Raw genomic sequence first — 57671 nt, 5'->3', positions numbered from 1 at the left:
GTACTGATGAAGCACCAGGCGAGACTGAGCTATATAACGGCCGCGCTTATAAGTCATACCGCGGTATGGGCTCTCTTGGCGCAATGACGCAAACACAAGGTTCGTCTGACCGTTATTTCCAAAGCGATAACGCTGCAGACAAATTGGTGCCAGAAGGTATTGAAGGTCGCGTTGCTTACAAAGGTAAGCTTAAAGAGATCATTCACCAGCACATGGGCGGTTTGCGTTCATGCATGGGCCTAACGGGCTGTGCGACCATTAAAGATCTTAATGAAAAAGCAGAATTTGTGAAAATTACCTCAGCAGGTATGGGCGAGTCTCATGTGCATGATGTGACTATCAGCAAAGAAGCGCCGAACTACAGTTTCGGCTCGTAAGGTTTGAAAAGGCGACTGTGACTGTCGCCTTTTATTTATGTGGACATTGGCTAGCCTCATCGCGACGCAAGACCTCTACGTAAGATTAAGAATTTAGTTAAATATAAAGATAAGGTACCCCATGAACAATATTCATGAGCATAAGATCCTCATCCTCGATTTTGGATCTCAATACACCCAATTGATTGCCCGCCGTATTCGTGAAATCGGTGTTTATTGTGAACTTTGGGCTTGGGATGTTTCCGAAGAACAAATTCGTGAATATGCACCCAACGGCATTATCTTAGCCGGTGGTCCAGAAAGTGTGACTGCAGACAGCTCTCCTCGTGCACCAGAATATGTATTTAACGCAGGCGTTCCAGTACTGGGGATTTGTTACGGCATGCAAACCATGTCTGAGCAGCTTGGCGGTAAAGTGATTCAAGGTGTGGGTGAAGGTGAGTTTGGTTATGCGCAAATAGAAATTCAAACCGAATCAGCATTGTTCAAAAGCATCGAAGATGCGGTCAGTGACATTGGTAAGCCTCTGCTTGACGTATGGATGAGTCACGGCGACAAGGTATCTGAAATTCCTGAAGGTTTTGTTACTGTAGCAAAAACCGAGACATGTCCGTTTGCCGCGATGGCGAATGAAGACAAAAAGTTCTACGGCGTGCAGTTCCACCCAGAAGTGACTCACACTCGTCAAGGTAAGCGCATGCTTGAGCATTTCGCCCTTGAGATCTGTGGCTGTGATGCTAACTGGAAACCGTCTTCAATTATTGAAGATGCCATTGAGAAACTTAAAAAACAGATCGGTAACGATGAAGTTATCTTAGGTTTATCGGGTGGTGTTGATTCATCGGTTGTGGCTATGCTACTTCATCGTGCGATTGGCGATAAGTTGACTTGTGTGTTCGTTGATAACGGTCTTTTACGTTTAAACGAGGCTGAGCAAGTGATGGATATGTTTGGCGATCACTTTGGACTTAACATTGTTCATGTGAATGCTGAACACCGTTTCTTAGAACAAATGGCTGGCGAAGCGGATCCTGAAGCAAAACGTAAAATCATTGGTCGTGTTTTCGTTGAGATCTTCGATGAAGAATCAAAGAAATGCGCTAATGCAAAATGGCTTGCTCAAGGCACTATTTACCCTGATGTCATTGAATCTGCTGGTAGTGCCACAGGTAAAGCGCACGTGATTAAATCACACCATAACGTTGGCGGTTTGCCAGACGATATGGAAATGGGCCTTGTTGAGCCACTGCGTGAGTTATTTAAAGATGAAGTGCGCAAGATTGGTTTAGAACTCGGTCTGCCGTATGACATGCTTTATCGTCACCCATTCCCAGGACCGGGTCTTGGTGTGCGCGTGTTGGGTGAAGTAAAGAAAGAGTACTGTGATTTATTGCGTCTAGCGGATGCGATTTTCATTGAAGAACTGCACAGTGCTGACCTTTACAACAAAGTGAGCCAAGCGTTCACTGTGTTCCTGCCGGTACGTTCTGTTGGCGTGATGGGCGATGGTCGTAAGTACGATTGGGTTGTGTCTTTACGTGCGGTAGAAACTATCGACTTTATGACAGCTCATTGGGCGCATTTACCGTATGATTTCTTAGGTCGCGTATCTAATCGAATCATCAACGAAGTTGACGGCATTTCGCGTGTTGTCTACGACATTTCAGGTAAGCCACCTGCAACGATTGAGTGGGAATAATCCGTAACGGATAACGCCTAACTGTTAGTCAAAATAAAAACGCGCACATAGTAATATGTGCGCGTTTTTTTATTAGCGCGATTTGTAAGCGAAACAAACCGATGTTTCTTATACTAATTTAACGGATTGGGATTGATTAGCAGGAGCTAGCCTATGCGTTATAGAGCTGAAATCGATGGTTTAAGGGCGGTTGCCGTTATTCCCGTTATCTTATTTCATGCTGGCTTTACTCAGTTTAGCGGTGGTTTTGTGGGGGTCGATGTATTTTTTGTCATTAGCGGCTACCTGATCACCAGTATTATTTTGGCTGAACTCGAGCAGGACAAATTTAGCATTATTAACTTCTATGAACGCAGGGCCAGAAGGATTTTACCGGTGCTGTTTTTTGTCATGTTTTGCTGTATTCCTTTCGCCTGGCTATGGTTAATGCCGCTGGACCTTAAAGACTTCTTTCAAAGCATTGTCGCAGTATCTACTTTTTCGTCTAATATCCTCTTTTGGCTAGAGAGTGATTATTTTGATACCGCCGCCGAGCTAAAACCCTTGTTGCATACTTGGAGTTTAGCGGTTGAAGAGCAATATTATATTTTCTTTCCTTTGTTCTTAATGATGTTATGGGGTAAAAGCAAACGTGTCATTCTTGGCGCATTGGTGCTGATTTTCTTGGCTAGTTTATCTTTAGCACAATGGGCAGCATATAATGCGCCGTCAGCAAACTTTTACTTGTTGCCTACGCGAGGTTGGGAACTACTCATCGGTGTTTTTGCGGCGTTTAGCCTCCAGCAAGAGAAATATAAGTTATTGCCAGAAAAGCTGAATAACCTGCTGAGCATATTGGGTTTGCTGTTAGTGCTATTTTCAATTTTCATTTTCGATTCCACTACTCCCTTTCCAAGTTTGTACGCGTTAATTCCCACTCTTGGAACGGTGTTGATTATTCTGTTTGCCAAAAATGGCACCTTGGTGCAGCAGCTTTTAAGTCGGCAGTTTTTTGTCGGTATTGGGCTGATAAGTTATAGTGCTTATCTATGGCATCAGCCTATATTTGCATTGGTTAAGTATCGCAGCTTTACAGAACCCTCACATTGGCTGATGCTGTCTCTGTGTATTGCTATTGTTGCTCTGTCATACCTGAGTTGGCGCTTTGTTGAGGTCCCTTTGAGGAATAAGCAGACCTATAGTCGGCGATTTATTTTCACCAGTGGTGGTGTGTTGACGGTGGCATTTGCAATGACAGGCCTATTGGTAGATGCAAATCAGCTCTATAAATCCAATGATGCTGACTCGAACTTAATGGTGAAATCTTATCAGCCGGATAATCGACAGCTTGGCGCCAATAGCTGGAGCCAACTGCGCACTCTCAGTGGTAATAAGGATTATGGTGTTGATAAGAACAGCTATGACAGGACTCAGTGGTTTGACACTAAAGATGACCGAAAGCGTTTATTGATAGTGGGGAACTCGCACTCTAAAGACATTTTTAATGTGCTTACGAGTAGCGTCATCACCCAGCGCCAATTTCAAATAGCACGTTTCGGCACTCAGATAGGTAACATCGATGAGACTTTTTATCGTTCACCCAATTACCTCTTGGCCGATGTTGTGATGTTCGCATCTCAGTATAAACCTGCCGATCTTATTGAGCTCGAAACCATCGTTACCCGTTCGATTGCGGATAATAAAAAACTAATTTTAGTCAAAAATATTTATGAATTTGAGGAGTTTGGTCAGCGTACCTATGCAGACTTTCTATTTCACTTATTGCTAAAGGAGCGAGGTGGTAACAATGTTTCTAGCCTCGATATTACTAAAATCAATCAGAAACATTTTGAGCAGTTTTCTGACCGAGAATTTAAGCAGTTTACCCTGCAGGCAAATATGACCTTAATTAGGCTTGGGGATAAATACCCCACTGTTAGGGTGCTCGATAGAATGGATTATGTTTGCAATAAGCGTAAACAGCTCTGTTACGCCATTAATGATGATTATCAGAAATACTTTTATGACTATGGTCATCATACTGTGGCTGGGGCGACATTCTTTGGTGAACGGGTTGATGAGGTGAAGTGGCTAGAGAGCATTTAGTGGAGGGCTGAGGGGGGAAATTGTTACTTGTAACGAATTAAAGCTTGGTATAATGACGATGAAAGTAACCAAGCTAAGTGTTTTAGTCGCATTGGAATGATGTCACATAGCATTGAGCGGTTTTATAACGTAATAGGGGCACCGATTGTCACAGCAGGAACAAGATAGCCGTTTTATGAAGATGGCGATGGAGATGGCCACTAAGGCTGAAGAAAAAGGTGAGGTGCCCGTTGGTGCGGTATTAGTCAAAGAGGGTGAAGTGATAAGTGCCGGTTTTAACTTTAGTATTGGCTTGCATGATCCCAGCGCCCATGCAGAAATGCAGTGTATTCGCCAAGCGGGTAAAGTATTAGAAAATTATCGCCTAATAGATAGCACCTTGTATGTAACATTAGAACCTTGCGCTATGTGCGCTGGCGCCATTGTGCATTCAAGGATTAGTCGGTTGGTGTTTGGTGCCAATGATGAAAAAACCGGTGCTGCGGGGACGGTGATTGATATCGTACGTCACAGTGCGTTTAATCATCAGGTGGAGGTGACATCTGGTGTGCTCGAAACCGAATGTGCTGAGCAGTTAAGTGCCTTTTTTAGGCGACGTAGAAAAGAGAAAAAAACCGCTAAAGCCCTAGCTAAACTAGATGCTCTGCAAGCGATACCGGCCAAATTAAATAAATGATCTATTTATTCATGTGGCAAAATGGGTTTATACAAGGCGTGAATTGCAGCATCTCGTTATTCTCATCCACAACACCATAGAAGTACATCTTCCCCATCAACAATGGCCGGATACCTAATGCGATGGGTATCACTCAGAAGGGCGAATAAAAACGAAGAACTGTTTTTGTCTATTTAAGGTTTTTAAATGGCGCGTTTTCAGCTGTGTACGGCGACGTGCTGCAATATTATTAATCGCTTTCTTTCTCATGTGAACTCCTGAACTTATGGTGAGTAACTAAGGGCCGTTGGTCTTTCACTACTAGAGTGCGTTACGATCTTTCACTTAATTATTGTACTAAAATCATTCATCTTTACGGTAAAGAGTCGAACAAAAACTAAGCTCGAAAGATCTACAGCCACGATTCTAACGTTATCAGATGAAGCTTTAATGAATTTGTCTTGGGTTATGGGGCTCTATTACTGTGGTTGAGCATTTTCGATAACGACCTGACCGCTGTTATCTGCAGTTTGAGTAACATCTTCCTTTAATTCAAGTAAAATATTCTGGTTATCAATCCACACTAAAGTGTCGTAATAACGACGGATACTATCGACATAGTGAACCGCTTCATTACCGCGAGCATAGCCATAACGGGTTTTTTTGTAATGCTTACGTTTTTGTAGCAGCGGTAAAACCTCTTTAATATCTCGCCAAGCACTAGGATTGAGCCCCATTGATTGGGCTAATTTTCGTGCATCTTCAACATGTCCGAAACCAATATTATAAGAGGCGAGTGCAAACCACATACGCTGACTCTCCGGCACTGAATCGGGTAAGCGCTCTAGCATACTGTTGAGATACTTAGCGCCACCTTGAATACTTTGAAAAGGGTCAAGGCGATTTTTAATGCCCACTTGCTTTGCCGTTGGTAGGGTTAACATCATTAATCCGCGTACACCAGTCGGTGAGCGTGCATTGGGATTCCAATGTGACTCTTGATAAGCGGTAGCTGCAAGTTTGCGCCAATCAATATCTCCAGCGTATTTTTCAAACGTCGCTTGGTATTTAGGCAGTTTATTATCGATGGCACGAATAAAGGCGCGGGTATCGACATAGTCAAAACGTTTTACGTGAGCAAAATACTTTTCGCTTAGCTGGGCGAGGGTGCCACGGCGTTTTTCTATATGCCAAAAGGCTAATAGTTTGCTCATTAGGCGATCACTATTATTGGGCGGCAACAACCAAACAACCGGTTGTTTTTCTTTTAATATAGGCCCTTGGCGTAGCTCAGGCATAAAGCGTCTATTGATGTCTAAGCTGGTAGAGTCGGCAATGGTATAGAGCAGCTCGCCAGCGGCAATCATGGTGAGTAACTCTTCTGCGTCTTTATCTTTTTCCTGATCCCAAACCAGGTTGGGATTAGATTTTTGCAGTTCGATTAAGGTGTCAACAAATGAGGAGTCGCTGATCACCGTGATATCACCTTGCAGCTTATTGATATCTTTCGGTGGTGGAGTGCCTTGTCGATAGACTAAAACTTGGTTAACTCGGTATAAAGGTGGACCGACTCGAAACTGCTCTCGTCTTGACGGTGTGTCAGCCAGTCCTGCCGCAATTAAGTCAACTTCGCCACGCCTTAGTGCACTATAAAGCTCACTGATATTGCCATAAGGTTGCATCTTAAGTTCGAGTTCTAAGTATTTAGCAAAACGCTCCGCCATCTCGTAATCGTAACCGGAGTCACCTTGGCCGGTACTAAAGTAGATCTGAGGGCCAAATATGGTGCCAACCACTAATTCCGTTTTAGGCACAATGACGCTAGGTTTTTCTTGTTCCACAGCGACCTTCTGGCAGGCAGCCAGTAAGATAACGCAGCAGTAAACAAGTAAAAATCTTTTCATCATTATTATGGGTTAGCGCTTAAAATATAAAGAAATAGTCGTCGATTATACCACATTCTTAAGTGTTGCAAAAAAAGTGCAGTTTTTCATCAAGGGTTCAATTTTAGTATGACGCTAAATTAACATTTTGCTCAGCAAATCGACAAAAAATAGCGAGCACTTTCCCCTACACAGGAAACACTGTTTTCTATAACGACTGCTAATGATTTGTGGCAAACATTTCCCTATAATGGCGCCAGATCTGACCCTGCAATTATAATTTATAAGGTAGAAAGACGTGATGGAGATCATCCGCGGAGCCCCTGCACTTTCGGCGTTTAGAGTACAGAAGCTGATGGAAGCTTGTGAATCGGCAGCACTACCCGTGCGCCAAATCTATGCCGAGTTTACCCACTTAGCTGATTTGAAAGAATCACTAGATGAAAATGAAACTCAACAGCTTGAAAAAATCTTAACCTATGGCCCTGCTATTGAAGCACACCAGCCAGAAGGTCGTCTCCATTTTGTTACCCCCCGTCCCGGTACCATTTCTCCTTGGTCTTCTAAAGCAACGGATATTGCCCACAACTGTGGACTCGATAAAGTATTGCGTTTAGAGCGTGGTATTGCTTACTACGTTGTTGCTGACGACATGACTGCTGAACAAGCAAAGTCGTTATCTGCGCTATTACATGACCGCATGGTCGAAGTGATTTTAACGGACTTTAATGCCGCCGATATGTTGTTTGTTCGCACTGAACCTACAAAATTCAAAAGCGTTGATATTCTTGGTGAAGGACGCAGTGCACTTGTATCGGCAAACACCACGTTAGGGCTGGCATTAGCTGAAGACGAAATCGACTACTTAGTTGAAAACTTCAAACTGTTAGCGCGTAATCCGCACGATGTTGAATTGATGATGTTTGCACAGGCAAACTCTGAACACTGTCGTCATAAAATTTTCAATGCTGATTGGAAAATTGATGGCGAGGTTCAGCCTAAATCGTTGTTCAAAATGATTAAGAACACCATGGCTGTCACACCCGATAATGTCCTTTCAGCTTATAAAGATAATGCCGCGGTGATGACGGGTGCTACCGCGGGTCGATTTTTCCCTAAGCAAGATGGTGTTTACGGTTATCACACCGAGCCTATGCATATCTTGATGAAGGTCGAAACCCACAACCATCCAACAGCAATAAGCCCCTATGCGGGCGCTGCGACAGGTTCTGGCGGTGAAATCCGTGATGAAGGCGCTACAGGTCGTGGATCTAAGCCAAAAGCGGGTTTGACCGGCTTTAGTGTTTCAAACCTTAAAATTCCTGGTTTTGTTCAACCCTGGGAAGCCGATTACGGTAAACCCGATCGTATTGTTACCGCGTTAGATATTATGACCGAAGGCCCATTGGGCGGCGCTGCATTTAACAACGAATTTGGTCGTCCTGCGCTGGTCGGTTACTTCCGTACCTACGAGCAGGAAGTTAATAGTCACAATGGCGTAGAAGTCCGCGGCTATCACAAGCCAATTATGCTTGCGGGTGGTTTAGGTAACATTCGCGAAGATCATGTGCAAAAAGGCGAGATCACCGTTGGCGCTAAGCTTGTTGTGCTAGGTGGCCCTGCCATGAACATCGGTCTTGGTGGTGGTGCAGCCTCGTCAATGACATCGGGTCAATCGAGTGAAGACTTAGATTTTGCTTCTGTTCAGCGTGAAAACCCAGAGATGGAACGTCGCTGCCAAGAAGTCATCGATCGCTGTTGGCAGATGGGTGATGAGAACCCAATCCAGTTTATCCATGATGTGGGGGCAGGCGGTTTATCGAATGCCTTTCCTGAACTTGTTAACGATGGCGGACGTGGCGGTAAGTTTGAGCTGCGTAACGTACCCTCAGACGAGCCAGGGATGAGCCCGCTTGAGATCTGGTGTAACGAGTCGCAAGAGCGCTACGTTATGTCAATCGCACCTGAGAATCTGCATATATTTGTCGCCATTTGTGAACGTGAACGTGCACCGTTTGCCGTTGTTGGCGTCGCAACAGCAGAGAAAGAGCTGATCTTAAGTGACGAACATTTCGAAGACTATCCAATTGACCTGCCATTAGAAGTCTTGTTAGGTAAAGCCCCTAAGATGAGCCGCGACGTTGTTAGCGCTAAAGCCATCTCACCTGCGCTTGATCAAAGTAATATTACCGTTAAAGAAGCGGCGCACCGTTTGCTACGTTTACCGACTATTGCTGAAAAAACCTTCCTGATCACCATTGGTGATAGAACGGTAACCGGTCTAGTTAATCGCGATCAAATGGTGGGTCCATGGCAGGTTCCTGTCGCCGATTGCGCAGTGACAGCGTCAAGCTATGATGCCTATGTCGGTGAAGCTATGTCGATAGGTGAGCGTACGCCGCTGGCACTGCTCGACTTTGGCGCATCTGCGCGTATGGCCGTAGCGGAATCCATTTTAAATATCGCCGGTACTGATATTGGCTCGTTCAAGCGGATTAAGTTGTCTGCTAACTGGATGTCACCTGCGGGTCACTCTGGTGAAGATGCAGGCCTTTATGAAGCGGTTAAAGCGATTGGTGAAGAGCTATGTCCTGACTTGTCACTGACCATTCCAGTAGGCAAAGACTCAATGTCGATGAAGACTGCATGGGAAGATAACGGCGTTCAAAAAGCCGTGACCTCGCCAATGTCATTAGTTATTACGGCATTTGGTGTCGTTCAGGATATTCGCAACACCGTCACGCCAGAGCTACGCACAGATAAAGGCGACAGCGAACTGTTATTGCTCGATTTAGGCTTAGGTCAGAATCGTCTTGGCGGCTCTTGTTTAGCGCAAGTTTACAGTGAACTTGGCGATATCGCGCCAGATCTTGATAACTCAGCGACGCTAAAAGGCTTCTTTGAAGTCATTCAGCCGTTAGTTGCCAATAAATCAATTATTGCTTATCACGATAGAAGTGATGGTGGCTTATACACCACACTCGTTGAGATGGCATTTGCCGGTCACACTGGCTTAAATATTGATTTAAGTGCATTAACAGGGACAGACGTTGAGCGTCTATTTAACGAAGAGTTGGGTGCTGTAATCCAAGTTCGTCGTGAACAGTCTGCTGCGATTAGGGCCCAGTTTGTTGCTGCGGGTGTTCCTTGCCATAAAGTTGCCGAGCTAACAGATAGCGACCAAATCGCCATCTTTGATGCTGAACGTGAAATCTTAACTGAGTCACGTACCTCCTTGCGTACCATTTGGGCTGAGACCACTTACCGCATGCAAGCGTTACGTGATAACCCTGAGTGTGCCAAAGAGGAGCATGAGCTTAAACAAGACAATAACGATCTTGGTCTGACGGTTGATTTAAGCTTTGACCCAAGTAAAGACGTTGCTGCGCCGTTTATCTTAAAAGGTGCAGCACCTAAGATGGCTATCTTACGTGAGCAAGGTGTTAACTCGCATATCGAAATGGCGGCTGCATTTGATCGTGCTGGATTCGAATCGACAGATGTTCACATGAGCGACATTCTCAGCGGGCGGATCAGCTTAGAGGAGTTCCAAGGCCTAGTGGCTTGTGGTGGTTTCTCTTACGGTGACGTTCTGGGTGCGGGTGAAGGTTGGGCTAAGTCAATCTTGTTTAACGAGCGCGCTCGTGAGCAGTTTAGTCAATTCTTTGAACGCGATGATAGCTTCTCGCTGGGGGTGTGTAATGGTTGTCAGATGTTGTCGAATCTAAAAGACATCATTCCTGGTACTGAATTATGGCCACACTTTGTGCGTAACCGATCAGAGCGCTTTGAAGCCCGTTTCAGTTTGGTTGAAGTACAGAAGAGTCCATCTTTGTTCTTTGAAGGGATGGTAGGTTCTCGTATGCCGATTGCAGTCTCTCACGGTGAAGGTCGGGCAGAGTTTGCCTCACCTGAGGCATTAGCCGCTGCTGAAGCATCAGGTACCATTGCACTGCGTTATGTTGACGGTAATGGTCAAATAGCGACTCAGTATCCACAAAATCCTAACGGTTCACCTAATGCGATTACGGCATTGAGTTCAACTGATGGCCGTGTAACGATTATGATGCCGCATCCCGAGCGTGTCTTTAGAACGGTTGCCAACTCATGGCACCCAGATTCATGGGGTGAAGATAGTCCCTGGATGAGAATGTTCCGTAACGTTAGAAAATCAATTGGTTAATTAGCATTAGCGTATAAATACGCTAACGTTAACCGCCTCAAAGGCCCCTAAATATTAGGGGCTTTTTTTATGCCTAAATCTAAAATGAAAAAAAGATTAATTAAACAGGCGATTAGGTCAAATTTAGCGATGCATGTAATGCTAATTTAAGATGTTTTACCCTTATTGGGCGATGTCGAATGACTAAGTACAGTTATAGCAGGTTAGCGAGAAAAGCTAATGGAAAGGAGAACTTATAGAAAACGTGAATTTTGAATATTAAAAAGCCACTCTTATTGCTAAGAGTGGCCGCTTTGCGCTAACAAAACTTCAAGATTAATCTTGCAAAGAAAACTTAAATTAACGCTCTCTTGATGTATAAAGCTCAACGAAAACACGCTGATAACGGCTAACTAGACGCTCAAAAAATGTATTCATAATGGTATCTCCACGCTTGATTGATGATATAAGCGGAGAAAAGTCTTTCCGGGCAACTTCACCGGGTTAACTAGACCGTCTCCTTAACTTGGTGCTCATTCTATGCGAAATTATTTTTTTCATCAAACGAGAAAAATTATAGGTTGAGATTAGTAAAACTAATCATCTTTGTGTTGTGCTTTATAATTACCGATCACGTTATTATTTGTAAGTCGTTGTTTATATTGTGTTTGTGTATATTTTCGTATTTAGAGTCATTATTTTAGCGATAGTAATATTGTTGCTATAATTGATGTTATTTATGTTTTATCTATTTATGTGGATAAATGTATTGCTAGCGGAATAAATTACTTGTTTACACCTGCTTATCGCGAGCCCTATCACGGGTTAAATCTTCTGTCAATGATGGGTTGGGTGGAACTGTGTGCTCTAGCCCAAAACCCATTGAAAGCGAATGCATTGATTGATTTGAATCAATTCTGAATGGTATAAATCTCCTGCAGATAAACTTATTTTGTATTGCAAGTGACTGATATTAACTAATTTGTTGGTTTTATGCTCACAGGTTTGAGATGTCGGTCACATTAGCTGTTGATACTGTGATGGTAAGCTATCGCTTGATAGTGTTTTGCGCTTTAAATTACAACATTTATGAATTAAACAAACAGACGCAGTCAAGTGGGCTTTTTATAACGATAGCCTAGTTTACTGCATTAATATTCCTGTATAGGCAGTTACTGTTGTTGATGGGGATTTAACAATAGTAATTGGACGTACTACCTAAGGAGTCACAAATGATTTTAGAAGAGGTTGTTGAGCTGTCGCGCTTTCAGTTTGCGATGACGGTCATGTATCACTTCCTATTTGTTCCCTTGACCTTGGGGTTAGCATTTCTGCTAGCCATTATGGAATCACTTTATGTGATGACCAGTAAGCAAATCTATAAAGATATGACCAAGTTCTGGGGTAAGTTATTCGGTATTAACTTCGCGCTCGGTGTAGCAACCGGTTTAGCAATGGAGTTCCAGTTCGGTACGAACTGGTCATACTACTCACATTATGTAGGCGACATTTTTGGCGCGCCACTCGCGATTGAAGGCTTAATGGCCTTTTTCCTCGAGTCGACCTTGGTCGGCATGTTCTTCTTCGGTTGGGACCGATTTAGCAAACGTCAACATCTTGCCATTACCTGGTTAGTCGCTCTAGGCTCTAACATGTCGGCGCTTTGGATCTTGGTGGCTAACGGTTGGATGCAAAACCCTGTGGGTAGCGAGTTCAACTACGAAACCATGCGTATGGAGATGACTAGCTGGGGAGAAGTGTTATTTAACCCCGTTGCACAGGTGAAGTTTGTTCACACTGTAGCATCAGGCTATGTTGCCGGTGCAATGTTCGTTTTGGCAATTAGTGCCTTTTATATCCTAAAGAAACGTGACCTGCCATTTGCTCGTCGCTCTTTTGCTATCGCAGCAAGCTTTGGTATGGCGTCTATTTTGTCAGTGATCGTACTGGGTGATGAGTCTGGCTATAAAGTCGGTGAAGCACAGCGCGTTAAACTCGCCGCTATTGAAGCTGAATGGCACACAGAGCCTGCTCCAGCAGCATTTACAGTGGTAGGTTTCCCTAATCAGGAAACACAGCATACTGATTATGCGATTAAAATCCCGTACGCAATGGGGATTATTGCCACTCGTTCACTAGACGAGCAAGTGACTGGTATTAAAGATTTAATTGCTGATCACGAAGTGCGTATTCGCAACGGTATGGTGGCATATGGCCTACTTGAGCAACTTCGAACAGGCAATGAAACCGCTGAAATTAGAGATGCATTTGAAGCGTCGAAAGGCGATTTAGGCTATGGCTTCCTGCTGAAACGTTATACCGACAAGGTTATTGACGCGACTGATGAGCAAATTAAAGCGGCTGCCAATGACTCTATTCCAAATGTAGCCCCTATATTCTGGTCTTTCCGTGTCATGGTGGGTGCTGGTGTTCTGATGTTGTTCGTATTTGCTGCAGCATTTTGGCAGAGTACGCGTCATCAGATTGAAGAGAAAAAGTGGGTACTTAGAGCGGCGCTTTATAGCCTACCGCTACCTTGGATCGCCATTGAATGTGGTTGGTTTGTGGCTGAATATGGTCGTCAACCTTGGACAATATCCGAAGTGTTACCGACCTTTATGTCAGCTTCAAACTTGTCGGTCAACGATCTGTTGTTCAGTATCATCTCAATAACCATCTTCTATTCAATCTTGTTAGTGATTGAGCTTTTTCTAATGATTAAGTTTATCCGTCAAGGTCCAAGTTGTTTGAAGACGGGTCGTTATCACTTTGAAAAGCTAGATGCTTAAACTGGAGATCTGATTATGTTTGACTATGAAATGTTAAGATTTATCTGGTGGGCACTTGTCGGCGTGCTGCTCATCGGTTTTGCTGTCACTGATGGCTTTGATATGGGCGTGGGTGCATTACTACCGATTATCGGTAAGGATGACACTGAACGTCGTATCATGATTAACTCTATCGCCCCGCATTGGGATGGTAACCAAGTTTGGTTAATCACTGGTGCAGGCGCATTGTTTGCGGCATGGCCTACTGTCTATGCGGTTTCTTTCTCAGGTTTTTATATTGCAATGATGCTGGTTCTATTTGCATTGTTCCTAAGACCTGTCGGTTTTGATTACCGTTCGAAGATTGAAGATCCAAGATGGCGTAAGTCATGGGATTGGGCATTGTTCGTTGGTGGCTTTGTACCGCCACTGATCATCGGTGTTGCGTTTGGTAACTTGCTTCAAGGTGTTCCGTTTAGTTTTGACGAATACCTACGTGCAACTTATCACGGTGGCTTTTTCGGTCTATTGAATCCGTTCGGCATCCTTGCTGGCTTAGTGTGTGTGAGCATGTTTATGCTACAAGGCTCTACTTGGCTACAGATGAAGACTGAAGGCGAGCTACGTGTACGTGCGACCAAAACATCGCAGGTGTTATCCGTACTGTTATTCGTGTTTTTCGGCGCAGCAGGCGTATGGTTGGTAAACGGTATTGACGGTTACGTTATTACTTCTGTTATCGACACTTACGGTGTATCTGATCCAACGCTTAAGACCGTAGCAGTTGAAGCGGGCGCTTGGATGGTTAACTACGATAAGTACCCTGTCACTATGCTATTCCCTGTATTGGGTCTACTAATGCCAATCTTAGTGTTGCTATCAAGCCGCATGAACCGCTCAGGTTTTGCGTTCTTCTTCAGTTCACTTGGTATCGCAGCGGTTATTTTAACCTGTGGCGCAGCAATGTTCCCATTCGTGATGCCATCATCACTAGAGCCGAATGTGAGCTTGACCATGTGGGATGCAACGGCGAGTGAAGTGTCACTAACAGTAATGACATGGGCTGCAATCATCTTTGTACCGATTGTATTAAGCTACACCACTTGGACTTATTTGAAGATGTTTGGTCGTTTATCACGCGACTTCATCGAAAAAAATAAGACCTCACTCTACTAAATAAGGAGCTTAGACTATGTGGTATTTTGCTTGGATTTTAGGTGTGTTGCTAGCCTGCTCCTTCGGTATTATCAACGCTCTTTGGCTTGAAAACACTGAAAATATGGATCGAGATATTGAGACTGAAGATTAATTTCTGATAAGTTGAATGGTCCTGAAAAGTCTCGCATTAGCGTGAAACTGACCCGTTAAAAATAGGTCAGTTGACAGTTAAAACGATACAATGAAAATGGCCTCATCTTTCGATGAGGCCATTTTTTTATGCTTTCATTTTGATTACTGCATTATTCACTATGTTTAACGCTTTATCTTAATTTCAAAAACAGCCTTTGGATAGATTGAAAAAGCGCGATTTGATACCAATAAGACGAGTAACTGGAGGTGTAAACTTCCGACTGAGTGGAGTCGCATCGTTAATTTAGCCACCGAGTTAGAGGTTGATATTATGGCCTGGTTACTATGTAGGTGTTATCGGTTTGGATGTTATAAGTCTGGGGATTATTGCTATGGCAGTAATAGGGGATGGTTTAAGCATAATGATAATGGCTGATATGGTGGTGAGGATTATGTAAGTGCACTTCTACAGCTGCACAGTAGAGGGTCTAAAAGGTATTATCCAGGGACTGTAGCCTAACTAGATAGCGATTACAGTTCGGCACGATAGATAAATAATGCAGTGTCAGTGACCATTTCAGCTACCGGTGTTTTATTAAATTTTTCAGTCTGCTGATCGACGATCAAATACTTTTGATTGCCGATTTTGTCTAATAATGTAACGCTATGACAGTTTTTAGACGTCCGTAAGTCGCAATTTTTAATCCAAGGTTCAGTGGTGAAGTAACTTACAGAGAGTGATATCTCGTTAGTCATTTCATCTTTTACATGGAGTACTTTTATTTCTGCTATTCCGTCAATGGTTCCATCTGTCATTAGATGGTTAACCGCTCGTTGATACTCTTGTTTATAGGTCTTACTATTGATGCTTAAAAATAAGTAAGACTCAAAACCAAATGCTTCAAGTTGGGTGCCCAGACTGGTGGCAAATGTTTTGCTTACATCAAACATAAAATCATTAGCGGCGGGGCTTCCAATATAAGTGGTATTGAGCCCTTCACCGGCAATAATCAATAATTTTTTGCCTTCAACTGGGTTCGTCTGTGGACTCGCACAACCTGCCATAATCACGATAAAAGATACTATCAATAAGTGACGAAACATACTTTTCTCTTGATGAACTGCGCGCAAATAGTGTTGAACAATATGGCGTAATAATGGATGGGCGTTTGCAGCTCATTATACCTGCTTAAAGTCTTATTAACCTTTAAACAAATAAATGAAGCAACAGTTGTCTGTTGCTTCATTTACCTTACCAATTTTTACATTAGCGCTTTTAGTTATAAATATTAAGCCTTAAAAATACTGATTTTCTGCTTAATATCATTGGCGATAAGAGTGAGGTTTTCTGCGGAATCTACGGTATCACCCGAACGTTGTTCTCCATCTCTAGCTAGTTCGGTAATTTGGTGGAGGTTACGGGTTATCTCCTCCGCGACAGCGCTTTGTTGCTCAGTGGCGCTGGCTATACTGCTCGACGCAACCGCTAGCTCACCAATACTTTCAGTAATTTTAATGAGTAGGTCAGTTGCTTCTTTGCCTTGAATAGCAGAGCGATCGCCCAGTTCATTACTCTGAGTCATTTGAGTCGCAGTCGCTTTGACTTGAGTTTGAAGTTGGGTAATTGTATGCGAGATCTCTGATGTCGACGTTTGCGTGCGCTGGGCTAAGGTACGCACCTCATCTGCAACAACTGCAAACCCGCGGCCTTGATCACCCGCTCTAGCGGCTTCAATGGCGGCATTAAGCGCGAGTAGATTAGTTTGCTCTGCAATACTATTAATTACTTCAGTGACTTGGCTAATCGCGAGGCTTTCTTTACTGACAAGTTCAACACTTTCATGACTGGTCGCCAGTTGTTCGCTGAGGTTTTGTAAACCGATGAGCAGCTGATTTAGGTGCGCGGTACCATCTTGCGCTGCACAATCAACTTGCTGGCTCATGAGCGCGCCTTCGCTAGCATGGTTGGCCACGTCACGCACCGAGGCTGACATCTCTTCAATTGCGGTGGCAATTTGGTCTGTTTGCGCCATTAAGCCTTGAGACTCTTCACCATTAAGCCTTGCCGTTTCTTGAGTTTGCATAGCATGTTCTTGCAGAGAGGTCACTGATTGCTGTAGCGAAATGATCAGTTCTCTAAGGTTGGTTGCCATCCTTGAGGCGCTTTGAGTGATTTTGTCGACTTCATTGTTTGAATTACTGTCGGTGATTGCAAAGCTTTGTGACAGGTCGCCTTTACCTAAATTGTCGAGTTGTACTTCAAGTTGTTGCAGTGGTTTAAGTGCTCTAAGCAAAATCAACGACAGTAGTAAGGTGATGATAATTAGCCCAGCAGTGGAAACAATCAAATTGACGGTGAGCAACTTACCACTCTCTTCATTGAGCTCTTTCATCGGCACTTGGCCGACAAGAGCCCAGTTCCAACCCGGTATGTTGAGTGTATATGCATAGGATTTTGCCCCATCATTGTTGATGAACTCCCATGAACCTTGATCCGTCAAGGCTTGCTCTACAGTGATACCATTAAGCACACTCTTGTTTGCTTCTGCACCAATTTCATGGCCTGGTTGGGCTACAATCGTTTGATCTGATTTACGAATAATGAGAAAGCTGCCGGTTTCTTCAAGGCGAAGATTGTTGGTTGCGCTACGCAGCTGTGCTAACGAGTCGCTGATATTAAAACCGATATAGAGAATACCAATGACAGCCCCGGCTTTATTTTTAATCGGACGGTAAACCGTCATATAGTCTTTACCGAATAGGCGTGCATAGCCCTCATAGGTTTGGCCTTGCAGTAAGATACTGTAACCGGGATGATTTTTTCCAAGATAAGTCCCTAAAGCACGTTTTCCATTGGCTTTTTTTAGCGATGTTGCTATGCGCATAAAATCATCACCGTCTCTCACAAATACGGTTGCGTTGCCGCCCGTTAGCTTGGAGTAGCGATCGACTTTACTTTTAGAGGAGTTGATTTGCTCGCGTTCATGTACCAGCGCAGGTGTGTCTATGCTTAATACTCGCACAGTTCTATCAGGCTTATGGAAGTTGCCAGGGTACATGGCTCTAAAGACATCTGCATTACGTTGGGCGAGTGATAACAAACTGTCGTATTGAAGCTCAATAAGATCGGCGGTGCCGTTCATTTGAGCCTGCATTGCAGTTTCTGCTTTTTCGGTTAATACATTAGAGGCGGAAATATAGGAGGTACTGCCTAACGCACCGAAAATAATAAGCGTAAGAATAAAAGTGACCAATCCAATTTGTTTGGCCACTGGCCATTTTTTATAATTCATGACGGTTTTAGTTATCTGTAGGATGTTGCGGTTAATCTAATAGAAATTAAGGATAAGTTATTTGATGTAGGTCTATAACTTAAGCCGTTTTAACTAAAATGCTAAAAAAATGAGACCTTAATGTGGTTAATCTGTTGGCCGACAATAGGATAAGTGTTTGCTAAAGTTTAAAATTAGGTGAAAGGCGTATCATTTGCCCCGACGAACAGGACAAATGATAGCGTTTTTAACTCTATGATTACACGTTAAGGACCGCTGTTTGGCACCATAGCGACAAAAGCCTTAACTCTTTGCATTGGCCATTAGCGGCAGCGGCGAGTCGGGTTGAGTTGACTTTTTAGGCCGCATAATTAAGTGATACATGGTAGGGACCCACACTAAAGAGAGCAGGGTCGTTAGCAGTGTGCCTCCTGCAATAGCAATGGCAAAGGGGGGCCAGAACCCGCCGCCAGCAATAATCAAAGGTAAGAATCCACCGATAGTGGTAATAGTGGTTGAACCTATGTGGCGTCCGCAGCTGCTGACAAGGTCAACGATGACTTGAATGTTGCCATCGCGGGTCGCAGGCACCTCTTCTAGCTCTGCTAAAATGACGATAGCGGCGTTAATCGCCAGTCCCATTAAGCCGAGTAATCCAATAATAACGGTAAATCCAAACGGATAACCGAAGGTATAAACCGCGAGTAATCCAAGTCCTGCTGATTGCATAGCACTGAATAATATAATGCCGGTTAACCTAAATGAGTTAAATGACAGGACCACTGTGGCAAATAGCAAGGTTACCACTAACACCAAGTTGGACATTAGATTGCCGACAGCTTCATTGCGCTTTGCGCTTTCACCACCAACCTCAATTTTGTAACCGCTGGGGAGAGGAATAGCATCGAGCTTTGTTTTGACGCGGTTGAGCACCTCTTGCGGTAATACTCCACTGGTGATGTAAGCCTCAATGGTATTGACGCGCTGACCATCGCGACGTGGGATAGCCCCGCGGCTCACCTCTATTTTACTGGTCGATATTGCCGATAACGGAATACCATTAGCATTGCTTGATACCAGCATTAATCCCGACAGTTTTGTTTGCTCTTCACGAGTGCTGTCGTACAAGCGCACTCTAATAGGCAGTGACTCTGTTTGTTCTAAGATACTGCCGCCGTTAATGCCAGTGGTTGCCATTTCAACCTGTTTGGCGATATCTGTTAACGACAAGCCACTCATTAAGCTAGCATCTTCATTGACCTGCAGCCATATCTTGGGCGCACCAGCACTTAAGGTGGCACGAGTATGGATAACGTCAGGGGTATCACTAAGTACCTTTCTTACCTGTTCGCCCAGCAGTTTGAGTTGATCTAAGTTAGGGCCAAATATTCTTAGCTCGACGGGCGCATTAAAAGGCGGGCCTTGTTCTAACTTTCTGACAATCACTTGAGCTTGTGGAAAGGCTAAGTCGAGTGATTTTTGTAACTCAGGAATAAGTCGGTTAGCGGTATCAAAGTCACTGACCTTAACCATCGCCTGTGCATAGTTATTCGCGCCTTGCTGCCTTTGTAATAGGTTGTAGTAAAAAGAGGGAGCATTACCACCGACAACCCAATCAATACGGGTTATTCCTTGAGTTTTTCGCAGTTCCTTATCCATTTTTTCAACTTGGATACGGGTATTATCAACGCTCACGTGAGGTGCTAGATAGACCTCTATTTGAAACATATCTCTGTCTGATGGTGGAAAAAACTGTTCGGTCATTTTGCCGGCGGCAATAAAGCCCATCACGGGTAATACGCCAATGACCACGGCTGACAATAAAGGACGAGACAAGGCAAAAGACAAGCTGCGTTTAAAGGCATTGCTCATCATAGGTAGCTTTATACCATGATGATACCAATGGGTGCCTTTACCATCGACACCAAATCGACCCGCAAGTCCGGCTATAATGGTGTGCGAGATAATAAATGAACCGAGCAGGGCAAACATCACTGAGATAGCAATGCCGCCAACAAATTCTCCTGCAGCACCCGGCATCAACACAATAGGCGCAAACGCCAACATGGTGGTAATTGTTGAACCAGCCAAGGGTAGCCACAAATGTTGCAAGGTCTCTGTCACCGCTTGGATCTTGCCTTTACCTTGCTGTCTGCGTTGAGAAATCGCGTCCACAATCACAATGGCGTTATCGACCATGATACCTAACGCGACTACTAACCCCGTGACGGACATTTGGTGAATAGGCAAGCCGATGTATTTCATACACGCTAGTGTAAATAAGGCGGTTAATGGCAGTGATAAGGACACAATCACGGCGTTTCTTATTCCGAGTGTGAGCATTAGCACGGCAAGAATAATGACAAAGCCGAGCAACAGGCTACCGACTAATCCGCTTAATCTGTCTGTGGTGTAATGCTCTTGGTCAAACAGCCATTCGATTTCGATATTGGCAGGGATCCCGGCTTGCATCTCATCAACCACAACACGTACTTTTTCAAGCCAAAGATCAACGCGGGTATTGTTAAGCATGCGAGCTGCAACCATGACTCCTTGCTGCTGCTCAACCAATGCAATACTGGTGGCGGGCATCTTAGGTTGTCGAGTGATCTTGGCCAGATCGCCTAAGCGAATGATCTGTCCATCGCTGGTCACTTTTAACGGGACTTGGCGTATACGTGCAATCGAATCCAGTTCACCAGAGACTTCAACCAGCGCTCTAAAATCATCATTATTAATTTCACCCGCAGAGACTTTTGCGTCAGCATTTTGCAGGATCTGGGCTATTGTCTTTGATGTTAACTGCAGTTGATTGACTTTATGGCCATCAAGTTGCACTAAGATTTCTTCAGTTGGTTGGCCATAAAGTTTGACAAAATTAGTGCCATTTAGCAGTCGTAGTCGACTCTGCAGCTCTTTTGCATAGCGGTTGAGCATGTCGGTACGCACTTCGCCGCCACCGCGCCAAGCAATGCCTAAAATGGCGGTGTTGGCGTAACCCACTTTGTCATCTAAGATGGTATTTTGCGCCGAAGCTGGGAGTAATCCAGAGGCGTCGGCAATCATATCTCTGGCGCGAGACCAAACAGGAGCCGTTTCTAAAACGTTGTCTTTGAGCTCAAGCTGAATAACCGAAATGCCAGGGCGAGACGTTGACTGCACCAGCTTTAGCTCTTCTAAACGTCTTAATTCACTTTCGAGTACTTCAGTCACAAGGGCTTCAACGCGCTCGGCGGATGCCCCTGGGTAGTGGGTGATAACCGATGAAAAACGATTGGTAATATCGGGGTCTTCCATGCGTGGAAGGCTTGAAATAGCCCCTAAACCAGCGACCAGTAATAAGGCAATGACTAAGCTAATTAAGCGGCCATTTTCAACTAATGCTTTAACCATCGTTATTACCTCGTTGCCAAGTTAGTTTGGCGAGTCACTATTTGGCCTGCAACCAACTTATGTAAGCCTTGGTCGACATAGGCTTCATTAGCTTTAACCGCGCCATTGATGAAGGCTTTGTCTTTTAAGGTGTAGATGATTTCAACATCTCGACGCTCAATGCGGAAACGTTGTTCACTGTCTTGGGTTAACACATAGATATTCCACAGACCGCGGATACCATCGGTAAGCGCAGATATTGGCACCCAATAGCCAGCCGAATCAATCGCATGTTGGTAAGTGAGGTAACTCAGCTCGCCATTAATAACGTCGGCATCAGAGGGCAGGGTCACTCTTAGTTCGACGGTGCGTGTCACGGGATCTAATTGTGCGCCGATACCCGCAATATTGGCTTGGTAGTCTTTGTCTCTAACGCGTAAGTTCACCGTTTGACCTGTGGTTAAGGTACTAGACACCTCTACTGGCACGCCGATATAAGCTTGCACATTATTGTCTTGGATTAAGGTAAACACTGGGCTACCTAGGGCGATAACTTCGCCCAGATTACGGCTTCGTTTACTAATGGTGCCATTGAACGGGGCGAGTAGATCTGACTTTTCAATTTTAAGCTGATTAGCCTGAATTGAGGCATTAAAACGACTTTTAGCGGCCAGTAAACTGTTGAGTTGACCCTTTAACTCATCTAGCTGCTGCTCTGAAACATAACCTTGCTTTTTAAGCTCAAGACTACGATTTAATGTTGCTGTAGCAAGATCAACATCGGCTTTATTTTGCGCTAAACTCGCTACTAGTTCATTTTTTTCAGCCTGTAAAAGTCGAGTATCGAGTCGGGCTAAGAGCTGACCTTCGACAACGCTCTCACCACTGTCGACGGTGAGTGCATTAATTTTACCGGCTAACTCAAAACCGACACCAGTGGTGTTACCGGCGCGGATGGTGCCTGAAAACTCTTGGGAGTAGGGGTACGATGACTCTGCAATTAACTCACTGCTGCTGACGGATTGATAGTTGGGTAACTCGGGGGCTTCGATGGGTGCATCTTGGCATGCAGAAAGAAAACTTACGGCAACTAAGCTTGTAAGCAGCATACGGCGAGTCACAGCCCTTTTAATATTCATTTTATAAAATCCGTTTGAGTTAAGTTAATGGTTAACACAATGTATGAAAAACGTTAAACTAGACTGCACAGTCTATTTCTAAAGAACTAGACTGTCTAGTCTAGTTCGTGATTAAATAGTTAATTGAACTATTTCAGCCCCCTAGAAAGAGCGTAAATGCCAATGGATGCACCTGTGATGAGTCGTAGCGAGCAAAAAAGAGAGCAAATATTACTGGCTGCAAAAGAACTTTTTTGCGGACAAGGTTTCCCGCATACCAGTATGGATGAGGTTGCTAAGCTGGCAGGGGTTTCAAAACAAACGGTGTACTCACACTTTGGCTGTAAAGATGATCTGTTTGTCGCTTCAATAGAATCTAAATGCCTTATTCATGGTGTAAACCAAGAAATGCTGTCTGATCCATCGACTCCAGAAGACAATTTAGCCTTGTTTGCCAAGCACTTCGCTGAGGTTATCACCAGTGCTGAAGCGATAACGGTGTTTAAAGCCTGCGTATCGCAAGCCGACACTCATCCAGAAATTTCTAAATTATTTTACAGTGCGGGGCCAGAAAATATACTGCGCATATTGAGTGACTACTTTATTAACGTCACCAAAGTAGGGACTTATAAGTTCGATAATCCACATCACTGCGCGGTCAGATTTTGCTTAATGACGTTTGGTGAAATGAGAATGAAGCTAGAACTCGGCTTAGATGTCTCAGATCTTGTAGAAGACAGAGTGGAATATATCAGCGGCAGTGTAAGCATGTTTTTAAATGCCTATCGGGCTAGGTAAGCCCAATATTTGCCTTGAGCAGTTAATAGCTGCTCTTTTTTACAAACATTAATCACCGACGGTGCCGGCCCTGATGTTACAAAGTGATCCTATTTTATTTAACAAACGTAATATACAGTCACAACTATAACGATAAGTCGTCTCCTTTTCTGCTAATGGAGTTAGCATGCACATAAAACCAATTTTCATGACCTCAATGGTCCTTTCAGCTATGGCACTTTCCTCTTTCACTCATGCAAAACAGAGCAAACCCTATTCGCCATTGAGTGTGAGTGTGTCGCGAATAGCGACCGGAACTGCGGCCGTCGGCGAGCAAGGTAACGAATTACAACGCGACCAGTGGATGTTCGATGTTAAGACCGGAATGCGGCTCAATAAGCAGTGGTCTATCGGGGCTAAGTTAGGTTACGACAATCTCGATTATGACTGGTCTTCAACCAGTATTAGTGGTCAGCAGACATGGGACAAGATTGAGCGTTATCGTGCTAGCTTATCATTGTCGTATCGTCCCGATCAGCATTGGATGTTTATGCTGGCGCCCAAATTACAGTATGCAGCGTCCGACAATGCATCATTAAGTAATGCGCAAAGCTATGGTGCTTTTCTATCGGCAATGTACCGCTTTAGCTCAGGCAATATGATTGGCTTTGGCGTAGGTTATCTCAACGATATTGATGAAGTCAGAACGGTGCCATTTATCGCGGTCAATTGGCAAATCACCGAACAGCTTAAATTGGGTAACCCATTCTCAGCAGGATTTAGTGGACCTGCAGGTTTAGAGTTGAGTTATACCTTGAACCCTGATTGGGACTTTGGTGTTGGTACCTCTAAAAGAACTAATCGATTTTTGATTGCTAATGATGAAGAAACGGCAGAAATTGATGAGTGGGTGAGCTTTGCGCGCGTAGGCTGGAAAATAAACTCCTCCTTTAGCGTTAATGGTTATGCCGGTTACTTCTTCAATGGCGAGCTTGAACTGAACCCACAAAACAGCAAAGAAGATATTGAAAACCAAGGCGCATTGGCCTTGGATTTTACCTACAAATTTTAAGCTGGAAAATGGATATTACTGGCCCAACATGGCTTCTTTTAAGCTGTTTTGGGCCGGTTCGTCACCTAACCAGATCTTGAGTAATGCCTGACGGAATGGCTCACTGGTGATAGTCGCTTGCGCTTCACCATTTTTAAACGCCGTGACGCCAGAGGTTTTACTTGCCAGTAAAGTAAACTGATCGCCGTCGACAATCTCTGCGCTAAAGAGCTGCATAAATTGTGCTATTTGCGTTTGAATTCCCGCGGTGTTTCCATCCGTTGCATCATCGAAGCCGTCATTGATGGCTTCTTTCATCTTATCGGCAGTAATCATACCCGAGGTAATGTTTAGTCTCACAGCAACGTTGTCAGCAGCTAATACCGCAGCGGTGTTATCGAGTACGGTCGGTACATATAAGCTACCGACATAGAGGTCGATAAAAAATTTACTGCGCACACCCGCGCCATTAAGCACTAGCGGCTGCTCGTTGAGCGTTAACGTCTTATTAAGCTCAACACCCGAGATCTCTTTAGCCTGTAAAGAGAGTGGCAGCAGTGCAGCAGCAATAACAATAGAACAGATAAACTTCATAAAAACCTCAAATAGAAAGGGACAGGGCTTAGCCACGCGTACCCAATTGATACTCGCCACTTTGTAGAAACATAATCGCTTGCTTTTGCTTCGGTGAAATAAGCAATGGACCATCGTCAAAAAACAGAAAGCATTTCCAGTTTCTAACAAATACATCCCAACGGGTTTCAATCACTTGATACTTTTCATAGCAAAAATATATCTTGGCGGCATCCTGCCAATTAATATGTTCGGCTATAGGCTCGGGTAGAGCGGGTTCTTCACTGTCCCAGGCACTTTGCCACGGCTCTGGTAATGCCCAAGCGTCTTGTTTGGCTGCCCAATCGCCTTTACCAAATTGCTCGGCGCAGCTACTTTTATTGCTTATCCATTTATTCCAAACTTCCATCGACGTCTTTTGAGAAAGTGGCTTAATTAGCGCTTTATCTTCATCGGTCACTGGCAGATCTTTATGATTAAAAATCCACTTACGTTTGTATTGTTCTAATGGAATATAGGTATCTGACACGCGACCTCTCTGTTGAATTTAATTAGCTTAAAACGCAGTGGTCAGCATTATATACGCAAGGGGCATAGATGGGGATATTTTTAATGAGTGTACTTGGTCATGGTTTGCAGTCGCGCGTGATAGGCCATTTTGATAATAACCCTAGAGCTGTCATGGTCGTTGCCGTGGCGCTACGTCACTGCCGTAAAGTGTGTTTTAAGATGACCACGTTAACAAACGCAATATCTCTTATTTTATGAAACCATTATCAGCCGCTTAGACTGTATTCCACACATTCAGCTATTTTAAAACCAAGCACTATGACAACACGTAGCAGGGGAGTTGATAAGTGTAACGACTTGAATTGGGTAAACCTATCCCTTGTAAGCGCACAATTCTAACACTTAAATGACGCATTTAATTACAACACGTTGCATTTATGTTGTAGGTGTATTATTTTGCCACCGATAATAATAAAGAAGGATTTTGTGTGTTGTTACTAAGGACTATCTCGCTATATTTTTTGCTGATTTTTTTGCTTTGGGGCTGCGCGGTAGATAAAAGACCTGATCATTATATCTCAGCTATTCCTGTCAGCCGCTCATTGGCTGCGCATGCAAGCCATCTTCCACAGCACAGTCAATTACAAAATGCGCTAAAGCAGCGAAACCTCATCATCTCAGAGACGGGTGAAATACTGCCTATTAACCAAAGTGTTTGTAATGCGGCGCTGTTTTATCGCGTCACTGACGCTACTTTTCCACAATATGTCGGTAAACATCAAGACTTACTCTCGGGGTTTTATATTGATGTTATAAGAGTTAATAACGACTGGGTAGTCGTTGATACTGACAATGATTTTACTCAGAGCCAAAGGCGGCTCACTTTACCTGCATTGGCGCTAGCGTTAACGCCAAAGCTTATGAGGCATGATGCGATCATCATTAGGCCTGAACCTGAGACAAGGCTCTCAGATCTAAAACAGTTGCTTCAATCAGCTAAAGCCCAATTTCCACAGCATTCATTGCAATTTGTGGTAGCAGAAAAGTACGTAGTGCAAGTCGAAAAGTCTGGCGTTAAAGGCGTATCAGACAGCCCTGCTCAATCTCATCCCTATCTTGCGGCAACATCGCTGACTTCAAATGCGCGTAAGCGAGTGCTCATGACCGTCGATAGTTTTGATGTCGCCGAGCCAATCGCCATCATCGTTGACACCCAGCCATTAACAGCCTGCATGCAGGCCAATAAAAGTGTGGTACTTGCACCAACACAAAAAATTATAGCGCCGCCATTGACTGTGGATGCGGTGTTACTTGCCAACGTATTGCCGTCTAATGCCGATTTTAACCGTCTCGATGAGCAACAACGGCTACTGAGTGACGGCCAATATTTAACGATTGATAACCAGCAGCAAAGTTATCCGCTGAGCAATAAAATAGACACCAATCGCTGTCGCCAGTTAACGCCCGGCGATGAGCTTTATCAATACTGCTTAGATAGACAACAAGATGGCGACACAGCCGTTACCACTCAAAAATACATCATGAAGAAACAACAATAATGAACTCAAGCAAGTTTTCAAACCATGTAAAAATAGTGCTATTACTGTTGCTCTTTGTGGTTTATGTCTGTTTAGAGTTATCGCTAAACATCTTACTCATCGATATGTACGCCCAACCTATTCAAGCGGTCTTTGGCGAGCATAGAATCACTGCGGAGAGGTTAGAGTTATTTGGTCGAACCCTTTCTGGATTTGGCTTAGCACTGGCTGTGGCCACCTTTATACCGGCGACGTTGTTTAATCGACTTATTCGCGATGAAACAAAAAAGGTAGAAGCGGGTAAAACACTTGACCCCAAAACCGCTCAGCTTATCAATGGGGTTTTCCGCCCGTTGATACTGGTATTGGTCTGGGCCTTAATTATCCCTTGCTTGAGGATCGCGGTTGATGGCGTTGTCGATACCACGTCAAATGATAAAAAGCTCAGTGCAGTCAGAGCCATTGTTTATAAAGAAGCCTATTTAGCAGAAACGGTCGCGATTGAAGGTTTCCCCGAGTTTGATGACATTGTTAGCGACCCTAAACGCAAAGATTTAATGGTGGCATTAATTCCCTCTCTGGCTTACTTCTCAGCAGGATTCAATAAGTTGATTGAATCTAACCTCGAAAATATGGCCGACCAATTTCTACTTAATCGTCAAGAAGTGGCTTTTATCACTGAGGCCATTCCGCGTATTAGGCAGTTTGACCGTACCTATAAACAAGAGTTGGCTCGTTATCAAAAAGCCAATAAAGCGTATTTAGTGGCGCTCAAGAAAGAGAATAACTACAGCCTGATTGAGCAAGAGCGGGTGGCGTTACTGAACCAGGCAAATGACAGTATTACCAATCATTGGAAAAGCTATTCGCAAGCGCTGCTCGACGCCGATAATTACCGTAAGGATGTGGCTGAAGATGCTAATAATCCGATAAGAAAGGGCTATAGCTCAGTCAAAGATGACTATTTTAGCTCAAGCTGTAAATCAGATTGCCGCCAACAACTTAAAGTCGACTTTGCTAAGTATCTAAGCACACTGAAATACGACACTGGAGAATCCTTTGGTGTTTACCTGACGGCAGATGATATCACCGTTGCCAAAATGCTTAAGTCAAAGTACTACCTTATGTCGATGTTCGAGCGTGGGCGAATTAAGTACATACACCGGCTGTATGGTATTCCTGAAGAGATGGAGTACGAGCAATATAATGACTCACCGCAAGCGTTAACGGTGGCGGTTGATGTCTTTAACAAGCAGGGCGTTAAGGTGGCTAACGATTGGACATTGAGTGACCAAAGAGGATTACATCAAGCCATTGAAGCCAAATATAAAGGCCGCGCCAAAGCGTTGTGGAATGAGTACCGCAAAAACGCTCGTTTTTCTGTCGCAAAACCGCGTCTAGACCGAGTTGGATTTGCCCGTTTACCGCAGGTGACTAAGTACGCTAAAAAAACACTGGGTAACTACTATTTAGCCGAATTCACCCCCAGTATTTCAGAGCGAAAATACAAGAAGCTGTGGCTCGCTAAGCAAGATAACATCTCCTTTATCAAAATGGTGACCTCTACGGCGGCCACTGCGGCTTTCTCACCTGGTGGCAGTATGTTCATGCTGGGTAAAGACGCTGTTAAGCTCGCGGTTATTCCGCCAATGAGCATAGCTGCAAGTTTATTGGCTATCTTTTTGTTATTTATCAAACTGGGTGTGTATTTGTGGTCAAAAAGCAAAAGCTATCTCACTCTAGCGATGCTTGCTGGTGCGATTGCTTTTGGGGTTCCGGTGGGCGCCTCTGTGACGGACAAAAATGCTTATCACGTTATGATGGGGAATTTTGCTGAAGCCTTCAGTACTGTTGACCCTTTCGATCGATTTTTCACTCTTGGTTTTGGTTATGTGCTGGATGTTGAAAATGGCATATTCCAAACTTATCGGGATCTTAGTGTGGTAAGGCTGGTGGGCCAAATCATCAAATATCGCCCGCCTTATCAACCGCAAGAGTCAAATCAACCGGTTGAGACAATTGCGCTTGAACATGAGCAATATTTTTTAAGAGCTTATGACGATCTTGCTTATGCGTGGTTATCATTTCTGCCTAAGCATTACGGCTTTGGTGAAGTGATAAAACCGTTCGACACCAACATTACGGTACTGAAGCAAGATATGAATGTTGGTGCTTATATTGGGGTTCGATTGGAAAATAAAAAAGTGGCAGCAGTTAATATGCCTAACTTTTTACAAAACTCTGATATTGGCTTGCTCGCAGAGCAAAAGTTTTTCTATAAACCGGATGTGGTTGGACTGGTTTCTGAGTTTGCTTCTAATTTTGACGATCCTCAATATTGGCTTCAACTAGGCCAAGGTGATGTTGGCAAAGAGTCGTTAATACAGAAGCTTGAAGTTAACATGACCGCTTATCTTAATCATCAGCCATCCACGTTATCGCTGCTGAATACACTGCATAAAAAGGGTCAAAATAATTTAATCTTACTTGAGCTTAAACGTACCAAGAAATACCGCTGCTTTGTACTTGGGGTCGTTGATGCCCAGATGATCAGTGACTCGATTAACGTTAATTTCTTCGATTATGAAGAGCTGCCTAAATGTAAGGCCGTCCTATGATAAAAAGTATTACTATTTCGATTGTTGAATGGCTGGCAGAAAACCTAGTGCTGCTGCTCTTTGTCGGTGTTTTATTTATTGTCATTCAATTTTTTAACTTACAAGAACATCAAGCAATAAGTGATGCGGCTAAGCACGCTGAGATTATAAAAATTAAACTTTCACTGATTACGGAACAATAACCATGACCACGGAAACTAAGCCTAAACGGTTCTCTTTCAAGTTTGATGTCTTTAGTCTAATGACGTTGGGAGTGGTGTTATATATGGCCTTTAGCGCGCATACGACCAACATGAAGAACGCAGAGAAGTTAAATGGATTACTGAGCAAATATGAGCAAACGCTAGATGCGGCCATTGCTAACGATAAAGTGACATTGGATCGCTACCAAAAAAATGTGAAAAAAGCAGTGCAGTCATTGTCGCCAAAAGAGCGTCAGTTGATGTTAGCCTTACTTGAAATTGAACGGAAGAAAGAAGTACTTTAAGCACTAAAGACAAGGTGTCGATGACGCCTTGTTCTTGCTAGCCGGCAAACGTGAGCGTGCACTCACGACTGTGCAACCGCTATTTGATATGCTTGAACTTCAGTTCGTCAACCAAGCAGGTGATAGTTGGTTGGTTAAAAATTAATCAAGCGATATTCAAACCAGCTGTTAAGTCTATTTATCAGCCAGAATGACTCGTGTGTCGACATGCTGCATTCACGCTATTGAGGTTAATCGCCAGCTTAGCTCACTTATCAATCTGTCTCTGTTCGAAGTTCACTGCTAATATTAATGAATTTGATGTTCGCTAAGCAGCAGAATAAGTTCTTTTTGTCATTTTAAATAACTGGCAGACAGATAATACGAACCTAAAAATCTCGAGGTCAAACGACAGAAGGTGTACGTCTTTTCCGCTAGTTACCCCTTCCACATAACAGAAAAGTCGAGTTAGGTGAGTTTATGCTGGCATATTAACCGATTGAGTCGGCTTAGAGCTGTACGCATTAGGGCAAAAGTGTCACTATCGATCATCTAAGCTGAACGATTGCCCGTTAGAGCGTCATGGGTGGGTATATTTTATATTAAGATGCAAATCGCGAGTAAGCTATTGGGCCACACCCACCTGTCGATAGACAGAGCTCTTAACAATAGCCTGTATCACTGCAAGCAACTATTTCTACTTAAATGTCAGGGACTGATATTTAAGTATCTAAAGTGCTAAGTTAGTAAAGGAGATAGCACTGCTTTCAGATTAAGACTGGCAAAAGATGTTTAATCGTTTATTTATTAATAATAAAAATTACAAGGAACAATATGTTACAGCTAACTAATTCTGTTTGCGAAGCCCTTATTTGTGGTGTTTGGCGTTTAATCCCAGTGGAATCAATTCATGGGGTTAATAACGTAATGCGTAGATGTCCAGAGTGTCACGCATCTATCAAGTTAATGAAGGGAAAAGAAGGACAACGTGCGTATTTTGAGCATGAAAAAAGAAACCCTGATTGCAGCCTTGTGACGTCAAAAGGGAAAAAAACTCTGTATGTTCATGCGTCAGTTAAAGTATCGGAAAAGGATAGAGAAGATAGTGAGAAACTTGAAGATCTATTATCCCTTTGTATCGGTAATGACCAAGTGATCAACGACGGTGACATTGGTGAAGATCTTATCGATGCGTGTGATTCGCCTTTATCTGCTCTAGAAAAAAGACATGAAATAAATGCTCGCGTAGGCCAAGGTCAATTTAAAGAAGAAGTGATCAAGGTATGGGGCAGTGAAACCTGCGCATTAACACTGACGCCTGTAAAAGAGATACTGGTTGCTTCACATATTAAAGCTTGGCGCAATTGTGAAAATACCGCTGAGCATTTAGAAGGCGCAAATGGCATTTTGTTGTGTGCTCATATTGATAAGTTATTCGCTAAACATCGCATCACCTTTAAAAATGTTGGGCGTGAATTTAGATTGAAACTGGCTGATGATTTAGACAGATCACTGATGACTCAATTGGGTATCAATGAAGGCGATGCACTCGCCACTGGCAGAATGAATGCCGCAGACCTTGAAAAGTTTGAAGATTATTTATCTCAACACCAAAAGATTTTTAATCTGTTAAATGAAAATAATATTGTTTAGACCCAATAAATAGCACAACAGTTACTATAAGTTGGTCTATTTGTTGTTTTACCTACAACCGAGTTGATAAGCAGTCAAATGAATAGGCCGGTCATGATAGCGGCCTGAGTTTTTGAAGCTTGGTTATGGTTAAACCTGCTATTTTGGATGTTTGAGGATGCTCATCAAGCTTTTGTCGATGATGCCATTGCCTGAACCTAGTTCAACATACGCTGGTCTTGAAATACGCCCTTTTATCACTGTGTTAGTCACACCGTGAGGAGGGCTTTTTTGTATATGGACCGGCAGGATTGATTAACATTGAGCCTGTAGCGTTAGCTACTCCAATGAATAAAGTGTTAAAAACGACTCCTGAGGCTAACCGCTTCACTTGAATGCGTCGTGGTGATGGGTTTGTTGAACTGCACCGATACGCTTATCGATAACCGTGTAGTGGACATTATTGTAGGACTCAGTTGCTGATGAATTTCTCTGTTACGGATAATTTTGACAGTAATATCATCATCGGCACTATCAATCCCCCCCTTTCATATGTGTGATAATCATCATTATTATTAGTGACTTGATGGAGATCATGTCTTTTTAGAGCCGTTATACTTTAAACTACATCATTATGGGTATTACTCTATGTTGATACTTTTTATTTACATCAAGAATAATTATAAAAGCAATATTTTGCTGGACTGTTTTAGGTCTTAATAGGGAATTATTATGTCTGCTTTAATAGCTCAAGCGGAGAATCGCAGTATTCAAAGCTCCAACACACAAGGGACGGGTTTTATTCAGCAAGTAAGGTCGGTTCGGTTTCAGCTCAAATTAATTGTTTTTCTTACGGTTATCTCTTTTATACTCCTCGGGTATAAGGGGATCACTGGCATGCAAGATGCGGGAGATTCTATCGAGGAACTTTACACTCAGGGCATGCAGCACAGCATTAGAGCGGGTAAAGTTCTTAATGAGCTCGCAAGTGCACGCAGTGGGCTTTTGCTGGCATTTCAGCATGACCCGAGTAGTAAGTTCTCAGATATGCATAATCACCCACTTGAAAAGCACATCAAGGCAACCCAAGCCTCTATCGATCTGCTGCATCACATCGTTGATAATGAGATTTTAAGCTCTCCTCTTGAGACAGACGAACGTGAGCAAATTAATCGATTAGCAGATCTACTGGATAAGGTTACCATTTCGGGATTTGAGCCCGCTCTCGAGGCATTAAGACGCGGCAATTATGAAGAGTCGAATCACATCTTACTGACTCAAATTAACCCACTGTTTAAGAATATTAATACAGAAGCGCAGTCATTTTTGGAACTACAGGTAGCCGAAGGGAAAGAAAGTTTTGAACTGTCTAAGGACAATATGGCTTTCTACATCTTATTAGTCGCGATGTTTTCCAGTATCAGTATGCTGGTGATCAGTATCAGTTCTACTCTTATTATTAGACGCGTTAGCCAGGCGGTAACGCAGCTTGAAAATACCGCTAACGATATTGCTAATGGGGATCTGACCAAACGTATCAATCTGGGTGGCGATGATGAATTTTCACATATTGCAGCGTACGTGAATCAGATTACATCCAGATTTCAACATGCGGTACAAAATACCCATGATTCGACGTCTAGATTGGCAAGTTCGGCCGAAGAAAACTCCGTGGTATCGACTCAGACTCAACGTAATGTGGTCGATCAACAGCAACAGACCCAGCTAATCGCAACTGCCATTCATCAGTTTTCCGCAACAGTGCGTGAGGTGGCTCAAAGCGCAGCAGCCGCTGCAATGACCTCGGAAGAGGCGAACACCGCAGCCAGTAATGGTCAAGCGATTGTTGATGAGAGCATTAAGGTGATTGAAACCCTATCTACAGAGATGGACGATGCAACCGAGGCGATGAAGCTCCTGTCGCAACATTCAGATGAAATTGGCTCTGTGGTCGATGTTATTCAGGGGATCTCCCAGCAAACCAACCTGTTAGCACTCAATGCCGCTATCGAGGCAGCCCGTGCCGGTGAGCAGGGACGAGGTTTCGCGGTGGTGGCCGATGAGGTGCGTAATTTAGCCAAACGGACGCAGGACTCCACGGAAGAGATCCAAAAGATGATCCAGCGTTTACAGCAAGGTGCTCGTGATTCTACGGTGATGATGGAGCGTGGGACTGAGCAAGCGAAGTTGAGTGTCGATAAATCGCAGCAAGCCGGCGATGCACTGCAGCAAATTATAGTCAGTATCGAACAGATTAACTCTCTGAATGCGCAGATTGCAACGGCTTCCGAACAGCAGAGTTCGGTAACCGAAGAGATAAATAAAAACATCATCAATATCAGCGATATCTCAGATCAGACTGCAGCTGGAGCGGAGCAGAGCAATGTGGCCACCCGGGAGTTAGCTATCCTAGCGGAGTCGATGCAACAGCAGATCGCGCAGTATAGAGTGTAGTTATTCTCATCAGAAGTACTAGGGGCTGTTGATCTTTCGAGCTTAGTTTTTGTTCGACTCTTTGTCGTAAAGAATCATGGCTTTAGTACAAGGCTTGAGCTTCTTGCTTAGCCGGCTAAGTAAGAAGCTTGTAACGCACTTTAGTTGTAAAAGAATAGAAGCATTGAAATGAATCCGAAGGGCCGCACTTCTTGGTTATTTTTACTGTGTTGCCGGCTGTTTGTGGAGAATGACTAAACGATATCGCTGCCGCCTTGCCAAAATAGCCAATAAACTGCGGTAAAAACAACCGTGAAAGATCAACATTCCCTAATTGGCTATGTAAGGCTTATGAGTACTTCAAGCTTCGCTTGCTAACCCAGCGTAAAAACTTCGTCGCAGTAATCCATAGCCTCAAATATTAAAATTAACGCTCTACACGATCAGTCAGTACAGTCGTTAGATTATTGCGGCTTTGTATCACTAGCGGGGCAATCGCTCTGCTGGTGCGACTATCAGCATCTATGGTAGCGGTTCGCTTGCTTTGCCCTGTTAAGTTGGTAAGGTATTGTTCATAAAGAAAATCAAAGCGTTATTGTTCTGAAGTGTTCATGATGATACACCTAGTATAAGAGACTTACATAAGGCCTACTCTCGTCAGTATTTAGGTTGGGAAGTAGAGATGGATTTTATCTTTCTACTGCCAAACACTCTTTATTCATGCTTGGTATTCCAGATTGAACTCGTCACTGTAGTGGGGGAGTCACAAACACCAATTTTAAACGGACCAAATAAAGTGAGTGTTTATGCGTCCCTCAACTTTTGAGCCAGCAATGCTTAGTTGCTTAAAACAACGTTTTAGTATCAGGCACTTAAGGATATATTAATGAATAATCTTCACACTTACATTGCAGCTACAAAAGGTGAGTTGAACGGGGTGGAGTTAGAAGCCTCGGAATCATTTGATAAATCATATACCGATCAAGGTATCGTCGTTAATTGCATCGAATCAATATTTCATTTCAACAATGGGGTGGTGATGAAATGTTGTAATGAAGCTGATATGTTGGAAGAGAATGAACAAATATGCGCAGAGTGTTGGATATCATATGAAGTGATTTCCGAATCTGACGATACGCATATATGTCCTCAAAGAAAGACGTTCTTAAATCATTGCCAAGAGGCTTTTTGGCTGAAAATTAACACGCAACAATAGGCACGTAAAAAGCGAATCAATAAGGACAAGAAACAATGGACTGTTTTCGTTGCTCAATATTCGCCCATTAGCAGGGCATTTTATGCTTCATAATTGAAGGTGTAGACGAAATAATGAACTCGCACATACTTAAACCACGCGCTAAGGCCTTCGATTACCTGTTTGATTCAGTGGTCGTCACTGACTCACAAGGCATCATTACTGATTGGAACAAAGGTTCTGAAGCACTCTATGGCTACTCCAAAGAAGATGCTATTGGTCAATCTGTTAGTATGCTCCATGTCCCAGAGGACACCGATCACATCACATCAGAAGTGATATCAGCGGTGGGAGAATTGGGGCAATGGACTGGTGAAATCAGGATGTTACATAAAAATGGCGATATTGGCTGGATCGAGTCGATGTGTGTCCCTATTTATGATTCAAATGAGCAGATGGTCGGTGCGCTAGGGGTCAATCGAGATATCACCAGTCGCATAAAAGAAGCCGAACGACTTCAATACCTCGCACATTATGATTACCTCACAAAAATCCCTAATCGTTACTTGTTGTTCGACCGTGTGGAGCATTTAATTGCACAGTCTAAACGTCATAAAATGAATTTTGCGCTGCTTTATATTGATTTGGATAAATTCAAAACGATTAACGATACCAAAGGTCATACTTTCGGAGATCAGGTCTTGATAGAAACCGCGATACGCCTCAAACAATGCATTCGTGGCTCAGATACCGTCGCCAGAATAGGGGGGGATGAGTTTGTTATTTTGCTAGAAGAAATGGCGAATAAGAATGATGTTTCGATAGTCGTTGCAACTTTAGACAAGGCATTTAATAAAGCATTCATTGTCGATGGTAACAATATTGAGGTTTGTTGTAGTGTGGGGGTCGCAATCTACCCTGACCAAGGAACCACGATGGACTCATTGCTCGCAACTGCTGATAAAGATATGTACCAAACCAAGCGGCGTGATCGCGATTAGCTCAAAAAAGCCTGCACATGGCAGGCTGATGCTTGTCTGATACCGATAACGTCAGCAGACGTTTAAGCTTGAATGTACGTCATGCTCACTAAGTCGACACGTTATCCAACACCACATCGTCTCCAATAGCGTGCAGTGCCGCTGTTAATTTATCCTCATGGCTGGCATCTTTGAGGCCTAAATCAAACTCAGCCCTAAACAGGGCGATACCTGTGTGGCTAGCACTCTCATATCGAGTACTCATGTGCTCAATATTGATCCCTAGTGCACTGATCTTATTTGAGATCTCGTGGACTAAACCCGGTCTGTCATAGGCAACTAGTGAATAACTGAGGTGGATATCTTCATTGGTGGCTTTCTTCGTTTTTGCGTAAGTTAACGCAACACCTTCTAAGCATTCTAAGCTTTCAACGAGTTCATCCCACTGTGCCGAAGGCACCTCTAATAATAGGATTGCAGCAAATATGCCATCGATGTGGCGTAGCTCAGAATCTAACCAATTACCGCCGTGTCGGCTTACTGCATGGGCTATTTGTTCTACTAAACCTTCACGGTCCATCGCTTGTAACGTAACCAGATACCTTAACATATTGATATAGCTCCATTAATTAATAAGTTAACCACTGTAACACTAGTGTCATTTTTGCGTAATATAATGCACAGCATTAGAATATGTCAGCGTAGTGCTTATTTGGTAACACTACAGTTAGCATAGTCGTGGATACAATCCCAGTTTATTTTACTGGCTTTTAAATAATCGAGGTTCTTAATGGAAACTCAGGTATCTCAGCCTGGACCTGCTGCAAAAAACCTATTGATAAACAATGGTACATCGCGCAGAGCAATCATGGACAAAGCTGCCCAAATAGGTGTCACCATTGGTGGAACCATGGTATTTGTGGCCTTGCTACTGATCTTCTTTTATCTACTTTATGTGATTAAGCCGCTATTCGATAGCGCTGAGGTCACACCGGTTGTAAGTGCTAAATATCATGATACTCAACCAGCGTTAATGGTCGGTAGTGATGAGCAGAATGAGATCATGTACCGCGTATCACAGCTAGGTAAAGTGGACTTTTTTGATACCCAAACATCACAACTGATCCGGACTGAGCAGATTAATACGCCTGCTGGCTCTCATGTTGTGAGTAGTTCAGTTGCCATGCCAAGTGAGCAGCGCTTTGCATTAGGGTTGAGTAATGGCCAAGCGATTATTGCAGGGGTGGAGTTTGGGGTTACGTACCCTGATGACAAGCGCCTCATCACACCTAATCTTCGTTTCTTAAATGGAAACGCGCCGCTGACCGTGGATACTGAAGGTCATGCACTTAACCATTTAGTATTTGATGTTAGCAGTGACAAAATGAGCTTTGTTTATCAAGACAATGACAAAGTATGGCGCATCTCTCGCCAAGAAGGCGAAGAGAACATGATGACCGAAGAGGTTGAATGGGTGACGTACACAGGCATTATTCCTGATGCTCCCGTCAACGTACAACAGAGGTTGATGACTCCCGATCACCGCCAATTAATTTTGAGCTCAGATAACAAACTGTTTGTTTATGATATTCGTGATGCCGAAGATGTGAGCTTACGACAAGTACTTGAACTCGGACGTGCCAAAGCCAAAGTGACTAATGTAAGTTTGTTAGCGGGTGCCAGCTCTTTGCTTGTCAGTTACGACAGTGGTTTGGTGCAGCAATACTTTCAAGTTAATGGTGAACAAGGGCGTCAATATCAAGAAATTCGTGACTTTAAAAATAAAGCGGGGATCAAGAGTGTCGCGTCAGAATTCTATCGTAAGAGTTTTGTCACCATTACTGACGAGGGTAATTTAAGCCTGCTTTATACCACCAGTCAGCGTGAGCTTTTCTCTGAAAAATTTAAGCTTAAAAACCCAGGTACAATCGGGTTTAGCCCACGTTCTAACGCGCTGGTTGTGGAAGCCGATGGCAAACTCAACCTGTTTAGCGTATCCAACACCCATCCAGAAGTCTCGTGGAGTGCGATGTGGAGTAAGGTTTGGTATGAAGGTTATCCAGAACCTAAATATGTGTGGCAGTCAACTTCAGGTTCTGACGACTTTGAAGCAAAGTTAAGCCTTATGCCATTGGCGTTTGGTACGATGAAAGCGGCATTTTATGCCATGCTATTTGCCACTCCGTTGGCCATTGCAGGTGCGATATATACGGCATATTTCATGTCTCCCAAAGTACGTGCGGTTGTTAAGCCAACCATTGAAATTATGGAAGCTTTACCGACGGTTATTCTGGGTTTCCTTGCTGGCCTTTGGCTCGCACCGTTGATTGAACATAATTTGCCCGGCATTTTAACCCTGCTCATATTATTGCCCTCCTCGGTATTGTCTACCGCATTTGCTTGGCATAAATTGCCCGCTAAGTGGAAGCAGCGCCTACCTGATACTTACCAAGAGATTATGTTAATCCCGGTGATTTTGTTTGTTGGTTGGTTCTCGTTTGCGATTAGCCCAGGTTTAGAATCTGCGTTCTTTGGTGGTGATACACGTATGTTTATCACCAATGAGCTCGGCATCACCTTTGACCAACGTAATGCGTTAGTGGTGGGTGTTGCAATGGGCTTTGCGGTTATTCCTACTATCTTCTCAATTGCAGAAGATGCCGTGTTCTCTGTTCCTCGTCATCTCTCTAACGGTAGTTTGGCACTGGGTGCAACAACGTGGCAGACCTTAACGCGGGTGGTGTTGTTAACGGCAAGCCCAGGTATTTTCTCTGCGGTAATGATGGGATTGGGGCGTGCAGTAGGCGAAACCATGATTGTATTAATGGCAACGGGTAACACCGCGATTATGGAATGGAGTGTCTTCGAGGGAATGAGAACCCTGGCTGCCAACATTGCTGTTGAGATGCCTGAGTCGGCCATTGGTAGTTCGCATTACCGGGTGCTGTTCCTGGCCGCCTTTGTACTGTTTATCTTTACGTTCTTCTTCAACACGATTGCAGAAGTGGTAAGACAACGTCTACGTGAACGCTATAGCTCACTGTAATTGTAGATTTATATGGATGTTTTGATAATGATAAATACTAATTTCATAAAGAGTAAGTCGACAATCGCCGTAAGAGGTTTAGCTAATGGGTAAGTGGTTTAAATCTGGCTCTCCTTGGATTTGGATGACCAGTGGCGCCGTGAGCGTTTGTTTAATCGCGGTACTTGGGTTGCTATTGCTAATTGCATGGCGTGGTTTAAGTTACTTTTGGCCTGCTCAGATCTATCAATGGGAGATACAAGATCCTACCGGTGATCGTTACAGCATTATCGGTGAGATATACGATAGAGAAGAAGTGCCTATTGAGCGTTTGTTGTCTGCCGGCCATACGTTTGATGCAGACGTTGGTGATACTGTTACGCGCTACCTGATCAAAACCGGTAACCGTGAGTTTGTTGACTTAGATTTTCGCTGGGTGATGGAGACCAATATTATTTCGCGCACTAAGCCGAATGATATCGCGGTCATCGAACGTAGCAAAAACGGTGACTTCTATGGTTATCCAGTGGGGATCATTGAAGATGGCCAGCGGTTAACGCCTGATAATATTGAAACTGCTTTTGCAGAGCATATCGAACGTGCTGTTGCGCTAAATGACAAAGCGCTCGATATTCAAAAAGGCGATATCGGCACGATAAACTATGAGCTAGAGAATCTGCGCTTAGAGTCACGCCGCTACGAGTTGGATAATGCGCTGACTGATAGTCGAAAAGCTGAAATTGAAGCGCAACGTTTAACGTTAGATGCTGCATATCAAGTTGTTGAAAAAGAGTTCTTTGCCCTTAAAACTGAAGCGGGTCGTGACTTTGTCATCATTCGAGACATGCGCGGCGAAGAGGTGACACTTAAACTTGATACCATTTTAGATGTTACTTACGCTAACCGGCTCAGCATATTAGGCAAAGTCGGGCATTGGTTTATCGGTATCGGTAAGTTTGTCAGCGATGATCCACGTGAAGCGAATACTGAGGGTGGTGTATTCCCCGCTATTTTTGGTACCGTGTTTATGGTGATGTTGATGGCAGTGATCGTGACACCATTTGGGGTGATAGCGGCTATTTACCTGCACGAATACGCCAAGAAGGGGCCGGTGACTAAGATGATCCGTATCGCGGTGATTAACTTAGCGGGTGTGCCATCAATCGTTTATGGTGTGTTTGGATTAGGTTTCTTTGTTTACATGTTTGGTGGCTCAATTGACCAACTGTTTTACCCTGAAGCACTACCAGCACCCACTTTTGGCTCACCAGGTGTTCTCTGGTCGGCATTAACTTTGGCCATTTTAACCCTGCCAGTGGTGATAGTATCGACGGAGGAAGGCTTAAGCCGCATTCCAAGCTCGGTGCGCCAAGGTAGTTTGGCACTGGGCGCGACGAAAGCCGAAACCTTGTGGCGCATTATCGTGCCAATGGCCAGCCCTGCGATTATGACGGGCTTGATTTTAGCGGTTGCCCGCGCTGCAGGTGAGGTTGCCCCCTTGATGTTAGTCGGCGTGGTAAAGCTTGCCCCAACACTGCCAGTGGACATTAATTTCCCATTTGTGCATTTGGAACGAAAGTTCATGCACTTAGGTTTCCACATCTATGATGTCGGTTTCCAAAGCCCTAACGTAGAAGCAGCGCGCCCCTTGGTATACGCTACTTCCTTCCTTTTGGTCTCGGTGATCGTGGGGTTAAATTTAACCGCCATTGGTGTACGAAACCACTTACGCGAAAAATATCGTTCGCTTGAGCATTAATTGACGATTATCCTAAGTGATAGGAAATAACATGATTTCAATAGATCAATCGGTAATGAAGACTGAAATGCTAGACTTAGAAAACTTGAGTAAAGAAGACACGGCATTAGAGATCCGTAACCTCGACCTTAAATATGGCGATAAGCAGGCACTGTTTGATGTGTCTATGCATATCCCTAAGAAAAAGGTCACGGCATTTATTGGCCCAAGTGGTTGCGGTAAATCAACCCTATTGCGCTGTATTAACCGCATGAATGACTTAGTTGATCACTGTCATATCAGTGGTGAAATTTTGCTGCACGGTCAGAATATCTATGACAAAAAAGTCGATGTTGCCGCACTGCGTCGTAATGTCGGCATGGTATTCCAACGTCCAAACCCATTCCCTAAATCAATTTACGAGAATGTGGTGTATGGATTGCGCCTGCAAGGCGTAAAAAATCGTCGTGATCTTGATGATGCGGCTGAGCGCTCTTTACGTGGCGCTGCGATTTGGGATGAAGTAAAAGACAGATTACATGACAATGCATTCGGACTCTCTGGCGGTCAGCAGCAGCGTTTAGTTATCGCACGTGCGATTGCGATTGAGCCAGAAGTTTTGCTGCTTGATGAACCCACATCGGCACTGGATCCCATCTCAACGTTGACGATTGAAGAGCTGATCACTGAGCTTAAATCTAAATATACCGTGGTGATTGTGACACATAATATGCAGCAGGCTGCACGTGTGTCAGATCAAACCGCCTTTATGTATATGGGTGAGCTGGTTGAATATGCTGACACTAACACCATATTTACCACACCGCGTAAGAAAAAGACTGAAGATTACATTACCGGTCGTTACGGTTAACTTGAACTGATAGAGGTTTATTACAATGGAAAACATGAACTTAAATAAACATATCTCTGGTCAGTTCAATGCTGAACTGGATGATATTCGTAATCGTGTATTGACGATGGGCGGGCTTGTTGAACGTCAGCTAGAGCAGTCTCTTGATGCTTTAGCGGCACTAGACTCTGAGCTAGCTCAGAAAGTAATTGAAGGTGACCACAAAGTGAATGGCATGGAAGTCGCCATTGATGAAGAGTGCACCCGCATCATTGCTAAGCGCCAACCCGCGGCAAGTGATTTACGCCTAGTATTGGCGATATCTAAAACCATTACCGATTTAGAACGTATTGGCGATGCGTGTGTGAAGATAGCAAAAGCGGCGCTGGACAAGCGCTCTAAAAATCAACAGCCTTTGCTGGTGAGCATTGAAAATATGGGCCGCCATGCGACGCGTACTTTGCATGCCACTCTGGATGCGTTAGCGCGTATGGACGCTGATGTGGCGCTAGAGCTGCATAAAGAAGATGCCAAGCTCGACAAAGAGTATGAAGGGATTATTCGTCAGTTGATGACCTATATGATGGCCGACCCTAGATCTATCCCAGAAGTACTTGATGTGCTTTGGGCGGCTCGTGCTGTAGAGCGTGTTGGCGATCGTTGTCAGAATATTTGCGAATACATCATCTATTACGTTAAAGGTAAAGATGTACGTCATATCTCCTATGAAGAGATGGAGAGAGACTTGAACTTCTAGTTTTGTTTGTTGATAAAGCAGACAAGGCCTGACAGCATTGAATGAATAATGAGACAAGCCCCACAGATTGATACTAAGTGGTTACTTGTTAAACTAAAAAACAGCATTTTGCTGTTTTTTTTGTATTTGGACGATAGACGAAAACCTCGGCTCAATGAATAATGTATCCGCATTAATGAATTTTGTGTTGAAAATCCAAATTTAAACCCAAACCTAAGCCAAATTCTATTAAATAGCTGGATCGGGCCTTACACGGCAGACTCTAGGTTGAGCTATTCAATACGATTTTAAATATGCGAGTGGATCAAACTCACTGAACAACCATTCGTTCAGTCTATTGATTTATTTACATGTCTTTGGTGAGTACAACTCACGGGCTTAGGCACAAAATGATAAGCCCGCCAGTGTATTCTTATATTAGCTTATAGGCTCCTAACCTCTGCCAGGCCCTGTCATGCCTAGCGAGAATAGAGGCGTATACTTCATTAACTGCGGTAACTGTATGTCGATTAAATCGAGTATTAATCCACCTGTTTTTTTCTCTTCTGTTTTCCTGATCACTTTAATGGTTCTGACCACCGCTATTTGGCCGAACCAAGCGCAAGACTTCTTTAAAATTGTACAATCCTGGTTTGAGTTAAAAGCTGGCTGGCTTTATATCCTAGGCGTCGCAGTGTTTTTAATTTTTGTCATCTTCGTGATGGTGTCGCGTTTTGGCGATATTAAACTTGGCCCTGATCACTCTGAACCTGATTACAGCTATAAAAGCTGGATAGCCATGTTGTTCTCCGCGGGCATGGGTATTGGTTTGATGTTTTTTGGTGTTGCAGAGCCGGTGATGCACTATCTTGCGCCGCCAGATGCCGATCCACAGACGATACAAGCTGCAAAAGATGCCATGAAGATTACGTTCTTCCATTGGGGCATTCACGCATGGGCTATATACGCCGTAGTGGCGCTGAGTTTAGCGTACTTCTCATATCGTCATAAACTACCATTGCTGCCTAGAAGCGCACTTTATCCAATATTTGGTGAGCGTATTTTTGGTCCTATCGGCCATGCTGTCGATACCTTTGCGGTATTGGGTACCATGTTTGGTGTGGCAACATCGCTTGGTTTTGGTGTGCTGCAGGTCAATTCAGGCCTTAACTATCTACTGGGTGTGCCTGTAAATGCTTACGTCCAAGTGGGCTTAATTATCGTTATTTCGCTTATTGCCACTGTATCGGTGTTCTCCGGCCTTGATAAAGGGGTGAAACGCTTAAGTGAACTTAACTTAGGTTTGGCGATACTATTACTTGTTTTCATATTGATATTTGGCCCAACAGTAGAACTGTTACAAGCTTTTGTACAAAACACTGGCGGCTACTTGAGCGACATTGTTGGTAAGACATTTAACTTATATGCCTATGAGCAGAAGAACGATTGGCTCGGTGGTTGGACGTTACTTTATTGGGGCTGGTGGATCTCATGGTCACCATTTGTAGGGACTTTTATTGCTCGTGTGTCACGTGGTCGTACTATCCGTGAGTTTCTAATCGGTGTGCTATTTGTGCCATCGGCGTTTACCTTCTTATGGATGACAGTATTTGGTAATTCTGCCATTGACGCCATAATGAACCAAGGCGCAACTTATTTATCTGATGCGGTTTCATCAGATGTATCTGTAGCGCTATTTGTGTTTTTTGAGCACATGCCATTTTCTACCTTGTTATCGACAATCGCATTATGTTTGGTAATAACCTTCTTCGTCACTTCATCAGATTCAGGTTCGTTGGTGATTGATAACTTAACCTCGGGTGGCGATCACAATGCACCCGTATGGCAACGGATTTTCTGGGCCATGTTACAAGGCATAGTGGCGTCAGTACTGTTGTTAGCAGGCGGGTTACAAGCCTTACAAACAGCAGCGATAGCCAGTGCATTGCCGTTTCTAATTGTGATGCTGCTGATGTGTTTTGGACTGTTTAAAGCATTGCAGGATGATTGGTTAAAGATCAATAGCGTGCAATCCCATAATACCAGCGTGCAATTCACCAAGACTAACGTCAGTTGGGAAGATCATATCGATGTTCTTGTCTCACATCCTAGTGAGGCTCAAGCGTTAGGTTTCTTGGAAGAAGTGGCAAAACCCGCATTAAATAAGGTCTGTGAGACTTTTAATAGCAAGGGCGTAGCGGCAGAGTTAAAGAACTTTGATAGTCGTATTCGCTTCGTCATTGCTAACGAGGAACATGATGACTTTGTTTATGGATTGCGGATCCGTGCCTTTAGTATTACCAACCCGATTGAAAGCGAAGTTGCAGAAGGTGACTCTGAGTATTATCGGGTTGAAGTATTTTTAGAACACGGTGGACAACATTACGATGTGATGGGCTTTACTCAGGAGCAAGTATTGGCTGATGTGGTTACGCAGTACGAGAAGTACCTGCATTATCTCCATCTTTCCAGTTCTGAGTATTTAGGCAGTGAAGTCTAGCGACCGATATATGACTGAATGCAAATTCAATAATTAGCGCAGTTTTAGGGTCGTAAGTACATTGAAAAAGGTTAGCTTCAATACGCAATTTAACAGTGTAATGGGCTAGCCTTTGTTATTTCAGCAAAGTTTGGCTGATTGATCATCGAACTCAGTTACAGCTGATATATTTCAGTGTTAGTATTAGATTCATAGAGACATTAAACCGAAACGAGATATACCAACATGGCAGCAGCACCAGGGCAAAGTAAGTTAGATAAAGTACTAGCCGAAGCACGAGATTATAAAGCCAAGCGTGAAACGGGTTACCGTGAGCAAGCACTTAAGCTTTATCCTTGGGTATGTGGCCGTTGTACTCGTGAGTTTAACAATGCGAACTTGCGCGAATTGACAGTGCATCATCGTGATCATAACCACGACAATAACCCATCCGATGGTACCAACTGGGAATTACTCTGTTTATATTGTCACGACAATGAGCATTCAAAGTTTGAAGAATTGATCCAGTACGGCGCCACGACCGAAGTTAAGATGGACACTGCGACGTACAATCCCTTCGCCGATCTAAAAAGTATGCTCAACAAAAAGTAATCGCACTTTAAGTTAAGACACATAAAGCCGTCGATTAACGATGAAAAAAGCCGCTAATTGCGGCTTTTTTACGTTAAATTGAACCGTCTTCGGTTGCTTTAAGTCTTGCTTCGGCTTCCAACCATTTAGCGCGGCTTAAAATAGCACTATTTTCGCCATCAAGCATGTCGGCCTTACGTTGTTCAAGTTTGGTCCACACTCGCGCTTTGGTCTCATCGCTGGCGTTACCCCATCCTACTATTTCGTCAATATGGCGATAACAACCCATACAGTAATCATCTTCATTTAGCCCACAGCGAGCCACGCAGGGTGATTGCATTTTATTGTGCACCTGTTCTAATTTGCGACGAAGTGTAATACCTATTACGTTAAATTTATAGTTAACTTGAACTAGGCGATCCTGTTTATTAATATTATTTATATATTAATTCTTTTAAATCATAACGTTGATTTCTATTGGTGGTAGAGAAGCGGTTGACTTCACTGCATCAATTCAAGGCATATTGATGGGGTCGGTGACTTGAACCATAATGTGTGCCGAGGGCTTAGATTCGCCTCGGTGTTTTGAAGGCCTACAGAACGCCGACAATATGATTAAATTATTAATACAACGAGTATAAAGTAGCTAGAATTAAGTGACGAAGTTATCTGTTCGCGAGTGATTTACTTAACGTGAGCTCTAGGTTCTTATCGTAACCATTAGTTTATGTAAGCGATCTAAAACCCTAATGTGTGTTAGTTGTAGGTCTAGCAGAGAACGGATGTTAGAATTTAACTAAATAATTTATTAGTTGATAGTATTCAATATGTTGTATTTTAATGGAGGCTTTATGAAAGCGGTGTTTCGCTTTTGCTTTGTCATTGTTACGGCTGTGTTGGTTGCCGGGTGTTCCCTGTTAGAGATCAAGTTAGAAAGTGGCATTGAGCCGTTACCTAAAGATCAGTTAAATATGCGCGTTTTTAGCCGAGATTTTAGTACGGTATTTTATAGTCAGGTGGAAAGTGCCGCCGATCTAATAGAGCGCAACAGCGACAGTGTTCCCATTAAGTCGAATACACTGATGTGGAAAATTAATGCCGAGCAGAATCTGCAACATACCATATTTCAAGCATCTCCTACTGCAGCCATGGTTGATACCTGGGTGTTTACCGAACAAATGGTGCAATTCTTTGAATCCGGCGCCGGTAAGAATGTGTTTGGTGAACAGCAGCAAACGGCTATCGACGTGAGTCAGCATCTGAGAGATCAGTTTGAACGCACGATTAAAAAATTTGGTGCGGCAAGTTTCCAAAAGAACCAGAATTTCGTTAAGCAATATGTTGCACTGTACCCGATTAATGATATGTCATTTACGCGTCAGTCAGCCTTTACTGATTGGTTAGAGTACAATGAAATCAATGAGTTTGATGCGGTAACCACCTTTGGTACCGTGCCTGAGGTAATGAGTGATATTTCTGACAGAATGGCAATGATTGCCGAGCAAATGCCAAAGATATTGGGCTGGAAAGCAGAGCTTTATGCATTACATTCCAATATTAACGCCGATGAAGTGCAAGCCACTTTAATGAGTATTAGTGATACCTCAGCCAAGTTTCAGCAACTCATGGCGCAAAGCCCCGAGATGATGCAAGCGCTAGCGGTCGATCTGCGCAGAGAGTTAACGCCACTGTTAGCGCAATTGAGTGCATCAACAGACGATAAGCTGGCGCAATTGTCAGTTGAGCGACAAGCGCTAGAGTTGATGGTGAAAAACGAGCGTATTGCATTAGAAGCCATGGTGACGAGAGAGCGCGCTGCAGCGGCAGTTGATTTAGAGAAAATATCTGAGCAAACCGTTAAAGTGGTTTTTGAAGAGATCACTAAAACGCTCAAGAGCCTAATACTCTATTTTGTATTGTTCTTGCTGGTGGTCTTTTTTGCTCCGCTGGGGCTTGGCGTATGGCTGGGAAGGCGGATGCAAGTTAAAAAGCAAGATTCAATAGCGCCATAACCCTTGCGGTAAAGAGCTGTGATAAACTGGCGTTACTTATCTAAAAGGAGACTTAAAAAAGTCTCCTTTTATTGTTTAAAGCGGTTCTAATGTCTTTTAACATCAACGTCGAATCAATGTTTATCTCATATGCAGCAACATAATAGCCCAAGATCAGCCTTTGCGACTCAATTCAAACAGCTCGACAGCTTGCTGAACTTGAGCCGTACACTTTGGCAAAACCGCAGTTTTGAATGTCGTGAATTACCCTGGGGTGATGCTTTTCCGACGCTAGCGAGATCGGTTTGGCAAATTGCAGATGATGAACTTGATACTATTGATGCCTGTCAGTTAAGCCTAAGTGAGCGATTACTACCGTCGTTAAAGCAAGATCTACAGGCCGCTGGAAGCGATTGGGACTTAAACTTATTACTCCCGGAGATTGCAGCGGCTATATCCACTGAGCCTGCAGAAATAATTCCATCATTAAATGATGTAAGCACTGGGTCATTTAATGATGAAAGTATTTGGCCATTAGCATTACTGCAAGCGAATGATATGGCCCATTTTAGTGCGCATATAAAAGGGCGTAAGTGGCAACAGATCACGGCTTTTGTTGAACATTTGCCGGATACTAAACTGCCTGTGCTTGAATGGTGTGCTGGAAAAGGGCATTTAGGGCGCTTGATCGCAAAAGCGACAGGGCGCAGCGTGGTAAGTTTAGAGTGGCAGCAGAGCCTGTGCGCTGCAGGTGAGCAGTTTGCAGATAAATGGCAGTTACCACAGCGTTTTGTCTGTGCTGATGCGTTTGCGGAGCAGCAAGGCCAGCTTGAGGAGCAACAGCTGGCTGTAGCGCTGCATGCTTGCGGTGATCTGCACGTTACCTTGTTACAGCACGCCAGTAATGCTGGGACTCGGCAAGTGGTGATATCGCCGTGTTGCTACCATCTTATTCAGGCTCAGTATTACCAGCCACTCTCAATGACGGCTAAAACAAGCGATCTGCTGTTGACTAGAGCAGATCTGCAGCTGCCTTTGCAACAAAGCATGATAGCCAGTGCTAAAGGTAATCAATATCGGCTGCAAGAGATGGCATGGCGCTTAGGATTCGATTCTTTGCAACGTGAGATGCGTCAAGTGGATGAGTATTTGCCTATTCCATCTATTAAGCAAAGTCAGCTCAATGGTGAGTTTGAAACGTTCAGTCGCTGGGCCGCAGACACCAAGAAAGTGCCCTTGATTGATTCGATAGACTGGGCACATTATCAAGCCAACGGGCGTGAACGACAGCGACTGACTCGTCGCATCGATTTGGTGGCCCATCTTTTCAGAAGCGTATTCGAAAAATGGCTATTACTTGACCGAGTTTGCTTTTTAGAAGAGAGCGGTTACCAAGTAAAGTTGAGTGAATTTTGTTCAAACAGTATTACGCCTCGAAATGCGATAATTAGTGCATTTAAATAGAAAAATGACAGTTTGATAATTTAATAAGTGCGTAACAAATTGTTTATTAAGTTGTAATTGAGTCAGTGATGATTGAATCTGACGGTAAAGTGGTGCCATTTTTAGAGCAAAGTTGATGATAGAGTGGATTTAAAGGTCTCAGTTATGAGGTTTTTTATTGAATCATCTGCTTTTTCTTGTTCAAATGGCTGGTTAATAATAAATAATTATCTTCATTGGTCGTAAATTGGCCAGTTTAGTGAGCGATTAAATACAGTTTCATGAAATATTCCCGCGTTTTTATCAATAGCATGGCCTACGAATTAGCGCCTGAAGTTGTTTCAACTTCGGAGCTTGAATCTCGTTTAGCGCCGTTATACAAAAAGTTTCGTATTCCGATGGGGCAACTTGCTGCATTGACTGGGATCCATGAAAGACGTTGGTGGCCAAAAGGGCACAGATTGTCTGACGGAGCATTAGCTGCGGCGCACAAGGCGATTGATGAAACTGGCGTCGATATCAGCGATTTAGGCGCAGTGGTTTACACTGGCGTTTGCCGTGACCAACATGAACCCGCAACAGCATGTCGTATCGCCGCTGAACTTGGCGTCTCTAAAAATACGGCAATTTATGATATCAGTAACGCGTGTTTAGGCGTGTTGTCAGGTATTTTAGATATTGCTAACCGCATTGAGTTAGGCCAAATCAAAGCCGGTCTGGTGGTTTCTTGTGAGTCTGCTCGCCATATTGTGGATATCACCATCGACAAAATGCTTGCTGAACCGACGATGCAAAACTTTGCATCGTCGCTAGCAACATTAACCGGTGGCTCTGGTGCCGTTGCTGTTTTGCTTACAGATGGCAGCCTCAATTTAAAAGGTGATCGTCAGCATCAGTTGTTAGGTGCAAGTCATCTTTCAGCGCCGCAACATTACGATTTGTGCCAATGGGGACTCGAAGAAGCGGGTCCGCAGTTATACCGCGAATTTATGCGCACCAATGGTGTGGCTTTGCTTAAAGAGGGTGTTGAGCTTGCGCGCCATACTTGGAGCCACTTCTTAGATCAGCGCAGCTGGTTAGTTGAGCAAGTAGATAAAGTTATTTGTCACCAAGTGGGTTCGTCAAATCGTCGTAATGTTCTGCAAGCACTTAACATTCCTGAAGAAAAAGAGTTTCCGACTTATAGATTACTGGGCAACATGGGCACGGTTTCATTGCCCGTTACCGCTGCTATGGCACATGACCAAGGCTTTTTGAAAAGCGGCGACCAAGTGAGCTTTTTAGGCATTGGTAGTGGCTTAAATTGCATGATGTTGGGGCTTAAGTGGTAACACCACTGGCCAGCAGCACTCGTTCGCTGGTAAGCCTTACGCATTTATCATAAGTCCAGTATAAAATTATAGGAAGCGTCATGTTAGACACCCTACACCCATTTAAACGTAATTATTTAGATAGAAACGGCAATAAACTTCAGTATGTGAATGAAGGTTCTGGCGACCCGGTCGTGATGGTTCACGGTAACCCGAGCTGGTCGTTTTATTATCGTAATCTTATTAGCGCGCTAAGCGGTAAGCATCAATGCATAGTGCCTGATCATATTGGTTGTGGCCTTTCTGATAAGCCTGATGACAGCGGTTACGATTACACTCTGAAAAGTCGTATAGACGATCTTGAAGCCTTGCTTGAGCATTTAGACGTTAAAGATAATATTACGCTTGTTGTCCACGATTGGGGCGGCATGATTGGTATGGGTTACGCTGCTCGCTATCCTGAACGTATTAAGCGTTTAGTTATTCTCAATACGGGCGCGTTTCACCTTCCGAAAACAAAACCTTTTCCGTGGGCGCTTTCAATCTGCCGTAATACCCTTCTAGGGACATGTTTGGTGCGTGGCTTTAATGCTTTCTCATCGGCAGCGTCTTATGTGGGTGTGAAGCGTAAGCCGATGCATAAAGATATCCGTCAGGCCTACGTTGCCCCGTTTAACTCGTGGGCAAACCGTATCTCCACTTTACGTTTTGTGCAGGATATTCCGTTAAAGCCGGGCGATCGTAATTATGAGATGGTGTCAGACATTGCCGCAAGCTTAGATAAGTTTGCCAATGTGCCCACCGTGATCTGCTGGGGACTGCAAGATTTTGTGTTTGATAAGCACTTTTTGGATGAATGGAAACAAAGAATGCCCCATGCACAAGTGCATGAGTTTGCTGATTGTGGCCACTATATTCTTGAGGACGCTAGCGATGAAGTCATTGCTCATATCAACACCTTCATCGATGAAAATAGCATTGAAGCAGTACAAGACTCGTTGGCGTAAATAGAATGATTAGCCCGCTTGAGCGTCAGCACGTTGGTGCCAATCTTTGTCGTCATCTTGTCGACGCTGCCAACCACATACCTGACTCTCTTGCTGTTGCTGTACAACACTCCCGCGGTCAAGCACTTGACCGCTTAAGCTATGAAGAGATGGACTTTCAAACGCTTAATGCTAAAAGCGATCACATCGCTGCCGCATTGATCCAGTTTGGGCTGACTCCAGGCATGAAAGCGGTGCTGATGGTCACTCCCAGTATCGATTTCTTCTGTTTGACCTTTGCGCTGTTTAAAGCGGGTATTATCCCTATTTTGGTCGATCCTGGAATGGGAATTAAAAACCTCAAACAGTGTTTTATTGAGGCCAAACCAGATGTGTTTATAGGGATCCCTAAAGCGCATGTCGCTAGACGTTTGTTTGGCTGGGGCAAGCACAGTGTCAACCACCTGATCTCAGTGGGTGGTGGTAGGCTCGTTAATGGCTTAACGGGTGCCGTTAACCTAGAACAAATAGTCAAAGAGTGTGATAACACCACCTTTAAACTGCAATGGCTAGCGGATGACGCTATGGCGGCGATTCTGTTTACCAGTGGCAGTACGGGCACGCCAAAAGGGGTGGTCTATTCCCATAAAATGTTTGAAGCACAAATTAGTGCGCTTAAACATGATTACGCCATCAAATCGGGTGAGCGCGATTTGGCCACTTTCCCGCTATTCTCCTTATTTGGGCCCGCGTTGGGCATGGCATCGATTGTGCCAGACATGGATGCAAGTAAACCTATTACAGCCAATCCCGAATTTATCTTTGCTGCTATTGAAAAGTATCAATGCAGCAATATGTTTGTTAACCCGGCATTGATAGAGCGTTTAGGTCAAGCGGGAAGTCGCACCAATCACCAACTCACCAGTATCAAGCGAGTGATATCGGCTGGCGCCCCCGCAACCATCTCATCGATTAAACGCTTTAGCGCTATGCTCAATAGTGATGTTGAAGTGCTTAATTCTTATGGCGCGACAGAGTCTCTACCTTTAAGTAAAATTGGCAGCCAATCGCTATTTAATACCACCACTATTACCGACAATGGGGGTGGGATCTGTGTTGGAAGTGCCATTTCAGGCGTTGATATCTCGATTATCGATATTGATGAAAGCCCAATTGAAAACTGGCACGACAGACTATCGCTCCCCCCGTATCAGATTGGCGAAATTGTGGTTAAAGGCCCGATGGTGAGCCGCGCTTATTACCAAAGAGAAAGCGCGACCATAGCGGCTAAAATCAACGACGGCGGATTCATTCGACACCGAATGGGCGACTTGGGTTATCTTGATGATAAAGGCTTATTGTGGATGTGTGGGCGTAAAGCGCATCGCGTAGATGCAATAACCGCGGATAACGGGATTCAACGTTACTACTCCATTCCAAGTGAGCGGATTTTTAATACCCTTCCTGATATTAAGCGCAGTGCGCTTGTGGGTGTGATGATTGCGGGTAAATTAACCCCGTTAGTCTGTATTGAGCTTAATCAAGCAGCGGCCTGTTCAAAGTCGAGCTTATTGTACGCTCAATTACGAACGTTGGCAGAGCAACACAGCCACACACAGGGGATTGAGCGTTTTCTCATTCACCCTGATTTCCCCGTCGATATTCGCCACAACGCCAAAATATTTAGAGAGAAATTGGCCGTTTGGGCCCAGAAACAGATCAAGGAATAGTTGATTGTGTCTGACAATAACCCGTTAGTCCCCCCTTTGAGTGTCTTTGCCCTAGAAGAACAAACGGCACTGATTAATCTAAAAAATTACGCATCGCACGCATTTGTCACCGGCGCGGGTGGTTTTTTAGGTAAAGCCATTTGTGAACGCTTGCTTGCGATTGGCATTAAGGTGACAGGGTTCGCCCGTGGTGAACACCCCTTGCTGTCAGCGATGGGCGTGAAGATGGTAAAGGGCGATCTTGCTGACGAAGCAGGGGTATTAACGGCGATGCAAGGCTGCGATATTGTATTTCATGTGGCCTCTAAAGCGGGTGTTTGGGGTAGCAAGCAGAGCTATTTTTCACCCAATGTTGATGGAACTCGATTTATCATCAAGGCTTGCAAAAAATCCAATATCAGCAAACTTATATACACCAGCACCCCAAGCGTTACGTTTACAGGCCATGATGAAAATGGCTGTGATGAATCAGCGCCGTATGCAGAGCAATATCTTAATCATTATGGTGAATCTAAAGCGGTTGCCGAAAAGATGATGATCAGCGCCAGTGGTGATAAAACCGATGCAGGACAAATGCTGCAGACGGTGTCATTAAGGCCACACCTTATTTGGGGGCCAGGTGACCCACATTTGGTACCACGGGTACTTGAACGTGCTAAAGCAGGGCGTTTAAAGCTGGTGGGTCAGCAAGATAAGTTAGTCGATACTATCTACGTCGGTAACGCGGCCTTTGCACATATCTTAGCGGCAGAGCGGTTATGCAGAGCAAATGCAGCAGGACTAAAAGCGCAGTGCGCTGGCAAAGCCTATTATTTGAGTAATGATGAGCCGATTACCATGGCTGAGATGCTGAATAAAATTTTGGCATGCCAATCACTGCCAAGCGTCAGTAAGCGGGTACCCACTTCACTTGCTTATGGCGTTGGCGCAGTATTGGAAACGGTTTACCATCTATTAGGTAAAACGGAAGAACCTATAATGACCCGTTTTGTTGCAAGGCAGCTTTCCACCAGTCACTATTATAATATCAGCGCCGCGAAACGCGATCTAGGTTATAGCGCAATAGTTAGTATTGATGAAGGTATGCAACGACTTAAAAAATCGCTAAGTTAGTGTAGGCTTGAACCTAGCAACTCCTCGTACAGGGTCACAGACCAAATAAGGTCACTTTATATGAGCCACTAATAAATCCACATTTGTAATGCAACCCAAGGAATGGTGTTATGCACAAAGCGAGTTGTAACTGTCGTCAGTTATCTTTAACGGTCATAGGTGAGCCCATTCGGGTGTCTGTGTGTCATTGTAATGCCTGTCAAAAACGGACTGGAAGCGCTTTTGGTGTTCAGGCTCGCTATCAATTGAGTCAAGTCACGTTTAGTGGCGCCAGCCATCACTATCAACGTACCGGCGATGAAGGCGCGGTGATCACTTTTCAATTTTGTCCTCATTGCGGTGGGAATCTGTGGTTTACCATGGACGTAATGCCAGAGGTGGTTGCTATTCCACTAGGTAACTTTGCCGATGATGCAGTGTCAAAAGCGCAGTTAGCCTCGCCTACAATGACGGTATATCAAACTCGTTGTCATGATTGGGTTAAGCTTGAAGGTATCGACGAGGTTTATGATTAACCTTTTAATCCTGTTTTCAAATTAAGTAGATTGTTAATTTCAAGGAACAGAAATGAAACGAATCAAACCTAAGTCGATGTTTGTTATTACGCTATTGATATTGGTTGCATCTCCCTTGAGCGCCGCTGAAAACCCCTTTATTGGTAGTTGGAAGTTAACTTCTGGTCAGTACCTCGATGGTAATGGCAAATGGGTGCAATACGGCGACCTAAAGCTGAGTGCGATTAAAGTTATCTCTGAAAATCATTTTAGTTTTACTACCATGAAAAATATCGGCACAGAGGCTAAACCAGAGAGTGAGTTTTGGGCTGCAGGCACGGGACGCTATACATATACAGCAACGGAATATGTCGAATACCCACAACTGAACTCATTTGGAGTAGCTGCAGATATGCCGTTTGCTTTTACTTACCAGATTACAGGTGAAGAGTGGCAAACTAAGCGGACAGAAAATGGCGAGCTGAAAGAGCAAGAGCTGTGGTTAAAGCTCGACTAGTGTGGCGGTAAGTATTAAAACATAGCAGTAAAAACACAGGGAATATCGACATGAACAAAAAAGCACAACGGGACATTGAGAAAGGCTATAGCAATGCCGACTTCGCCGCCAAACTTAGGCGTTTAGCTGATTCATTAGAGTCGGGCGAAAAGTTTGAAATACAGATTGCTGGCGAGAGGGTCTATGTCCCCGTTCGCGCGGAATATAGCGTTGAGCACGAACGCAGTGATGATGAAGAAGAGATTGAGTTTCAAATTAAGTGGTCACCTAAATAAACTTTAGCGACTGCAGATAAAAGGCACTGTATTGAAAGTACCTCTTCGACATTGTGCCTATTATCCATTAACTATGTCGTATGAGACCGATTATTATAGGATAAATGTATTCCTTGGGGTAATTGGTGATTATGACTCTACCATCATCACTAAATAGGCTGGATACTAAAGCGGATTTGAACCCTATTCTGGAGTTTGTATATCACAATATAAACAGCGTTGACTATACAGCCCCAAAATACGGATGTTTTTATGCTAATAATTTAATTTTTCATAAAGAAGACTAATTTATTGACGACAATGTCTCGATGTTTATCTTCTTCAATAAATAGACCATGCAATGCCCCTTTAATCACTTCAATATAGCTATTAGGACAAGTTTCATTAAATTTATCTTGCGCTAAATTACTTACTACATAGTCATGTCCGGCTTGTAATATCAGGACTGGAATATCAACCTTATGTGCATTTATTAATGCTTTATCACATGCTTTAATTGATTCTTGGATCCATTTAGTACTCGGGCCATTTAGCTTTAAATTTGGCTTTTCATTATAGCTATCGGTATAACGTGAGTAGCGTAATTTACTGTTAGTCACTACGTTTTTATCAAATTCAGGAAAATCATAAAAAGAACGACCTAATGCGTAATTTGGCTTTTTAGTAAAACGCTCAACGATGGAATGACTAGAGGTATCTAACTTACTTTTAATCGATAAACCAAGACCAAACATAGGCGCACTTAATAATAACTTTTTAACTTTATGTTCATAAAGTTGAATGTATTGAGTGCAAATGTTCGCGCCCATAGAATGTCCTGTTAAATAGCACTCTCCATCACAATTTGGATAAACAACTTTATCCATAAATAGTTGTAAATCAACAATATAATCTTGAAACTCGTTTATATGCCCTAAATCAAGATCAGATGCCCATCGCTCAGATTCGCCTTGACCTCGATGATCATAAGTATAAACATTATAAAAATGTGACAGTTCATAAATGAGTTCTAAATAACCCCAATAAGACTCATTTCTGCCATTAACAATCACCAAGGTATCTTTCTTATTATGTGGGTTATAATTAATCCAATTAATTCTGACCTTGTCAAAACCATTAAAACTGCCACGTATTAAATTTTTAATGACCTCTGCACATGCCTTCTCTGCGGTATGAACATCATCTTTGGTTTTTAGGGGGATCTCGGCCACATTTGAGAGATCAAATTGACCTTTATGTATTTTATCCGCAATCAGATTAAGGTATTTTTTACCCATCTCAAACCCTAATGCATAATCGCTATCCACTGCCTTTTTAGTAGAATTAACCAAAGATGTTTTCAAATGGGTCGCTGGATGGATTTCATAAATAACAACATCATCAGGTGGGTTTTCTAAAAATGTCTGGTCCGCTCGATATGCATCTTCATGAGTCATTAATAAGTGGCTTAAATGTTTAATTTTATTAGGGCCCACTTTTTTTAAAAAATTCAACCACTCATGGTTATAACTTGCATCGATAGGGATGGTTCTAATGACAACGATATGCTTATAACCAAGCTTATATGCTTTTCTAACCGGAATCGGTGCTGTAACGCCACCATCATACCAATCATCGTTATCAATTTTTATCGGATTGATAGTCAATAGAGGAATGGCACAAGTGGCTTTTAATGATTTTTTCCAAGAGCCTCTTTTTAAATCTAAACATTTAGCTTTCATACTATTGATATTGGTTGCAACACAATATAACTCGCGATTCTCTAAGTTTTTTAATCCAGTCTCCCAATCAAGAGCCAGATGCGTTTCAGTAGCATGAATTAATAGATCTAAATTTAAGCTGTTTTCACCACGGAATATATTTTTAATATTAAAGAAATTGGGATCACGAGTCACTTGATTAATAACATCATAAGCATGTCTATATTGACCACATGCGT

44 protein-coding genes (2 of these 44 only partly in view) are annotated in these 57671 nt (G+C 43.6%); 34 read left to right on the top strand and 10 right to left on the bottom strand.

Going from position 1 to position 57671, the window contains the following annotated elements; translation table 11 throughout:
* The 4 genes from guaB to tadA all read left to right on the top strand — a co-directional run.
* Positions 1–377 carry the 3' portion of an IMP dehydrogenase gene (gene guaB, locus CXF83_RS16495; protein ID WP_101093347.1) on the top strand. The gene continues 1096 nt to the left of window position 1, outside the view, so the window shows 377 of its 1473 coding nt (coding positions 1097–1473); its start codon lies off the left edge, out of view; it ends in the stop codon at positions 375–377.
* A 121-nt stretch (positions 378–498) separates the two neighbouring features.
* A complete protein-coding gene (guaA, locus tag CXF83_RS16490; RefSeq protein ID WP_101093344.1) occupies positions 499–2076 on the top strand; it encodes a glutamine-hydrolyzing GMP synthase in 1578 nt (525 codons plus the stop codon).
* A 153-nt stretch (positions 2077–2229) separates the two neighbouring features.
* A complete protein-coding gene (locus CXF83_RS16485) occupies positions 2230–4161 on the top strand; it encodes an acyltransferase family protein (RefSeq protein WP_101093342.1) in 1932 nt (643 codons plus the stop codon).
* Positions 4162–4306: 145 nt separating this feature from the next.
* Complete coding sequence (gene tadA / locus CXF83_RS16480) at positions 4307–4837, top strand: tRNA adenosine(34) deaminase TadA (protein ID WP_101093340.1); 531 nt, start codon at positions 4307–4309, stop codon at positions 4835–4837.
* A 458-nt stretch (positions 4838–5295) separates the two neighbouring features.
* Here the strand turns inward: tadA and mltF are convergent, their stop codons facing one another.
* Complete coding sequence (gene mltF, locus CXF83_RS16475) at positions 5296–6720, bottom strand: membrane-bound lytic murein transglycosylase MltF (RefSeq protein WP_101093382.1); 1425 nt, start codon at positions 6718–6720, stop codon at positions 5296–5298.
* A gap of 280 nt (positions 6721–7000) precedes the next feature.
* Here mltF and purL point away from each other — a divergent pair, with 280 nt between their 5' ends.
* The 4 genes from purL (at position 7001) to cydX (ending at position 14938) form a co-directional block, all read left to right on the top strand.
* Positions 7001–10882 (top strand): phosphoribosylformylglycinamidine synthase, encoded by a 3882-nt coding sequence (gene purL, locus CXF83_RS16470; protein WP_101093338.1) that lies wholly within the window; start codon positions 7001–7003, stop codon positions 10880–10882.
* A 1211-nt stretch (positions 10883–12093) separates the two neighbouring features.
* Positions 12094–13650: a cytochrome ubiquinol oxidase subunit I gene (locus tag CXF83_RS16465; protein WP_101093336.1), complete on the top strand. Its 1557-nt coding sequence runs from the start codon at positions 12094–12096 to the stop codon at positions 13648–13650.
* 15 nt (positions 13651–13665) lie between these two features.
* A complete protein-coding gene (cydB, locus tag CXF83_RS16460) occupies positions 13666–14805 on the top strand; it encodes a cytochrome d ubiquinol oxidase subunit II (protein WP_101093334.1) in 1140 nt (379 codons plus the stop codon).
* A 16-nt stretch (positions 14806–14821) separates the two neighbouring features.
* Complete coding sequence (gene cydX, locus CXF83_RS16455; protein ID WP_101093332.1) at positions 14822–14938, top strand: cytochrome bd-I oxidase subunit CydX; 117 nt, start codon at positions 14822–14824, stop codon at positions 14936–14938.
* A gap of 512 nt (positions 14939–15450) precedes the next feature.
* Here cydX and CXF83_RS16450 read toward each other — a convergent pair.
* From CXF83_RS16450 to CXF83_RS16435, 4 genes are all read right to left on the bottom strand, one after another.
* Positions 15451–16023: a hypothetical protein gene (locus CXF83_RS16450; RefSeq protein ID WP_101093330.1), complete on the bottom strand. Its 573-nt coding sequence runs from the start codon at positions 16021–16023 to the stop codon at positions 15451–15453.
* Positions 16024–16208: 185 nt separating this feature from the next.
* The gene (locus CXF83_RS16445) at positions 16209–18212 is read right to left on the bottom strand and encodes a methyl-accepting chemotaxis protein (protein WP_101093328.1); all 2004 of its coding nucleotides are present in this window, start codon (positions 18210–18212) and stop codon (positions 16209–16211) included.
* A 282-nt stretch (positions 18213–18494) separates the two neighbouring features.
* Complete coding sequence (locus tag CXF83_RS16440; protein WP_101093326.1) at positions 18495–21584, bottom strand: efflux RND transporter permease subunit; 3090 nt, start codon at positions 21582–21584, stop codon at positions 18495–18497.
* Positions 21585–21589: 5 nt separating this feature from the next.
* On the bottom strand, positions 21590–22702 hold the full coding sequence (locus CXF83_RS16435; RefSeq protein ID WP_101093324.1) for an efflux RND transporter periplasmic adaptor subunit: 1113 nt from the start codon (positions 22700–22702) through the stop codon (positions 21590–21592).
* Positions 22703–22864: 162 nt separating this feature from the next.
* On the opposite strand from CXF83_RS16435, the gene CXF83_RS16430 reads away from it, so the two are divergent.
* Entirely contained in the window at positions 22865–23479 is a 615-nt protein-coding gene (locus tag CXF83_RS16430; RefSeq protein WP_101093381.1) for a TetR/AcrR family transcriptional regulator, read from the top strand.
* Between the two features lie 166 nt (positions 23480–23645).
* Positions 23646–24530, top strand: coding sequence for a DUF6268 family outer membrane beta-barrel protein (locus tag CXF83_RS16425; protein ID WP_101093322.1), 885 nt, complete (start codon positions 23646–23648; stop codon positions 24528–24530).
* 15 nt (positions 24531–24545) lie between these two features.
* Here the strand turns inward: CXF83_RS16425 and CXF83_RS16420 are convergent, their stop codons facing one another.
* Together CXF83_RS16420 and CXF83_RS16415 are read right to left on the bottom strand one after the other, a co-directional pair.
* Positions 24546–25103, bottom strand: coding sequence for a chalcone isomerase family protein (locus CXF83_RS16420; protein ID WP_101093320.1), 558 nt, complete (start codon positions 25101–25103; stop codon positions 24546–24548).
* 28 nt (positions 25104–25131) lie between these two features.
* Complete coding sequence (locus CXF83_RS16415; RefSeq protein ID WP_101093318.1) at positions 25132–25611, bottom strand: DUF2947 domain-containing protein; 480 nt, start codon at positions 25609–25611, stop codon at positions 25132–25134.
* Between the two features lie 68 nt (positions 25612–25679).
* Between CXF83_RS16415 and CXF83_RS22565 the strand changes: the two genes are divergently transcribed.
* The 9 genes from CXF83_RS22565 to CXF83_RS16370 all read left to right on the top strand — a co-directional run bounded on the left by CXF83_RS22565 (position 25680) and on the right by CXF83_RS16370 (position 36475).
* The gene (locus CXF83_RS22565) at positions 25680–25850 is read left to right on the top strand and encodes a hypothetical protein (RefSeq protein ID WP_157822942.1); all 171 of its coding nucleotides are present in this window, start codon (positions 25680–25682) and stop codon (positions 25848–25850) included.
* A 230-nt stretch (positions 25851–26080) separates the two neighbouring features.
* A complete protein-coding gene (locus CXF83_RS16410) occupies positions 26081–27151 on the top strand; it encodes a hypothetical protein (RefSeq protein WP_101093316.1) in 1071 nt (356 codons plus the stop codon).
* Entirely contained in the window at positions 27151–29748 is a 2598-nt protein-coding gene (locus tag CXF83_RS16405) for a hypothetical protein (protein ID WP_101093314.1), read from the top strand. Before CXF83_RS16410 ends, CXF83_RS16405 begins: the two co-directional genes overlap by 1 nt.
* The gene (locus CXF83_RS16400) at positions 29745–29930 is read left to right on the top strand and encodes a hypothetical protein (RefSeq protein ID WP_101093312.1); all 186 of its coding nucleotides are present in this window, start codon (positions 29745–29747) and stop codon (positions 29928–29930) included. The genes CXF83_RS16405 and CXF83_RS16400 overlap by 4 nt, the downstream gene beginning before the upstream one ends.
* Positions 29931–29932: 2 nt before the next feature.
* Entirely contained in the window at positions 29933–30235 is a 303-nt protein-coding gene (locus tag CXF83_RS16395) for a hypothetical protein (RefSeq protein ID WP_101093310.1), read from the top strand.
* 813 nt (positions 30236–31048) lie between these two features.
* On the top strand, positions 31049–31867 hold the full coding sequence (locus CXF83_RS16390; protein ID WP_101093308.1) for an HNH endonuclease signature motif containing protein: 819 nt from the start codon (positions 31049–31051) through the stop codon (positions 31865–31867).
* A gap of 711 nt (positions 31868–32578) precedes the next feature.
* Positions 32579–34300 (top strand): methyl-accepting chemotaxis protein, encoded by a 1722-nt coding sequence (locus tag CXF83_RS16385; protein ID WP_101093306.1) that lies wholly within the window; start codon positions 32579–32581, stop codon positions 34298–34300.
* An 865-nt stretch (positions 34301–35165) separates the two neighbouring features.
* Positions 35166–35495 carry a hypothetical protein gene (locus CXF83_RS16375; RefSeq protein WP_101093304.1) on the top strand — a complete coding sequence of 110 codons (330 nt, stop codon included), beginning with the start codon at positions 35166–35168 and terminating at the stop codon, positions 35493–35495.
* Positions 35496–35608: 113 nt separating this feature from the next.
* Positions 35609–36475, top strand: coding sequence for a sensor domain-containing diguanylate cyclase (locus tag CXF83_RS16370; protein ID WP_101093302.1), 867 nt, complete (start codon positions 35609–35611; stop codon positions 36473–36475).
* An 88-nt stretch (positions 36476–36563) separates the two neighbouring features.
* On the opposite strand, the gene CXF83_RS16365 is transcribed toward CXF83_RS16370, so the two are convergent.
* Positions 36564–37064 (bottom strand): glycine cleavage system protein R, encoded by a 501-nt coding sequence (locus CXF83_RS16365; protein WP_101093300.1) that lies wholly within the window; start codon positions 37062–37064, stop codon positions 36564–36566.
* Positions 37065–37244: 180 nt separating this feature from the next.
* Between CXF83_RS16365 and CXF83_RS16360 the strand changes: the two genes are divergently transcribed.
* The 6 genes from CXF83_RS16360 to CXF83_RS16335 all read left to right on the top strand — a co-directional run bounded on the left by CXF83_RS16360 (position 37245) and on the right by CXF83_RS16335 (position 45894).
* Positions 37245–39500, top strand: coding sequence for an ABC transporter permease subunit (locus CXF83_RS16360; RefSeq protein WP_101093298.1), 2256 nt, complete (start codon positions 37245–37247; stop codon positions 39498–39500).
* A gap of 85 nt (positions 39501–39585) precedes the next feature.
* Complete coding sequence (gene pstA, locus CXF83_RS16355; protein WP_101093295.1) at positions 39586–41238, top strand: phosphate ABC transporter permease PstA; 1653 nt, start codon at positions 39586–39588, stop codon at positions 41236–41238.
* A gap of 31 nt (positions 41239–41269) precedes the next feature.
* The gene (gene pstB / locus CXF83_RS16350) at positions 41270–42088 is read left to right on the top strand and encodes a phosphate ABC transporter ATP-binding protein PstB (protein ID WP_101093294.1); all 819 of its coding nucleotides are present in this window, start codon (positions 41270–41272) and stop codon (positions 42086–42088) included.
* Between the two features lie 25 nt (positions 42089–42113).
* Positions 42114–42824 (top strand): phosphate signaling complex protein PhoU, encoded by a 711-nt coding sequence (gene phoU, locus CXF83_RS16345; RefSeq protein WP_101093292.1) that lies wholly within the window; start codon positions 42114–42116, stop codon positions 42822–42824.
* A 502-nt stretch (positions 42825–43326) separates the two neighbouring features.
* On the top strand, positions 43327–45303 hold the full coding sequence (locus CXF83_RS16340) for a BCCT family transporter (RefSeq protein WP_101093290.1): 1977 nt from the start codon (positions 43327–43329) through the stop codon (positions 45301–45303).
* 225 nt (positions 45304–45528) lie between these two features.
* Positions 45529–45894, top strand: coding sequence for a YajD family HNH nuclease (locus tag CXF83_RS16335; RefSeq protein WP_101093288.1), 366 nt, complete (start codon positions 45529–45531; stop codon positions 45892–45894).
* 73 nt (positions 45895–45967) lie between these two features.
* Here the strand turns inward: CXF83_RS16335 and CXF83_RS16330 are convergent, their stop codons facing one another.
* Positions 45968–46213, bottom strand: coding sequence for a DUF1289 domain-containing protein (locus tag CXF83_RS16330; RefSeq protein WP_101093286.1), 246 nt, complete (start codon positions 46211–46213; stop codon positions 45968–45970).
* A gap of 511 nt (positions 46214–46724) precedes the next feature.
* Between CXF83_RS16330 and CXF83_RS16325 the strand changes: the two genes are divergently transcribed.
* From CXF83_RS16325 to CXF83_RS16285, 9 genes are all read left to right on the top strand, one after another.
* Entirely contained in the window at positions 46725–47885 is a 1161-nt protein-coding gene (locus CXF83_RS16325) for a chemotaxis protein (RefSeq protein WP_101093284.1), read from the top strand.
* 129 nt (positions 47886–48014) lie between these two features.
* Positions 48015–49328: a methyltransferase gene (locus tag CXF83_RS16320; RefSeq protein ID WP_101093282.1), complete on the top strand. Its 1314-nt coding sequence runs from the start codon at positions 48015–48017 to the stop codon at positions 49326–49328.
* Between the two features lie 260 nt (positions 49329–49588).
* Positions 49589–50638, top strand: coding sequence for a 3-oxoacyl-ACP synthase III (locus CXF83_RS16315; RefSeq protein ID WP_101093280.1), 1050 nt, complete (start codon positions 49589–49591; stop codon positions 50636–50638).
* An 80-nt stretch (positions 50639–50718) separates the two neighbouring features.
* Entirely contained in the window at positions 50719–51624 is a 906-nt protein-coding gene (locus CXF83_RS16310; protein WP_101093279.1) for an alpha/beta fold hydrolase, read from the top strand.
* Positions 51625–51629: 5 nt separating this feature from the next.
* Complete coding sequence (gene oleC, locus CXF83_RS16305; protein ID WP_101093277.1) at positions 51630–53333, top strand: olefin beta-lactone synthetase; 1704 nt, start codon at positions 51630–51632, stop codon at positions 53331–53333.
* A 6-nt stretch (positions 53334–53339) separates the two neighbouring features.
* Positions 53340–54446, top strand: coding sequence for a 2-alkyl-3-oxoalkanoate reductase (oleD, locus tag CXF83_RS16300; RefSeq protein ID WP_101093380.1), 1107 nt, complete (start codon positions 53340–53342; stop codon positions 54444–54446).
* A gap of 110 nt (positions 54447–54556) precedes the next feature.
* Complete coding sequence (locus tag CXF83_RS16295) at positions 54557–54961, top strand: GFA family protein (RefSeq protein WP_101093275.1); 405 nt, start codon at positions 54557–54559, stop codon at positions 54959–54961.
* A 52-nt stretch (positions 54962–55013) separates the two neighbouring features.
* Positions 55014–55457 (top strand): hypothetical protein, encoded by a 444-nt coding sequence (locus tag CXF83_RS16290; protein WP_101093273.1) that lies wholly within the window; start codon positions 55014–55016, stop codon positions 55455–55457.
* Between the two features lie 50 nt (positions 55458–55507).
* Positions 55508–55732 (top strand): amphi-Trp domain-containing protein, encoded by a 225-nt coding sequence (locus CXF83_RS16285; RefSeq protein WP_101093271.1) that lies wholly within the window; start codon positions 55508–55510, stop codon positions 55730–55732.
* 263 nt (positions 55733–55995) lie between these two features.
* Here the strand turns inward: CXF83_RS16285 and CXF83_RS16280 are convergent, their stop codons facing one another.
* Positions 55996–57671, bottom strand: the 3' portion of a protein-coding gene (locus CXF83_RS16280; RefSeq protein ID WP_101093269.1) for an alpha/beta fold hydrolase. The gene runs 208 nt beyond the window's last position; the window shows 1676 of its 1884 coding nt (coding positions 209–1884); its start codon lies beyond the right edge, outside the window; its stop codon occupies positions 55996–55998.

This window comes from Shewanella sp. Choline-02u-19, assembly GCF_002836205.1.
Classification (GTDB): domain Bacteria; phylum Pseudomonadota; class Gammaproteobacteria; order Enterobacterales; family Shewanellaceae; genus Shewanella.
This window is presented reverse-complemented; position numbering and strand designations above follow the sequence as displayed.

What these genes read in the sequence shown, in the direction of transcription:
- guaA (WP_101093344.1), top strand. Translation starts at nt 499, where the DNA reads ATGAACAATATTCATGAGCATAAGATCCTCATCCTCGATTTTGGATCT.
- CXF83_RS16485 (WP_101093342.1), top strand. Translation starts at nt 2,230, where the DNA reads ATGCGTTATAGAGCTGAAATCGATGGTTTAAGGGCGGTTGCCGTTATT.
- mltF (WP_101093382.1), bottom strand. Translation starts at nt 6,720, where the DNA reads ATGAAAAGATTTTTACTTGTTTACTGCTGCGTTATCTTACTGGCTGCC.
- purL (WP_101093338.1), top strand. Translation starts at nt 7,001, where the DNA reads ATGGAGATCATCCGCGGAGCCCCTGCACTTTCGGCGTTTAGAGTACAG.
- CXF83_RS16465 (WP_101093336.1), top strand. Translation starts at nt 12,094, where the DNA reads ATGATTTTAGAAGAGGTTGTTGAGCTGTCGCGCTTTCAGTTTGCGATG.
- cydB (WP_101093334.1), top strand. Translation starts at nt 13,666, where the DNA reads ATGTTTGACTATGAAATGTTAAGATTTATCTGGTGGGCACTTGTCGGC.
- cydX (WP_101093332.1), top strand. Translation starts at nt 14,822, where the DNA reads ATGTGGTATTTTGCTTGGATTTTAGGTGTGTTGCTAGCCTGCTCCTTC.
- CXF83_RS16450 (WP_101093330.1), bottom strand. Translation starts at nt 16,023, where the DNA reads ATGTTTCGTCACTTATTGATAGTATCTTTTATCGTGATTATGGCAGGT.
- CXF83_RS16445 (WP_101093328.1), bottom strand. Translation starts at nt 18,212, where the DNA reads ATGAATTATAAAAAATGGCCAGTGGCCAAACAAATTGGATTGGTCACT.
- CXF83_RS16440 (WP_101093326.1), bottom strand. Translation starts at nt 21,584, where the DNA reads ATGGTTAAAGCATTAGTTGAAAATGGCCGCTTAATTAGCTTAGTCATT.
- CXF83_RS16435 (WP_101093324.1), bottom strand. Translation starts at nt 22,702, where the DNA reads ATGAATATTAAAAGGGCTGTGACTCGCCGTATGCTGCTTACAAGCTTA.
- CXF83_RS16430 (WP_101093381.1), top strand. Translation starts at nt 22,865, where the DNA reads ATGGATGCACCTGTGATGAGTCGTAGCGAGCAAAAAAGAGAGCAAATA.
- CXF83_RS16425 (WP_101093322.1), top strand. Translation starts at nt 23,646, where the DNA reads ATGCACATAAAACCAATTTTCATGACCTCAATGGTCCTTTCAGCTATG.
- CXF83_RS16420 (WP_101093320.1), bottom strand. Translation starts at nt 25,103, where the DNA reads ATGAAGTTTATCTGTTCTATTGTTATTGCTGCTGCACTGCTGCCACTC.
- CXF83_RS22565 (WP_157822942.1), top strand. Translation starts at nt 25,680, where the DNA reads ATGGGGATATTTTTAATGAGTGTACTTGGTCATGGTTTGCAGTCGCGC.
- CXF83_RS16405 (WP_101093314.1), top strand. Translation starts at nt 27,151, where the DNA reads ATGAACTCAAGCAAGTTTTCAAACCATGTAAAAATAGTGCTATTACTG.
- CXF83_RS16400 (WP_101093312.1), top strand. Translation starts at nt 29,745, where the DNA reads ATGATAAAAAGTATTACTATTTCGATTGTTGAATGGCTGGCAGAAAAC.
- CXF83_RS16395 (WP_101093310.1), top strand. Translation starts at nt 29,933, where the DNA reads ATGACCACGGAAACTAAGCCTAAACGGTTCTCTTTCAAGTTTGATGTC.
- CXF83_RS16390 (WP_101093308.1), top strand. Translation starts at nt 31,049, where the DNA reads ATGTTACAGCTAACTAATTCTGTTTGCGAAGCCCTTATTTGTGGTGTT.
- CXF83_RS16385 (WP_101093306.1), top strand. Translation starts at nt 32,579, where the DNA reads ATGTCTGCTTTAATAGCTCAAGCGGAGAATCGCAGTATTCAAAGCTCC.
- CXF83_RS16375 (WP_101093304.1), top strand. Translation starts at nt 35,166, where the DNA reads ATGAATAATCTTCACACTTACATTGCAGCTACAAAAGGTGAGTTGAAC.
- CXF83_RS16370 (WP_101093302.1), top strand. Translation starts at nt 35,609, where the DNA reads ATGAACTCGCACATACTTAAACCACGCGCTAAGGCCTTCGATTACCTG.
- CXF83_RS16365 (WP_101093300.1), bottom strand. Translation starts at nt 37,064, where the DNA reads ATGTTAAGGTATCTGGTTACGTTACAAGCGATGGACCGTGAAGGTTTA.
- CXF83_RS16360 (WP_101093298.1), top strand. Translation starts at nt 37,245, where the DNA reads ATGGAAACTCAGGTATCTCAGCCTGGACCTGCTGCAAAAAACCTATTG.
- pstA (WP_101093295.1), top strand. Translation starts at nt 39,586, where the DNA reads ATGGGTAAGTGGTTTAAATCTGGCTCTCCTTGGATTTGGATGACCAGT.
- pstB (WP_101093294.1), top strand. Translation starts at nt 41,270, where the DNA reads ATGATTTCAATAGATCAATCGGTAATGAAGACTGAAATGCTAGACTTA.
- phoU (WP_101093292.1), top strand. Translation starts at nt 42,114, where the DNA reads ATGGAAAACATGAACTTAAATAAACATATCTCTGGTCAGTTCAATGCT.
- CXF83_RS16340 (WP_101093290.1), top strand. Translation starts at nt 43,327, where the DNA reads ATGTCGATTAAATCGAGTATTAATCCACCTGTTTTTTTCTCTTCTGTT.
- CXF83_RS16335 (WP_101093288.1), top strand. Translation starts at nt 45,529, where the DNA reads ATGGCAGCAGCACCAGGGCAAAGTAAGTTAGATAAAGTACTAGCCGAA.
- CXF83_RS16330 (WP_101093286.1), bottom strand. Translation starts at nt 46,213, where the DNA reads ATGCAATCACCCTGCGTGGCTCGCTGTGGGCTAAATGAAGATGATTAC.
- CXF83_RS16325 (WP_101093284.1), top strand. Translation starts at nt 46,725, where the DNA reads ATGAAAGCGGTGTTTCGCTTTTGCTTTGTCATTGTTACGGCTGTGTTG.
- CXF83_RS16320 (WP_101093282.1), top strand. Translation starts at nt 48,015, where the DNA reads ATGCAGCAACATAATAGCCCAAGATCAGCCTTTGCGACTCAATTCAAA.
- CXF83_RS16315 (WP_101093280.1), top strand. Translation starts at nt 49,589, where the DNA reads ATGAAATATTCCCGCGTTTTTATCAATAGCATGGCCTACGAATTAGCG.
- CXF83_RS16310 (WP_101093279.1), top strand. Translation starts at nt 50,719, where the DNA reads ATGTTAGACACCCTACACCCATTTAAACGTAATTATTTAGATAGAAAC.
- oleC (WP_101093277.1), top strand. Translation starts at nt 51,630, where the DNA reads ATGATTAGCCCGCTTGAGCGTCAGCACGTTGGTGCCAATCTTTGTCGT.
- CXF83_RS16295 (WP_101093275.1), top strand. Translation starts at nt 54,557, where the DNA reads ATGCACAAAGCGAGTTGTAACTGTCGTCAGTTATCTTTAACGGTCATA.
- CXF83_RS16290 (WP_101093273.1), top strand. Translation starts at nt 55,014, where the DNA reads ATGAAACGAATCAAACCTAAGTCGATGTTTGTTATTACGCTATTGATA.
- CXF83_RS16285 (WP_101093271.1), top strand. Translation starts at nt 55,508, where the DNA reads ATGAACAAAAAAGCACAACGGGACATTGAGAAAGGCTATAGCAATGCC.